The sequence below is a fragment of the Rudaea sp. genome (assembly GCF_036560865.1).
Classification (GTDB): domain Bacteria; phylum Pseudomonadota; class Gammaproteobacteria; order Xanthomonadales; family Rhodanobacteraceae; genus Rudaea.
On the sequence record NZ_DATBQK010000094.1, the window covers coordinates 1 to 57,260 of the forward strand.

The 57,260-nt window shown below is 61.8% G+C and carries 52 protein-coding genes, 1 tRNA gene and 1 pseudogene; 15 read left to right on the plus strand and 39 right to left on the minus strand.

The window, feature by feature from the left end; genetic code table 11:
- The coding region (locus tag VIE67_RS09680) for a TonB-dependent receptor (RefSeq protein ID WP_332025646.1) at positions 1-1,215 on the plus strand (1,215 nt) is incomplete at its 5' end.
- A gap of 28 nt (positions 1,216-1,243) precedes the next feature.
- Here VIE67_RS09680 and mctP read toward each other — a convergent pair.
- From mctP to VIE67_RS09720, 8 genes are all read right to left on the minus strand, one after another.
- Complete coding sequence (mctP, locus tag VIE67_RS09685) at positions 1,244-2,764, minus strand: monocarboxylate uptake permease MctP (protein WP_332025647.1); 1,521 nt, start codon at positions 2,762-2,764, stop codon at positions 1,244-1,246.
- On the minus strand, positions 2,761-2,931 hold the full coding sequence (locus VIE67_RS09690) for a DUF3311 domain-containing protein (RefSeq protein ID WP_332025649.1): 171 nt from the start codon (positions 2,929-2,931) through the stop codon (positions 2,761-2,763). Before VIE67_RS09690 ends, mctP begins: the two co-directional genes overlap by 4 nt.
- A gap of 153 nt (positions 2,932-3,084) precedes the next feature.
- On the minus strand, positions 3,085-4,053 hold the full coding sequence (gene corA, locus VIE67_RS09695; protein ID WP_332025651.1) for a magnesium/cobalt transporter CorA: 969 nt from the start codon (positions 4,051-4,053) through the stop codon (positions 3,085-3,087).
- 160 nt (positions 4,054-4,213) lie between these two features.
- A complete protein-coding gene (locus tag VIE67_RS09700) occupies positions 4,214-7,075 on the minus strand; it encodes a S53 family peptidase (RefSeq protein WP_332025653.1) in 2,862 nt (953 codons plus the stop codon).
- A 46-nt stretch (positions 7,076-7,121) separates the two neighbouring features.
- Positions 7,122-8,312, minus strand: coding sequence for an Lnb N-terminal periplasmic domain-containing protein (locus VIE67_RS09705; RefSeq protein WP_332025655.1), 1,191 nt, complete (start codon positions 8,310-8,312; stop codon positions 7,122-7,124).
- A gap of 208 nt (positions 8,313-8,520) precedes the next feature.
- Complete coding sequence (locus tag VIE67_RS09710) at positions 8,521-9,366, minus strand: CorC family transporter (RefSeq protein ID WP_332025657.1); 846 nt, start codon at positions 9,364-9,366, stop codon at positions 8,521-8,523.
- 118 nt (positions 9,367-9,484) lie between these two features.
- Positions 9,485-9,940, minus strand: coding sequence for an rRNA maturation RNase YbeY (ybeY, locus tag VIE67_RS09715; protein WP_332025742.1), 456 nt, complete (start codon positions 9,938-9,940; stop codon positions 9,485-9,487).
- A 41-nt stretch (positions 9,941-9,981) separates the two neighbouring features.
- The gene (locus VIE67_RS09720) at positions 9,982-10,992 is read right to left on the minus strand and encodes a PhoH family protein (RefSeq protein ID WP_332025659.1); all 1,011 of its coding nucleotides are present in this window, start codon (positions 10,990-10,992) and stop codon (positions 9,982-9,984) included.
- Between the two features lie 174 nt (positions 10,993-11,166).
- Between VIE67_RS09720 and VIE67_RS09725 the strand changes: the two genes are divergently transcribed.
- Positions 11,167-12,108 (plus strand): aldo/keto reductase, encoded by a 942-nt coding sequence (locus tag VIE67_RS09725; protein ID WP_332025661.1) that lies wholly within the window; start codon positions 11,167-11,169, stop codon positions 12,106-12,108.
- A gap of 21 nt (positions 12,109-12,129) precedes the next feature.
- On the opposite strand, the gene hydA is transcribed toward VIE67_RS09725, so the two are convergent.
- The 11 genes and pseudogenes from hydA to VIE67_RS09780 all read right to left on the minus strand — a co-directional run.
- The gene (gene hydA / locus VIE67_RS09730) at positions 12,130-13,548 is read right to left on the minus strand and encodes a dihydropyrimidinase (RefSeq protein ID WP_332025663.1); all 1,419 of its coding nucleotides are present in this window, start codon (positions 13,546-13,548) and stop codon (positions 12,130-12,132) included.
- A 155-nt stretch (positions 13,549-13,703) separates the two neighbouring features.
- On the minus strand, positions 13,704-15,185 hold the full coding sequence (locus VIE67_RS09735; RefSeq protein ID WP_332025665.1) for an NCS1 family nucleobase:cation symporter-1: 1,482 nt from the start codon (positions 15,183-15,185) through the stop codon (positions 13,704-13,706).
- Between the two features lie 185 nt (positions 15,186-15,370).
- On the minus strand, positions 15,371-16,642 hold the full coding sequence (gene preA, locus VIE67_RS09740) for an NAD-dependent dihydropyrimidine dehydrogenase subunit PreA (RefSeq protein ID WP_332025667.1): 1,272 nt from the start codon (positions 16,640-16,642) through the stop codon (positions 15,371-15,373).
- 134 nt (positions 16,643-16,776) lie between these two features.
- Positions 16,777-18,132 carry an NAD(P)-dependent oxidoreductase gene (locus tag VIE67_RS09745; RefSeq protein WP_332025669.1) on the minus strand — a complete coding sequence of 452 codons (1,356 nt, stop codon included), beginning with the start codon at positions 18,130-18,132 and terminating at the stop codon, positions 16,777-16,779.
- Positions 18,133-18,297: 165 nt separating this feature from the next.
- The gene (gene aptA / locus VIE67_RS09750) at positions 18,298-19,650 is read right to left on the minus strand and encodes an omega-aminotransferase AptA (RefSeq protein WP_332025671.1); all 1,353 of its coding nucleotides are present in this window, start codon (positions 19,648-19,650) and stop codon (positions 18,298-18,300) included.
- Positions 19,651-20,097: 447 nt separating this feature from the next.
- Positions 20,098-21,849: a hypothetical protein gene (locus VIE67_RS09755; protein ID WP_332025672.1), complete on the minus strand. Its 1,752-nt coding sequence runs from the start codon at positions 21,847-21,849 to the stop codon at positions 20,098-20,100.
- 13 nt (positions 21,850-21,862) lie between these two features.
- Complete coding sequence (locus VIE67_RS09760) at positions 21,863-22,195, minus strand: hypothetical protein (protein ID WP_332025674.1); 333 nt, start codon at positions 22,193-22,195, stop codon at positions 21,863-21,865.
- 135 nt (positions 22,196-22,330) lie between these two features.
- Complete coding sequence (locus VIE67_RS09765; RefSeq protein ID WP_332025676.1) at positions 22,331-22,477, minus strand: hypothetical protein; 147 nt, start codon at positions 22,475-22,477, stop codon at positions 22,331-22,333.
- Positions 22,478-22,611: 134 nt separating this feature from the next.
- A complete protein-coding gene (locus VIE67_RS09770; RefSeq protein ID WP_332025678.1) occupies positions 22,612-22,965 on the minus strand; it encodes a hypothetical protein in 354 nt (117 codons plus the stop codon).
- 66 nt (positions 22,966-23,031) lie between these two features.
- Positions 23,032-24,675 carry a tetratricopeptide repeat protein gene (locus VIE67_RS09775; protein WP_332025744.1) on the minus strand — a complete coding sequence of 548 codons (1,644 nt, stop codon included), beginning with the start codon at positions 24,673-24,675 and terminating at the stop codon, positions 23,032-23,034.
- A 213-nt stretch (positions 24,676-24,888) separates the two neighbouring features.
- Positions 24,889-25,221, minus strand: a pseudogene (locus VIE67_RS09780) (TIR domain-containing protein); the annotation flags it as partial.
- A gap of 317 nt (positions 25,222-25,538) precedes the next feature.
- Here VIE67_RS09780 and VIE67_RS09785 point away from each other — a divergent pair.
- The 8 genes from VIE67_RS09785 (at position 25,539) to VIE67_RS09820 (ending at position 37,617) form a co-directional block, all read left to right on the plus strand.
- Positions 25,539-25,811 carry a MarR family winged helix-turn-helix transcriptional regulator gene (locus tag VIE67_RS09785; RefSeq protein WP_332025680.1) on the plus strand — a complete coding sequence of 91 codons (273 nt, stop codon included), beginning with the start codon at positions 25,539-25,541 and terminating at the stop codon, positions 25,809-25,811.
- A 45-nt stretch (positions 25,812-25,856) separates the two neighbouring features.
- A complete protein-coding gene (locus tag VIE67_RS09790; protein ID WP_332025682.1) occupies positions 25,857-27,596 on the plus strand; it encodes a chloride channel protein in 1,740 nt (579 codons plus the stop codon).
- A gap of 529 nt (positions 27,597-28,125) precedes the next feature.
- The gene (locus VIE67_RS09795; RefSeq protein ID WP_332025683.1) at positions 28,126-29,757 is read left to right on the plus strand and encodes an MFS transporter; all 1,632 of its coding nucleotides are present in this window, start codon (positions 28,126-28,128) and stop codon (positions 29,755-29,757) included.
- Positions 29,758-30,016: 259 nt separating this feature from the next.
- Positions 30,017-32,065, plus strand: coding sequence for a tetratricopeptide repeat protein (locus VIE67_RS09800; protein WP_332025685.1), 2,049 nt, complete (start codon positions 30,017-30,019; stop codon positions 32,063-32,065).
- The gene (locus VIE67_RS09805) at positions 32,058-33,821 is read left to right on the plus strand and encodes a tetratricopeptide repeat protein (protein WP_332025687.1); all 1,764 of its coding nucleotides are present in this window, start codon (positions 32,058-32,060) and stop codon (positions 33,819-33,821) included. The genes VIE67_RS09800 and VIE67_RS09805 overlap by 8 nt, the downstream gene beginning before the upstream one ends.
- Positions 33,822-33,831: 10 nt before the next feature.
- Positions 33,832-34,017, plus strand: a complete 186-nt coding sequence (locus tag VIE67_RS09810) for a hypothetical protein (protein WP_332025689.1) — start codon at positions 33,832-33,834, stop codon at positions 34,015-34,017.
- The gene (locus VIE67_RS09815) at positions 34,014-35,795 is read left to right on the plus strand and encodes a TPR end-of-group domain-containing protein (protein ID WP_332025691.1); all 1,782 of its coding nucleotides are present in this window, start codon (positions 34,014-34,016) and stop codon (positions 35,793-35,795) included. The genes VIE67_RS09810 and VIE67_RS09815 overlap by 4 nt, the downstream gene beginning before the upstream one ends.
- 61 nt (positions 35,796-35,856) lie before the next feature.
- Positions 35,857-37,617, plus strand: coding sequence for a tetratricopeptide repeat protein (locus tag VIE67_RS09820; RefSeq protein WP_332025693.1), 1,761 nt, complete (start codon positions 35,857-35,859; stop codon positions 37,615-37,617).
- A gap of 15 nt (positions 37,618-37,632) precedes the next feature.
- Here the strand turns inward: VIE67_RS09820 and VIE67_RS09825 are convergent, their stop codons facing one another.
- From VIE67_RS09825 to VIE67_RS09835, 3 genes are all read right to left on the minus strand, one after another.
- The gene (locus tag VIE67_RS09825; protein ID WP_332025695.1) at positions 37,633-39,417 is read right to left on the minus strand and encodes a tetratricopeptide repeat-containing protein; all 1,785 of its coding nucleotides are present in this window, start codon (positions 39,415-39,417) and stop codon (positions 37,633-37,635) included.
- A 219-nt stretch (positions 39,418-39,636) separates the two neighbouring features.
- Positions 39,637-40,542, minus strand: coding sequence for an alpha/beta fold hydrolase (locus tag VIE67_RS09830; RefSeq protein WP_332025697.1), 906 nt, complete (start codon positions 40,540-40,542; stop codon positions 39,637-39,639).
- Between the two features lie 15 nt (positions 40,543-40,557).
- Entirely contained in the window at positions 40,558-40,908 is a 351-nt protein-coding gene (locus VIE67_RS09835) for a wax ester/triacylglycerol synthase domain-containing protein (RefSeq protein ID WP_332025699.1), read from the minus strand.
- 253 nt (positions 40,909-41,161) lie between these two features.
- Here VIE67_RS09835 and VIE67_RS09840 point away from each other — a divergent pair, with 253 nt between their 5' ends.
- A complete protein-coding gene (locus tag VIE67_RS09840) occupies positions 41,162-41,542 on the plus strand; it encodes a cupin domain-containing protein (RefSeq protein WP_332025701.1) in 381 nt (126 codons plus the stop codon).
- Positions 41,543-41,556: 14 nt separating this feature from the next.
- Here VIE67_RS09840 and VIE67_RS09845 read toward each other — a convergent pair whose 3' ends face one another.
- A complete protein-coding gene (locus VIE67_RS09845; protein WP_332025703.1) occupies positions 41,557-41,808 on the minus strand; it encodes a GIY-YIG nuclease family protein in 252 nt (83 codons plus the stop codon).
- A gap of 96 nt (positions 41,809-41,904) precedes the next feature.
- Positions 41,905-42,345 (minus strand): GFA family protein, encoded by a 441-nt coding sequence (locus VIE67_RS09850; RefSeq protein ID WP_332025705.1) that lies wholly within the window; start codon positions 42,343-42,345, stop codon positions 41,905-41,907.
- 351 nt (positions 42,346-42,696) lie between these two features.
- On the opposite strand from VIE67_RS09850, the gene VIE67_RS09855 reads away from it, so the two are divergent.
- Positions 42,697-43,668, plus strand: a complete 972-nt coding sequence (locus VIE67_RS09855) for an AraC family transcriptional regulator (protein WP_332025707.1) — start codon at positions 42,697-42,699, stop codon at positions 43,666-43,668.
- A gap of 113 nt (positions 43,669-43,781) precedes the next feature.
- Here VIE67_RS09855 and VIE67_RS09860 read toward each other — a convergent pair whose 3' ends face one another.
- The 15 genes from VIE67_RS09860 to VIE67_RS09930 form a co-directional block, all read right to left on the minus strand.
- On the minus strand, positions 43,782-43,991 hold the full coding sequence (locus VIE67_RS09860; protein WP_332025709.1) for a hypothetical protein: 210 nt from the start codon (positions 43,989-43,991) through the stop codon (positions 43,782-43,784).
- Positions 43,988-44,218, minus strand: coding sequence for a hypothetical protein (locus tag VIE67_RS09865; RefSeq protein WP_332025711.1), 231 nt, complete (start codon positions 44,216-44,218; stop codon positions 43,988-43,990). The genes VIE67_RS09860 and VIE67_RS09865 overlap by 4 nt, the downstream gene beginning before the upstream one ends.
- A gap of 250 nt (positions 44,219-44,468) precedes the next feature.
- Positions 44,469-44,543, minus strand: a tRNA-Val gene (locus tag VIE67_RS09870).
- A 102-nt stretch (positions 44,544-44,645) separates the two neighbouring features.
- Complete coding sequence (locus tag VIE67_RS09875) at positions 44,646-45,869, minus strand: beta-ketoacyl-[acyl-carrier-protein] synthase family protein (protein ID WP_332025713.1); 1,224 nt, start codon at positions 45,867-45,869, stop codon at positions 44,646-44,648.
- 21 nt (positions 45,870-45,890) lie between these two features.
- Positions 45,891-46,163 carry an acyl carrier protein gene (locus VIE67_RS09880; protein ID WP_332025715.1) on the minus strand — a complete coding sequence of 91 codons (273 nt, stop codon included), beginning with the start codon at positions 46,161-46,163 and terminating at the stop codon, positions 45,891-45,893.
- Positions 46,164-46,216: 53 nt separating this feature from the next.
- Positions 46,217-46,378 (minus strand): hypothetical protein, encoded by a 162-nt coding sequence (locus VIE67_RS09885; protein WP_332025716.1) that lies wholly within the window; start codon positions 46,376-46,378, stop codon positions 46,217-46,219.
- A gap of 155 nt (positions 46,379-46,533) precedes the next feature.
- Positions 46,534-47,394 carry an alpha/beta hydrolase gene (locus VIE67_RS09890; RefSeq protein WP_332025718.1) on the minus strand — a complete coding sequence of 287 codons (861 nt, stop codon included), beginning with the start codon at positions 47,392-47,394 and terminating at the stop codon, positions 46,534-46,536.
- Positions 47,395-47,478: 84 nt separating this feature from the next.
- The gene (locus VIE67_RS09895; RefSeq protein ID WP_332025720.1) at positions 47,479-47,697 is read right to left on the minus strand and encodes a hypothetical protein; all 219 of its coding nucleotides are present in this window, start codon (positions 47,695-47,697) and stop codon (positions 47,479-47,481) included.
- Between the two features lie 26 nt (positions 47,698-47,723).
- Positions 47,724-47,855: a hypothetical protein gene (locus VIE67_RS09900; RefSeq protein ID WP_332025722.1), complete on the minus strand. Its 132-nt coding sequence runs from the start codon at positions 47,853-47,855 to the stop codon at positions 47,724-47,726.
- 69 nt (positions 47,856-47,924) lie between these two features.
- Positions 47,925-48,941, minus strand: a complete 1,017-nt coding sequence (locus tag VIE67_RS09905) for a PrsW family glutamic-type intramembrane protease (RefSeq protein WP_332025724.1) — start codon at positions 48,939-48,941, stop codon at positions 47,925-47,927.
- A 34-nt stretch (positions 48,942-48,975) separates the two neighbouring features.
- Positions 48,976-51,927, minus strand: a complete 2,952-nt coding sequence (locus VIE67_RS09910; protein WP_332025726.1) for a hypothetical protein — start codon at positions 51,925-51,927, stop codon at positions 48,976-48,978.
- Positions 51,928-52,040: 113 nt separating this feature from the next.
- The gene (locus tag VIE67_RS09915; protein ID WP_332025728.1) at positions 52,041-53,081 is read right to left on the minus strand and encodes a hypothetical protein; all 1,041 of its coding nucleotides are present in this window, start codon (positions 53,079-53,081) and stop codon (positions 52,041-52,043) included.
- Positions 53,078-53,632, minus strand: a complete 555-nt coding sequence (locus tag VIE67_RS09920) for an RNA polymerase sigma factor (RefSeq protein ID WP_332025730.1) — start codon at positions 53,630-53,632, stop codon at positions 53,078-53,080. Before VIE67_RS09920 ends, VIE67_RS09915 begins: the two co-directional genes overlap by 4 nt.
- Positions 53,633-53,664: 32 nt before the next feature.
- Complete coding sequence (locus VIE67_RS09925; protein ID WP_332025732.1) at positions 53,665-53,961, minus strand: STAS domain-containing protein; 297 nt, start codon at positions 53,959-53,961, stop codon at positions 53,665-53,667.
- Positions 53,961-55,697, minus strand: coding sequence for a SpoIIE family protein phosphatase (locus VIE67_RS09930; protein ID WP_332025734.1), 1,737 nt, complete (start codon positions 55,695-55,697; stop codon positions 53,961-53,963). The genes VIE67_RS09925 and VIE67_RS09930 overlap by 1 nt, the downstream gene beginning before the upstream one ends.
- A gap of 142 nt (positions 55,698-55,839) precedes the next feature.
- On the opposite strand from VIE67_RS09930, the gene VIE67_RS09935 reads away from it, so the two are divergent.
- Genes VIE67_RS09935 through VIE67_RS09945 form a run of 3 tightly spaced genes read left to right on the plus strand, consistent with a single transcriptional unit; the run spans position 55,840 to position 57,138 of the window.
- A complete protein-coding gene (locus VIE67_RS09935; protein WP_332025736.1) occupies positions 55,840-56,112 on the plus strand; it encodes a hypothetical protein in 273 nt (90 codons plus the stop codon).
- Between the two features lie 16 nt (positions 56,113-56,128).
- Positions 56,129-56,974, plus strand: a complete 846-nt coding sequence (locus VIE67_RS09940) for a lysylphosphatidylglycerol synthase domain-containing protein (protein ID WP_332025738.1) — start codon at positions 56,129-56,131, stop codon at positions 56,972-56,974.
- Entirely contained in the window at positions 56,929-57,138 is a 210-nt protein-coding gene (locus VIE67_RS09945) for a hypothetical protein (RefSeq protein ID WP_332025740.1), read from the plus strand. The genes VIE67_RS09940 and VIE67_RS09945 overlap by 46 nt, the downstream gene beginning before the upstream one ends.
- The last annotated feature ends 122 nt before the right edge of the window (positions 57,139-57,260 follow it).

Genomic DNA, 57,260 nt, shown 5'->3' on the forward strand with positions numbered 1-57,260 from the left:
TTCAAGGCGCCGCTCTTCGGCATGCGCAATCAGTTCGCCGCCGGGCTGGATTACGACCATGGCCGCGTCGAGTACAGCGCGGTACTCGAATTGGCCAACCTCATCGTGCGGCGGAATCTGCCGCTGAGTTCGATCACTTCAGCAAACTCGGGTATCTACGTGCCCGGCGATGCGCTCGATGTCTACAGTTACAGCGTCAACGCAGGTGCCTACGCGACCGACACCTTGAGCCTGACCGACCGCCTCGCATTGACCGTATCGACGCGCTACAACCACACGCATACGCTGATCGAGGATCTCAGCGGCACGAATCCCGATCTCGATGGCGAGCACCGCTTCCAGCGCCTCAATCCCGCCGTGGGTTTGACCTATCAGTGGACGCCGGCGCTGAATTTCTACACCGGCTACAGCGAATCCACGCGCGCGCCGACCGCGGTGGAGCTGACCTGTTCGAGTCCGGACGCACCGTGCAAGCTGCCGAACGAGTTCGTCGCCGATCCGCCGCTCAAGCAGGTTGTCGTAAAGAACTGGGAAGCCGGTCTGCGCGGCACGCTCGACGCGGGTTTGCTGGGCAATGCGCGCTGGAAACTCGGCGTGTTCCGCGCGACGAACGTCGACGATATCCAGTTTCAATCCACCGGCGGCGCGCAATCCAACGAAGGTTTCTTTGCCAATATCGGCGATACACGCCGACAGGGCGTGGAAGCGTCGCTGGCCGGAAAACTGTTCGACAACCGGCTCGACTGGTATGCGAATTACTCGTACCTCGACGCCACGTTCCTGACCGCGTTCACCGAGTCGAGCGTGCATAATCCCTATGCCGATCCGGATACGGGGCTGATCGAGGTCAATCGTGGCGGCCGCATTCCGGGCCTGCCGCAGAATACCTTCAAATTCGGCGCCGACTACGCGCTGACCCAGGCACTCACGCTCGGAGGCGACATTTTATACAATTCCGCACAATTCCTGCGCGGCGACGAGGCGAACAAGCTCGCACCGATCGGCGGTTTCGCCCTGTTCAATTTGCGCGGCACCTACCGCATCAATCCGCATTGCACGGTTTATGCGCGCGTACAGAATGTGTTCGACCGGCGCTACTCGGATTTCGGCGTGATCGGCAGCGGAGCCAATGTGCTGCCGCAGTTCACCGATCCGCGCCTGCTCAGCCCGGGCGCACCGCGCGCGGGCTGGATCGGCGTCAGTGTGGACTTGTGACGCCGATCCGCCGTCGTTGCTGCGCAGTTCAACCCGCCGTGCCGGGCGCGTCTTCGTAATCGCTCGGCTGCGTATCGTCTGCCGTGGCGCCTTTGCCCGCGACTACGGTGACTATCGCCGCGACGACGATGTTGACGGCCAGTGCGATCAGGCCGATATAGACGGTTCCGATACCAGGCAGCAGGAACACCGGCTTCACGCCCTGGCTCCAGCTCATCCAGGTGCCGAGCAGCATGCCGACGGCCCAGCCGATCAGCAGTCCGCGCGCACTGAACCAGCGCGTGTACAGGCCGAGGATGACGGCGGGGAAGATCTGCAGGATCCAGATGCCTCCGAGCAGTTGCAGGTTGATCGCGAACTCGAGCGGCAGGAAGACGACGAACACCAGCGCACCGAACTTGACCGCCAGGGACGTGATCTTGGCGACGTTGGATTCCTGTGCCGGCGTCATGTTGCTGTTCACGTAGGGCCGCCAGATATTGCGCGTGACCAGATTGGCCGCGCCGATCGACATGATCGCGGCGGGCACCAGGGCGCCAAGCGCGATCGCCGCACAGCAGAATCCGGCGAACCATTCGGGGAAGCTTTGCATGATCAGTGCAGGTACGACGGCCGTACCCTTGGCGGTCACATGCGCAGCGAGCGCCATGTAGCCGAGCATCGCAATCAGGCCGAGTGCGATCGTATACGCCGGCAGGAAGATCGCATTGCGCCGGATCACGTTGGGGCCCGACGCGGCCAGCGTTCCGGTCGCTGTATGCGGATACAGGAACAACGCAAACGCCGATCCGAGCGCCAGACTCGCGAAAGCCACGACCTGCGACGGCTGCAGGACAATGCCGGTCGCTCCGCCTTTCGCTGCGAACACCTTGTCGGCCGCGTCGAACATCGCGCGGTAACCGCCGAGCTGCGCCGGAATGATGATGATCGCGGCGAGCACGAAGATATAGATCATCGTATCCTTGACGAAGGCGATCATCGCCGGTGCGCGCAAACCGCTGGTGTAGGTGTACAGCGCGAGGATGACGAAGGCGACGACCAGGGCAATTTCACCGCCCTCCTTGACGCCGCCGAAACCCATGCCTTCGAACACGACCTGCATGCCGACCAGTTGCAGCGCGATATACGGCATCGTCGCCAGCACGCCGGTCAGGGCGACGGCGAGCGCGAGCCAATGATTGCCGTAACGGCCTTCGACGAAATCGGCCGTGGTGACGTAGTTGTGCTTGCGACAGACATTCCACAAGCGCGGCATCATTGCGAAGACCAGCGGATAGACGATGATCGTGTAGGGCAGGGCGAAGAAGCCATAGGCGCCGATCGCAAATACCAGCGCCGGCACCGCAACTACCGTGTAAGCGGTGTAGACATCGCCGCCGAGCAGGAACCAGGTGATCCAGGTGCCGAAGCGCCGCCCGCCGAGTCCCCACTCATGCAGTTCCGACATGTCTCCGGCCTTCCAGCGTGAAGCGAAAAAGCCGATGACGGTGACGAGGGCGAAAAAGAATGCGAAGACGATCCACGCGGTCCAATGGACTTCGCCGCTCATGACTTTTCTCCCCGGTAGACGATATACGTGCACAGCGACGCCACCGGCACCCAGGCGAACATGTACCAGTAGAAAAACGGGAACCCCCACAGCCAAGGTTCGCGAAAGTTATAGAACGGCAGCCACAGAAGGCCGATGAATGGTAGGAGCAGCAGGAGACGGCGCATGAGCTTCCCCGAGAGTTGTGGTCAACAACCGCGCAAGACTCAGGGAACGGGGCGTCTCAGGTCAAGACGCAACCGCACATTGCCGTCTGGCCGTTTCCACACCCGTCGACTGCATTGCGCTGAAGCAGGGAAATGACGGGCCTGGGTTCGGCTCTACAGCCACTTCGCGCGGCGCAAGCCGACGAACAGGCCGACGCAGATCGCAACGGTCAGGCCGACCACGACAAAATAGCCGTATTCGGTGCCGAGCTCGGGCATGTTGTGGAAGTTCATGCCGTACCAGCTCGCGACCAGCGTCGGTGCGGCCAGCAGGGCGGCCCAGCCGGCTAGGCGCTTGACCACTTCGTTTTGCGCGACTGAAACCATCGCCAGGTTCACGTTCATTGCCGAGGAGAGCAATTCGCCCATCGTGTTGGTCGTGTCGCTGATGCGCGCGGCATGGTCGAACACGTCGCGCAGATAGAGTTTGACCTCGTCGCAGATCAGGCGTCCGTGAAAGCGCGTGAGCTGGTTCAGGATGTCCTGCATCGGCGACACGGCGAGGCGCAGCGTGACCAGTTCGCGCTTGAGCAGATACAGGCGTTCGATCACCTCGCGCTTGAACGTGTCCTCGAAGATATCCTTTTCGAGTTTGTGCAATTCTTCCTTGAAATTACTCACGATCGGCAGGAAGTTGTCGACGATGAAATCGAGAACCGCGTAGAGCGCGTAGCTGGGTCCCAGCGCCATCAGCTCCGGCGTCTGCTCGCAACTCTTGCGCGCCGGCGCGTACGAAAGCGAGGCGCCATGCCGCACCGTAAGCAGGAAGCGAGCGCCGAAGAAGATATGCGTTTCACCGAATTCAATCTTGCCTTCGAGCACCTGCGCGGTGTGCAGCACGATGAACAAGGTGTCGTCGTAGATTTCGATCTTCGGCCGTTGGTGCGCGCTGTGCGCATCCTCAATCGCGAGATCGTGCAGGCCGAACTCTTCCTGCAGTTTCGCCAGCAGCGCCTCGTCCGGTTCGAGCAGGCCGACCCAGACGAACTGATCGGGGTCCTTGAGCACATCGCTGATCGCATCGACCGAGATATCGCGCAGCTTGCGCCCGTCCTTGCCGTAGGCGACGCAGTTAATCAGCATCGGTACGCACTGTGCGGGTGAAGATTCAATCGGGTGGACTGGCGTATCCATATGGGCTGCCGCAGGATCAGTCGATGCCCGCATCATGCCGGAGTCGGGATGACTGTCGCAATCGCCGGACGAGCGCGCTCTGGCGCACTCGCGGATGCCGGGCGTTCGCCTAGAGATGGCAACCGGCTGGCACGAGGTACGCGGGGCGGGACAAGTTGATCGTACCGCTGAGCCCCATATTCTCTCCGCTCGCGAACGCATAAGTCAGGGTCATCGCCGAGCAGCTTTGGAAAACGATATTTGCCGCGCCGACCGGAGTGGTCTGCACCACGGCGGGATTGTCGAAGACGCCGTCGCGCGTGGCATAGATCGGGATGTTGCTGGCCGTGGTCGTACCCGCAGTGAAGCCACCCAGCTGCAGGGTGAACCAGCGCTCGCTCGCGGCCCCCCCGATCTGCTGGCCAATGGGTGCAAAAGTATACCAAGCCGCAAACAAGGCCTTGTCGATTGGATTGATGGCGAACAGCAATCCCTGACCGCTCGTATTCGGGTCGTACCATGGACCGGAAAGCAGATAGTCCGATGCACTGCTGCCATTGTTGCCACTTTGTCCGCAGGTCACGTTTGCGCCCAGGCGGGTCAACGGGATGGTGCCGTTGCGCACACTGCCGTCGCTCAAGTGATAGGTAAGCGCGCCGCGCGTGCAATCGCTGAATTGGATCGTGGCCTGCCCCACCGATGTTGCGCCGACGGCCGGCGCGGCATTGAAGTTGCCGCCGTAGCTCGCGTAAACCTGCAGCGTTGCGCTGCCATTCGCGCTGCTGACAGGCCCCTGAATCGTATACCAGCGTTGTCCGCCCGAGGCGAACAGGTCGAAGGTAAACCAGCCGCCGAAAAAGAACCCCTGTCCCGCACCGCTGAGGTCCGGAATCAGCTGAACCACCAAACCCTGACCGCTTTCGGAAGGATTGTACCAGGCACCGGTGAGGCCGCTCTGGTCCAGATTCACCGATGGCGTCACGTTGTTCCACTGCGTGAGCAAATTGGCAACATCGATCGATCCAAGTCCCGTGGCGAGATCGTAGCCGGTGCCGACCTGAAACCCCGCAAGGCCGCCAGACAGACCGTTCGGTCCCGGCGTACTGTTGTTGCACAGGCTCGGTATGGACACCGAGCATCCGGCAACGCCGCTCGATGCCTGCGTGGTGTCGTGAAACACGCCGTTTTGCGGCGTGGCTGCAAGCGCATACAGGCGCGGATTCAGATTGCCCTGCGCGGATCCCATACGTTGGTTCAGCAATGCGGCGATGCCGGCCATGTCCGGAGTCGATGCCGATGTGCCGAAGAAAAACGCGAACGGGAACTGGCCCTGCGAATCCAGCACGCACGAGCTTCCGATCGCTGCCAGGCAACCGAAATAGCCGTCGTGCGCGGACGCGCTGAAAGAGATGTCCGGGGTGTAGCGGCCCTGCTTGCCGGGAACGCCGGGGCCGATTTGCCAGTTGGGAGTCGGGATGAACGCACTGATCCCGCCGCCCGTAGCCGATGCCTGCGTCGCGCCGTTGCCGTCGAGCGGCTCGTTCCACGCTCCTTCGGGGATATAGCCCAGCGCCGAACCGAAGCCCGCACTATTGCCCCCACCCCAATATTGAGCAAGATTGGCCGCGTCGGCGAATTGCGTGCCGCCGACACAGGTGGCGTAGCTCGATACGCAAATGAAGTTCGAGCTGGCGATTTGCGTAGCCGGCGGCGTGGCATTGTAGGGATCGCATCCCGCCGCGCCAGAGTCGCCGGAGATCACGAACACCGAAATGCCCTCAGCCGCGGCCTGGCTGAACAGGTTGTCGTAGAAATCGACCCCGGATTGCCCCGCATCGGCTTCGCAGCCACCAAAGCTGATGCTCATGATCTGTGCGGGGACGGGATTCGTGTCGACCACATATTCACTGGCAATGCGCAATCCGCTTTGCGAAGTCGTATCGCCGCTGACCACCAGAGCGATCGTCGCGCCGGGAGCCACGCTGGTGGCGCGGCTGATATCGATGGTCGCTTCAAGCTGATCTTCAGTTACGCCGCCCGACGAGGCCGCCGGTCCGGGATCGACGCCGGCGGGCGGCACGATGATCGTCGGATCCTTGACTCCCAGCTGAGACCTTTGCTGAAAATTCTCGATATCAGGCAGGTATACGCGCGCGCGGCCGATAACTGCGATCGTCTGGCCGCTGCCATCGATGCCTTGCTGATAATCCGGATTGAGGTCGTAGATCCTGGCGAAGTCCACCGGGAAAATATATTGCGTGCAATTGCTGCCCGAACAGAATGTCCCGCCGGGATGTGCGCTGGCTGCGGCCCGTGTCGCGGACGCCGCGCCACCGACGCCATGGTTTGCATGCTCGTTGATCGTGTACAGCCCGTTGATCGAACGAATCATTGCGGAGAATGCGGCCGGAATGCGCGGCGCGGACGTGTTGGCGATGCGGGTTTGGCCGGCGACGCGATACGCATGCATTCGGGTCTGAAAAACTGCACCAACCTGGCCTGCCGAAGCACTGAAGTCGATACGCGTGCGACTGTTCGCGACCTTGTCGACGTGCAAGCCTTGCGCGCTCATCCAGCGCGTCAACGCATCGATATCCTGCTGCGAGTTGCCGAATCTCTCACCGAGCTCGGACGGCGTCAGCCAATGATGAAAATCCGCGGATTGCGGATCCTGCTGCTGTTGCAGGAATTGCTCGAACGCCTGCTGGCGTGCGGGCGACCGCTGCAGGAGCAGGGTCAGATGGGCCAGCTGCACATCGTCGACGATGACGCCAAGGTCGTTTTGCGCCGTGGCCCAGCGGGCCTGCTGATTGGCGAGTGCGATGTTCGCGACCGGCACGGACGTGCGAGCGGTATCCTTGGCAAATGCGCCGGCCAGCGGCGCGACTGCCAAGCTCCCTGCAATCGTCCAGCGCAACAGTGTGGCCAGCGGGTCGAGCCTTGACCGACGAGTTTCAGGGTTGCGATTGCGCACCTGCAAGTTCTGTTTCATTCCATTCTCCCTGTAGCTGCGTCCGCCATCTAATGGAAAGTTTACTTTATCTTGCCTGAATCCCGGCCGGGCGCACATGGTTGAGAGCGGTAGTGGTCGCCAAAGCAAAGGCAAAGTGCAGCGGCATCAACAGTGCGATCCAGAACCAGTTGTCCTGCTCGAAACCCGGCAGGATTTTGGCGACCCAGGCGAATGCGGCACACAGGGCGATCGCGAGCGCGAGATTTTTCGCGAACCGCGAAGGCCGCCAACTGCGGCGGAATGCGCCGAGCCAGGTTGGCAGCAGGAGCAGGCACAGTGGATTGAACAGCAGCAGATTTTCGTTGCGCCAGGCGGAGACGTGATCGGTCAGCAACCACAGTCCCGCGAGTACAAGGCCGGCAATCCCGAACATGAAAGAAGACACACTCGCGATACTGGCCAAGGTCACGCGCGCCCAGGTGCGCGTGCGCAGGCGCGCGAGGCCGACCAGGATCAGCGCCGACGCGATGCCGATTGCGAGCGCGGCCCAGCGCCAGTTGGACGCATATTCGGGAGGCTCAGGGATGCGCGCAGCGGCCACAAGCGTTTCGTTCGCGACCAGCGGCACTTCGTTGCCGGCTTCGTCGCGCACCGTGATCTCGCGCAGGTGGCGCATGAGTTCCGTCGGCACGAAACTTTCGTCCCAGTAGGACAGGCGCCGGTCCGCATACGGGCCGAGACCCGCGTCGATCGCAAGCATGATCGCCGGGTCGGGCCGCATCAGGCGGTCGGCATCCATGCGATAGGTGAAGCCGCGCGAGGGGGCGATCGTCTGCGCCCTGATCGCGCCGCCGAGCGCGGCATCGAGCGCATCGCGCACGCGTGTGGAACAGTTCGCACGGAAATAGTCGTAGCGGTATTGGGCATTTTCCTCGCGCACGTTCCAGGCCAGAAAGCCGGCGAGTTTTTCGCGTTGCGCGGGCGTCAGGTTCAGTTCCTGGCGCACGATCCAGCGGCCCTCGGCGACATAGACCGGCAATTCGTCGGCCGGATCGCCCGCCGCCGCGCGATAGGTCATCAGGCCGCGCGCGAAGTTGAGGAAGAAATTCTTCTGGGAAAAGTCAAAAATTCCATAATTATACAAACGCGCATCGCCCGAGCGGTCGCGGATCTCGATCGCGTTGTGGCCGAAGCGCTCCCAGACTTCTTCGCCGGGGCCGAAAGTGATCAGGGAAACGGAGAGATTCGCGCCGGGCTCGTCCGTCGCTGGCGCCACGGATTGTGCGTGCGATGGATGTGACCAAAGCAGGAGAACCAAGCCAAATGCTGCTGGAAATTGAAATAAGCTGGGTCGCATAAAAGCTTGTCATTCCCGCGAATGCGGGAATCCAGTGTCTTGTCTGGTTGCGCGGCGCGGGTGGAAGCAAGGGTGCTGGATTCCCGCCTTCGCGGGAATGACGACATGGGTTGTTCGTGCAACCCGACTAGGCGTCATTCACGCGCACCGCAAACTGCAGCACGCGGCGGTCGTCAGCTCGGGTGACGTGGAAGTGGAAGCCGCCGAGGGCGACCTCTTCGCCAGGTTCGGGCAGATGGCCGAACTCGGAAGTGACCATGCCGCCGACGGTATCGAATTCGTCGTCGGAAAACTGACTGCCCAGGCGTGCATTGAAATCGGCGATCGGAGTCAGCGCGTTGACGACGATGCGGCCGTCGGGTTGCACCTGGATCAGTTTCTTGCGCGCCGGATCTTCCTCGTCGTGCTCATCGTCGATTTCGCCGACGATTTCCTCGAGCACATCCTCGATCGTGATCAGTCCGGCGACGCCGCCGTACTCGTCCATCACGATCGCCATGTGATTGCGCGACAGGCGGAATTCCTTGAGCAGGATGTCGAGCCGCTTCGATTCGGGAATCAGCGCGGTCGGCCGCAACAGCTTGCGAACATCGCGGGGCGCGCCGTCGACAAAGCACTTGAGCAGATCCTTGGCCAGGAGTATGCCAATGATCTTCTCGCTGTCGCCGTTGGTCACCGGGAAGCGCGAGTGGCCGGATTCGATCACCCGGCGCAGGATTTCGTCGAACGGTGCATCGACCGGCAGCGATACCATCTGCGCGCGCGGAATCATCACGTCGCTGACGTGCAGGTCGGCTACCTCGATGGCGCCTTCGACCATCGACAAGGTGTCGTTGGAAAGCAGGCCGTTGGCCTGTGCGCCGCGCAGTTCCTCGAGCAGCTCGTCGATGTTGCGCGGTTCGCCGGAAACCAGTTGACTGATGCGGTCCAGCCACGATCGCGTGGGTGCCGGACTCGGGGGATCCTCGTTCATTGCTCTGGGTGAAAAGCCCGGAAGGGCGGCAGCGCAGTATACCCGTTTTTTTGTGACCTGTTAATAAAACCATCAAATTCAGTAACTTGGCGCAGAATCACACCAGAAACACCCGGGTTCAGAACGGGTCGGCGATGCCAAGGCGCGCAAGGATGCGCCGCTCCAGGGCCTCCATGCCTCGTGCATCGGCGTCCGTTTGGTGATCGTAGCCGAGCAGGTGGAGGACGCCGTGGACGGTCAGATGCGCGTAATGATCGCGCAGGGTTTTGGTCTGCTCGCTGGCTTCGTGCGCCACGACCGGCGCGCAGATCACGAGGTCGCCGATCAGCGGGTGGCGGATGCGGCGTGGCAGTTCGGCAGCGAACGACAGCACGTTCGTTGCGTAGTCCTTGTCGCGATAGCGCCGATTGAGTTCGCGGCCCTCGTCGGCATCGACCAGGCGAATCGAGAGAGCGACCGGGGTGCGCCGTTTCGCGCCCGTCGTTGCGGACTCCACCCACGCACGGAACGCGTTCGCGCTGGGCAGCCCGCGTCGCGACACTGCGTAGCTGACGGCGACATCGGGGTTGGCCATCTTGTGCGAGCGCGGGTTGCCAGTTTTGGCGGACATCGTCTTCAGCCCTGCGTGCGCTCGTTTGGCACATGCTTCGGCATCGCCGCGCTCGATTCGGCAGCGGCCTCGTAGGCGCGCACGATGCGCTGCACCAGCGGATGGCGCACGACGTCCTTCGCCGTGAAAAACGTGAAGCTGATGCCGTCGACTTCGTGCAGCACGTCGATCGCATCACGCAGGCCGGATTTGATATGCCGCGGCAGATCGGTCTGGGTCACATCGCCCGTCACCACGGCGACCGAGCCAAAGCCGATGCGCGTCAGAAACATCTTCATCTGCTCGACCGTCGTGTTCTGCGCTTCGTCGAGGATCACGAAGGAGTCGTTGAGCGTGCGTCCCCGCATATAGGCGAGCGGCGCGATTTCGATCACATTGCGCTCGACCAGCTTGGTCACACGATCGATGCCGAGCATTTCGTACAGCGCGTCGTAAAGCGGGCGCAAGTAGGGATCGACTTTCTGCGACAGGTCGCCCGGCAGAAAGCCAAGCTTCTCGCCGGCCTCGACCGCTGGCCGCACCAGCACGAGCCGCTGCACGCGGCTGTCGTTGAGCGCATCCACGGCCATGGCGACGGCGAGATAGGTCTTGCCGGTGCCCGCCGGGCCGACGCCGAAGTTGATATCGTGACGCGCGATCGCGTGCAGGTAGCGCGCCTGATTCGCGCCGCGGCCGCGCACGCTGCCGCGCTTGACCTTGATCGTGACTTCCTGCGCGCTGTCCGCACTATTCGCATCGAGCGCGTCGATGCCGGACTCCGACAAGTGCAAATTGATCTGCGCGCCGTTGAGCGTTTCGGTTTCGGTGGCCGCGTAAAGATTCCGCAGTACGCGTTCGGCGCGCTTGATCGAAGAGCCCGCGCCGCTGATGCGGAACAGATTGCCGCGATTGGCGATTTCCACGCCCATGCGCAATTCGATCTGGCGCAGATGCTCGTCGAACGGGCCGCTGAGATTGGCCAGACGCTCGCCGTCGTTGGGTTCGAGCGCAAGATCGTGATGGGTTGGTTGCGTCATAGCGCGCGAGGTTAGCGCGCGTGCGTGTTTGTTTCCAGTGCGATCGGCGCGGGTCTTTTTCGAACTACTTGCATGCGAGCCGGTAGTGCTCCACGATCCATTCATTGCCATCGGCGGTTGAAGTTCTGTCCGGCGCCCAGATTGTCTGCGGATCCGACGCACAAGGTCTTGTTCATGCAGCTTCGCAAACTTGGCAATTCGCCACTGAACATCGCGCCAATCGCCTTTGGCGGCAACGTGTTCGGCTGGACGGCGGACGAGAAAACCTCGTTCGCGCTGCTCGACGCCTTCGTCGATGCGGGTTTTAACCTGATCGACACGGCCGATGTGTATTCGCGCTGGGTGGCGGGCAATCAGGGCGGCGAATCCGAAGCGATCATTGGTCGCTGGCTGCGGCAGTCGGGCAAGCGCGACCGCGTGCTGATTTCGACCAAGGTCGCCAAACTGGAGACACGTCGAGGCTTGAGCGCGGCCAATATCGCGCTGGCTGCGGAGGATTCGCTGCGCCGCCTGCAAACCGATACGATCGATCTGTATTTCTCGCACGAAGACGATCCGGCGACGCCTATCGAGGAGACGCTTGGCGCGTACGCGAAGCTGATCGAGCAGGGCAAGGTGCGCGCGTTAGGTGCATCCAACTTTACTGCGGCGCGCCTGTCAGAATCGCTGGCGATCAGCAAGAAACATGACCTGCCGCGTTACGAGTCGCTGCAGCCGGAATACAACCTCGTTTCGCGCAACGGTTACGAGGCCGAACTCGAACCGCTGGTCCGGCGCGAGCAGATCGGCGTGATCAGCTACTACGGGCTTGCCAGCGGGTTCCTGACCGGCAAGTATCGCAGCGAGGCGGATTTGCAGCAGAGCCCGCGCGGGCGCGGGGTGAAGAAATATCTCGATGCGCGCGGCCTGCGCATCCTCGCGGCGCTCGACGAGGTCGGCGCACGCCAGCAGGCGACGCCCACGCAGGTCACCTTGGCCTGGCTGATCGCGCGGCCCGGCATCACGGCACCGATCGTGAGCGCGACCAGCGTGCAGCAGTTGCACGAAATCCTCGCGGCCACGCGCCTGCAACTCGACGCCGAGGATATTGTCGTGCTGGAGTGGGCCAGCGCCTGATCCGCGATATTCCGCGGCGCGCTATGCGAGCGCGTGGCGTTTGGAATTCGCCTCGAAATACGGCCCGTTGAGCGGGCGCGACAGATAACGCCCGGCACCGCGCTCGGCGCGCAGATCGCCATCGTTCCAGGTCAGTTTGCCGGCGCTGATCGTGCGCCGCGCGAGGCCTTTCACGACGCGACCTTCAAACACATTGAAGTCGACATTCTGATGATGCGTCTTGGCCGAGATCGTGCGCGTCGCGTTCGCGTCCCAGAGTACGAGATCGGCGTCGGCGCCGACTTCAAGCGCGCCCTTGCGCGGATACAGGTTGAAGATGCGCGCGGCATTGGTCGAGGTGACCGCGACGAATTCGCTGGGCGTGAGCCGACCGGAGTTGACTCCGTAGTGCCAGAGGACGCTCATGCGATCTTCGATGCCGCCGCATCCGTTCGGGATCTTGGTGAAGTCGTTCCTGCCCGCAGCCTTTTGCGGCGCGCAGAAACAACAGTGATCGGTCGCGGTCGTGTGCAGATGGCCGGCCTGCAAGCCCTTCCACAGCGCGTCCTGATGCTCCTTCGGCCGGAACGGGGGACTCATCACATGCGCGGCGGCACGGGTGAAATCCGGATCCTGATAGACCGAGTCGTCGATCAGCAGATGTCCGGCCAGCACTTCGCCGAACACGCGCTGGCCTTCACCGCGCGCGCGCGCGATGGCCTCGACCGACTGCCGCGCCGAGTTGTGCACGATGTACAGCGGCACGCCGATCACTTCGGCCAGACGGATCGCGCGATTGACCGCCTCGGCCTCGACCGCGGGCGGGCGCGACAGTGGATGACCTTCGGGTCCGGTGATGCCCTTGGCGATCAGTTCCTTTTGCAACTGGAACACCAACTCGCCGTTTTCCGCGTGCACCGTCGGCAGCGCGCCGAGCTCGAGCGCGCGCCGAAACGAATTCACCAGGATTTCGTCATCGGCCATGATCGCGTTCTTGTAGGCCATGAAATGCTTGAAGCTGGCGACGCCGTGCTCGTGCGCGAGCGTGCCCATGTCGCGATGCACGCTCTCGTCCCACCAGGTCACGGCGACATGGAAGGCGTAGTCGGACGCTGCTTTTTCCGCCCAGCCGCGCCATTCGTTGAACGCCGCCAGCAAGGGCTGCTGCGGATTCGGAATCACGAAGTCGATGATGCTCGTCGTGCCGCCGGCCAGACCCGCCGCGGTACCGCTGTAGAAATCGTCGCTGGCCACCGTGCCCATGAAGGGCAACTGCATGTGCGTGTGCGGATCTATGCCGCCGGGCATGACCAGCAGATCGCCCGCATCGACGGATTCGGTTCCGGCCGGAACATCGAGGTCCGCGCCGAGCGCCGCGATTTTTCCATCGACGCAGAGCACGTCGGCGCGAAGGCTGCGCGCCGCATCGATAAGGGTGCCGCCGCGGATCAACAATGACATGACATATCTCCGAATCGTTTTGCTCGTCATTCCGGCGAAAGCCGGAAGTGTTTTACAACAGCGAAGCTGGTCATCCAGTGTCTTTGCTTTTCATGGATGCGAGAGCGAAGTGCAAGGAACTGGATTCCGGCCTTCGCCGGAATGACGAACTCTTTTCATCTAGCCGCCAGCGCAGCCTGCGGCGCCGCACGGCGCATCAGCAACGCGTAGATGATCGCGGAAATCGCAAGGCCCGCAAACCATGCGTACGTGTAAATTCCCTGAAAGAACGCGGGCACGTTGGCGAATGCGGCGGGAAATGCGGCATGCAGGAAGCCCGGCAGGTTCGGCAGCACGCCGACGACGAGGGCGATCACCGCGGCACTGTTCCAGCCGTTGCGGTAGCTGTAGATACCGTGCTCCTCGAACAATTGTTGCGTGTCGAGTTTGGTGTCGCGCAGGAAATAGTAGTCGACCAGCATGATGCCAGCGACTGGGCCGAGCAGGGCGGAATAGCCGATCAGCCAGGTGAAGATGTAGCCGTTGGTGCTGGCGAGTATCTTCCACGGGCAGGCGAACAGCGCGATGAACGCAGTGATCAGGCCGCCGGTCTTGTAGCTGATGCGCCGCGGTGCAAGGCTGGCGAAATCGTAGGCCGGGCCGACCAGATTCGCCGCCAGATTGCAGGACATCGTGTCGAGCGTGAGGATCAGCAGCGCGATGCCAACGCCGATGCCGGTGAAGCGTCCGGACAGATCGACCGGATCCCAGATCGCCTTGCCGTAGATAACCACAGTCGCCGAGGTCACGATGACGCTCATCAGCGCCAGCAACGCCATCGGCAAGGGCAGGCCGATCGCCTGACCGACGACTTGATCTTTCTGGCTGCGCGCAAAACGCGTGAAGTCCGGAATATTGAGCGCGAGCGTCGCCCAGAAGCCGACCATCGCGGTCAGCGACGGCCAGAACACGCTCCAGAACTGACCGGCCTTTTCGCTGCCATCGACGAATTTCGAGGGTTGTCCCATCATCGCGCCAAAGCCGCCGGCATGGCCGAGTGCCCAGGCCACGAGTGCAAAGCACATGACGATCTTCACCGGCGCGCTGAACGATTCCAGCCAGCGGATCGAGTCGGTGCCATTCAGCACGAAATACAGCTGCAATGCCCAGAATGCGAGGAAGCAAACCAGTTGTGCGAGATTGATTCCGAGCCAGCTGATCGGCTCGGCGACCAGCGCATTGCCGCTGAGGATATTGAGCAAGGTATAGATTGCCAGACCGCCGAACCAGGTCTGGATGCCGTACCAGCCGCAGGCGACGATCGCGCGCAGCAGCGCCGGCAATTTCGCCCCCTGGGTGCCGAACGAGGAGCGCACGAGAACCGCGTACGGAATACCGTATTTCGCGCCGGCATGGCCGATCAGCAGCATTGGCGCAAGCACAATGAGATTGCCGAGCAGCACCGTCGTCACCGCCTGCCACGGCGACATGCCCTGATCGATCAACCCCGCGGCGAGCGTGTACGAGGGTATGCACATCACCATGCCGACCCACAGCGCGGCGTAGTGATACCAGACCCAAGTGCGCTGCGCGGGTGTGGTCGGCGCAAGATCGGCGTTGTACAGCGCGCCGCGGTCGATGTTGCTCGTCTCGTTCATCGGGGTCTCACTCAATTGCAATAACGCTTGCTTTCACCTCTCCCCGCGTGGGAGAGGTCGGCGCGTAGCGCCGGGAGAGGGGGAGGACGGTCTTCGGAAAGACCTGCGAGCGTCGATCGGCGTGGCTTCGACGCCCCTCTCCCCAACCCCTCTCCCGCGAGGGGAGAGGGGCTTCAAAGCAAGGCTCATTCTCTTGTGACCGCAGCCATCGGGTTGTTCTTGTGCGTGGTCCAGTTCGCATACCCGGCCTTGTCGACGCGCTCCATCGTGATGCAGCCGTCGACCGGGCAGACGTGCATGCACAGGTTGCAGCCGACGCATTCGGCATCGACCACCTCGAACATGCGCTTGCCGTCTTTCTGACTGGTGATCGCCTGGTGCGCGGTGTCCTCGCAGGCGATGTGGCAAAGTCCGCATTTTATACATTTATCCTGATCGATGCGCGCCTTGATATCGTAGTTGAGGTTGAGGAATTTCCAGTCGGTGACATTGCCGACGGCCTTGCCGCGGAAATCCTCGATACGCGCGTAGCCCTTGCTGTCCATCCAGTTCGACAGGCCCGAGATCATGTCGTCGACGATGCGGAAGCCGTAGTGCATCGCCGCCGTGCACACCTGCACGTTGCCGGCACCGAGGCTGATGAATTCGGCCGCGTCGCGCCAGGTGCCGATGCCGCCGATCGCTGACAGCGGTAGGTTGGCCGTTTCCGCATCGCGCGCAATTTCCGCGACCATGTTCAAGGCAATGGGCTTGACCGCCGGGCCGCAGTAGCCGCCATGCGTGCCTTTGCCGTCGACGGTCGGCGTCGGCGCCATCAGATCGAGATCGATCGAGGTAATCGAATTGATCGTATTGATCAGCGACACCGCATCGGTACCGCCACGGAACGCCGCGCGCGCCGTCGTGCGGATGTCGGTGATGTTCGGCGTGAGCTTGACGATACACGGCAGGCGGGAGTGCTGTTTGACCCAGCGCGCAACCATCTCGACATACTCGGGCACCTGGCCGACCGCCGCGCCCATGCCGCGTTCGCTCATGCCGTGCGGACAGCCGAAGTTGAGTTCGACCGCATCGGCGCCGGTGTCCTCGACCTGCGGCAGGATGATTTTCCATGAGGCCTCGTCGCAGGGAACCATCAGCGAGACGATCATCGCGCGATCGGGCCAGAGCCGCTTGATCTCGCGGATCTCATCGAGGTTGGTCTTCAGCGGCCGGTCGGTAATCAGCTCGATATTGTTGAGTCCGGCGATGCGCTGGCCGTTCCACTGCACCGCGCCGTAGCGCGAGCTGACGTTGACCACATGCGGGTCGAGACCCAGCGTTTTCCACACCACGCCACCCCAGCCGGCCTCGAACGCGCGGTTGACGTTGTAGGCCTTGTCGGTCGGCGGCGCCGAGGCGAGCCAGAACGGATTGGGCGATTTGATGCCGACGAAATTCGTGAAAAGATCAGCCATGGGCTTTTACCTTGTTTTTGCTCTCGCTCGTCATTCCCGCGGAAGCGGGAATCCAGCTTTTTCTACTCGTTTTTTGAAAATCAAGAACTGGATTCCCGCTTTCGCGGGAATGACGGAATTGTTTTCCCGGGGGGTTACGCACGGCGCAGCTTCTGATCGATGCTGCGTGCGGCGCGCTTGCCGTCCTCGACCGCTTGCACGGTGAGATCCATCTTGCCACCGACGCAATCGCCGCCCGCGTATACTTTTTCCAGCGAGGTCGCATGGTCGGCATTGACCACGATGCGCCCCTTGGCGATCCGCAGCACGTCGGCGCCGGCACCGTCGTTCGCAGGCACCAATACCTGACCGATCGCCTTGAGCACGACGTCGGCATTCAGGCGCAGCATGTCGCCCGTGCCGAGCAGGCGGCCTGTGTCGTCGAGTTGGGTGTATTCGAACTCGATGCCGCTGACTGCGCCGTCGTGCGCGAGGATGCGTCTGGGCGCAGCCCAGCAGATCACGTTGACGCCTTCGCTCTTGGCGAACTCCTGCTCCACCGCGGTCGCACTCATCGTCGGCGCGCCGCGGCGATAGACCAGCGACACCGACTCGGCGCCGAGTTTGCGGCTCTGCACAGCCGCGTCGATCGCGGTATTGCCGCCGCCGATCACGACCACGCGCCGGCCCACCGTCAGCTTCGCCAGGTCCGCAGCCTGGCGCAACTCGGCGATGAAATCTACCGCATTGCGCACACCGGCGAGCTGCTCGCCATCGATGCCGAGCGCATTCACACCGGTGAGACCGATACCGAGGAACACTGCGTCGAAATCGCGGCGCAGTTCGGCGAGATTGAGGTTGCCGCCAAGTGTCTTGCCGTTCTGCACATCGATGCCGCCGATTGACAGCAGCCATTCGATTTCACGCGCGGCGAAGTCGAGCACTTTGTAACGCGCGATGCCGTACTCGTTGAGCCCGCCGGCCCTGGGCCGCGCATCGAAGATCGTCACCCGATGTCCCGCCAAGCTAAGCGCATGCGCGCACGCGAGACCTGCCGGCCCGGCACCGACCACAGCAACTTTCTTGCCGGTATCGGCGGCGCGCTCGAACAGCGGCGTGTTGGTGTCGAATACCCAGTCGGTCGCGTAGCGCTGCAGCGCACTGATCGCGACGGGCGCCTTCTCGTGCGGATGATTGCGCACGCAATCGCCTTCGCAGAGGATCTCGGTCGGGCACACGCGCGAACACATGCCACCGAGGATATTCGCGCCGAGAATTTCCTCGGCGGCGCCGCGCAGGTTGTCGGTGGCGATGCTGCGGATGAACTGCGGGATGTCGATGCCGGTCGGACAGGCGGCAATGCAGGGCGCGTCGAAGCAGAAGTGACAGCGCTGCGCGGCGATCAGCGCCGTCTGCCGGTCGAGCGGCGGTGCGATGTCGGCGTAGTTGTCGGCCAGAGCCGATGCGGGCAATCGCCCTGCGGCAATATCGGCGAATTCTTTACGCGGCATCTGATCCCCTGTTGATATCTATTAATGAAAAGCAAAAGACGCCGACACGGAGAACACGGAGGACACGGAGAGAAGCGAAGAACACGAAGAAATCAGATTCGGTTTGCTCAGCTTTTCCTCCGTGTTCTTCGTGTACTCCGTGGTTCGATCTTTGCTCTCGATCTGTCACCCGGCGGCGCGAATCGACTCGCCCACGACTGCGATCATGCGTTCGATCTCGGCCGGCGTGGAAATCACCGGCGGCGCCATCGCGATGATATCGCCGGTGAAGCGCAGCAGCATGCCGCGCTGCAAGGCATGCTCGAACACGCGCAACGCGCGCACGCCGGGCTGACCTGCGAGCGGCGCGAATTCGACCGCGGCGGAAACGCCAGCGTTGCGAATGTCGATCACGTTCGGCTCGCCCTTGAGCGAATGCACGGCGGTTTCGAGCAGTTTGGCCAGCGCAAGCATGCGTGCGGGTACGTCTTCCTCGTGCAGGATATCGAGCGTTGCGTTCGCCGCGGCGACCGCGAGCGGGTGTCCGGAATAGGTATAGCCGTGGAAGAATTCCACGACGTGATCGGGTCCCTGCATGAAGGTGTCGTAGATGCCTTGGCGCGCGATCACGCCGCCCATCGGCACGGTGCCGTTGTTCACGCATTTGGCAAAGGTAATCAAGTCGGGCGTCACGCCGAACGCCTGCGCGCCGAACCAGTGCCCGAGACGGCCGAAGCCGCAGATCACCTCGTCGAAGATCAAAAGTATACCGTGCCGGTCGCAGATCTCGCGCAGGCGGTTGAGATAGCCGACCGGCGGCACGACCACGCCAGCCGAGCCCTGCATCGGCTCGACGATCACGGCGGCGATGGTCGAGGCGTCATGCAGCGCGACGATGCGCTCGAGCTCTTCCGCGAGATGCGTACCCCACGTAGGTTGGCCGCGCGAGAAGGCCATGTCCTTCAGGCTGTGGGTGTGCGGCAGATGATCGACACCGAGCATCATCGCCGGTGCGAACATCTTGCGATTGGCGACCATGCCGCCGACCGAAATGCCGCCGAGGCCGACGCCGTGATAACCCTTCTCGCGTCCGATGATGCGCGTGCGCGCTGCGTCGCCGCGCAGGCGATGATAGGCGATCGCCATCTTGATCGCGGTATCGACCGCCTCGGAACCTGAGTTGGCGAAAAACACGCGGTTCAGATCGGCCGGCGCGACTTCCGCGATGCGCTCGGCCAGGCGGAATGTTTCCGGCGAGGCCATCTGGAATGCGGGGATATAGTCCGCCGTATCGAGCTGACGCTTGACCGCCTCGACGATTTTCGCCGGCCGGTGTCCGAGCACGGAACACCACAGACCCGACAGGCAATCGAACACTTGCTTGCCTTCGGCGGTGGTGTAGTACGCGCCCTGCGCGCCGACGATCAGGCGATCGAGCGGTCGCGTGCGCTTGAAATAACGGTTGTGCGTGTACGGCATCCAGTACGGGTCGAGATTCATGTCGCCGTAGTGGGACGCGCTCAGGGTCGTGTCAGTCATGGCATTGCCCCTGCGTGGCAGACGCCACTTCCACCAGTTTTCGATTGCGCACCTTGAATCCTCTTTGTTCGCCACTGTGCCTGACAGCTTGCGAAGATGCGTCGAGGTGGTTCGCGTGCGCCGCGTGGGCGGGGAAGCTCCAAAGATCGCGTATCGTCGCCGTCAAGGTCGATAGCTAAAGACTACACCACAGATATGGCGATGCAAGTCCCTGCGATTGAACTCGGAGCAAGTCGTACTCTGCGATCGGGTGTCTTAACGTGTGACGTGAGAGCTCGAACGCGGCGTGTGATTTACTCCTCCCCCTTCAAGGGGGAGGTCGGGAGGGGATGGTGTGTGCGATTGCCTTTCCTTCGCTCGATCATCCGCGCCTTCAACACCATCCCCACCCAACCCTCCCCTTGAAGGGGAGGGCTACGTTCGTCCCCGCGATATAATTCCGCGCCGCTAGAAACGCGTGTGCTCCAGCGGCCGTTGCCGGTGCATCAGCGCCCATTCCACGTGCTCGGCCAGCGAAGCTTCGCCGAGCATGCGCAGGATTTCACACTGCTCCGCCGGCTCCGTCGTGCGATCGAGCGCCGCGCGCGCGTCGGCGAACAGGCGCTGCATGAAGCGGTATTGCTTGATCAGTTCCTTGTCCGCTTTCTTGTAGGCATAGGCCTCGCGCACCGCGGCGACGATGGAAAACACCGCCATGGTGACGACCAGAATGTTCTTCGCGTCGGCCGACAATTTACTCGCCAGCAGCGCGAGCACGACGCTGATGCCGATACCCACGCACAATGCCGCAGCGCCGATCGTCTGGGTCACGCGGTGGGTGCGCGCGCGTTGCGCCGCCTTGCGCGAGTAGTACTCGAGCTGGCCGCCTTGCTGCGCATCGCCGACCCATTCGCGGATTACATCGCGCAATTCGTCCGGCGCGTTTTGCCCGGCGGCGCTTTCCAGTGCCGCGCTGCGCATGGCGTTGCGAATCCAGCCAAGCTCCACATCCTGCTTCTGCAGAAAATTGTCGCGCGCGAACTCCGGGTCGCCGGTCAGCGAAATCCCGGCGCGGCGCCAATACGATTGCACGCGCAGGCCTTCGGCGAGCGCACGGTAGTCCAGATATTTGCGATGCCAGCTGCGACGATTCGCGATCACGACGAGCAGACCGCCGAGCGCGAACAGCAGCAGGAACACATTGAGCATCTCGTCCTGCGCGGGCAGATTGTCGTAAACCGTGAACGCGATGCCCATCAGCGCCGCGAGGGTATACAGCGAGCGCATCGCGAACAACACGCGCCGCTGGAAATGCAGCGCCAGCCAGTCCGCTGCGCGGAACAGGCGATCGAGCGCCGATGGCTGTGCGGTCGCGGCGTTGCCGGCGTCGGCTTGACGCAGCGCGTCGCGCGCGTCGATGCGCGCGCGATACTTGGCATAGTCGGCGTTGAACTCGCTGGTTTGCGCGAACATCGCATGAAATTCCGCCGGCATCGGCCCGGTGCCGGGCAGTGTCGTGCCGCCGACGCGCCAGAAGGTCTGCAACGGTTGCAAGGGCGCCGCGGGCGTGCCGCCCGGCGTATCGCGCGAGCAGACGATGTGGAACAGCAGGCGGCCGTGGTCGTTGCCCAGCAGATTGGTTCTCGGCGGACTTTGCCGGCGTTCGATCGATGCGGGCTTGAGTCCGCTCAGGTGAAAGCGAACGATCTGCGAGGTGCCGCCGAAGAGTTCCGTATCCTTGCCGTCCCAGATCGCGAGCAGGATATGGCAATGCGCGGAGACATAGATGCCGGCGTTGGCATAGCTTCGGTCGCGGTCGCTGACCGGTGAGAGATTGCTCTCCCCGTCGGGCGCGTCTTCGTCGGCGCCGGTCAACTCGATGATTTCCGCCTGGTCGCACAGCGCGTCGAAGCGCGCGCGCGATGCAGAGCTGGGAAAATCCTCCGCGTACTGCGCACGCGCCATCGGCAACGGCGCAATGAGCTGGGCTCCGGCGGCAAGCGCCTCCTCGGCCACCCATTGATCGCCGCCCTCGGCCAGCGCCGACAGCACGAGCAGCTGCAGATCGGGAAATTCCTGCCACAGCATGGCGAAGAATTCGCAGATGCGCGCGCGCACGGCCGCCTCTTCGCGGGCCGGGATATTGCGATGACTCGTGACGCCGATCGTCAGCGGCACGGCAGTGCGCCGACGCAGGTTCGCCGGCGCCGGACTCAGCATGGGCGCGGACGATTCACGTTGGCGTGAAATACTTCGTGCCGCCGACGTCGATCGTCAGTTTGTATCGCCAGGTTCCCTTTGTGCCTGCGCTGTCGTTGAGATCGCTCATCTTCAGGTGTTTCTTTTTCGGCGTCGGCAGCGCGGGACCGAACGGACTGGGTGGTTTGGGATTGGGCAGCCAGACAAAGGAAACGAAACTGCCCTTGTAAGCGTTCCCGGATAATTTCCAGGTGATCGTTTGAGTATTTGCACCATGCTTGACATGGTTTGCGTCGCCGCTCTCATTCACGTCGACGTACCAACCGCTTGATGTTTGTACCAACGTCACCTTGAGAACATTCGCCATCGGAATCTCCTTATTAAGGGGGTCAGCGATCTGCTACTACCGAAGCATGCGCTTTCACCGCTACTCCGGGAGTACGGGGTACGAACGATGTTCAAATGACAGAACCCCATGTGCGGATTCCGTCTCCCGATGTTGCTAGTTATTTTTGATCGTGGGGCCTGAAACACCGAGTGCTTTAGTCGGCATCGATTTGGGCTCGGGGGTCGGCTTGGCCTTATTGGCAATCTTCTTCTTGCCCGTGGGGGCGGCTTTGGCGCTTTTCGTTTTTGGGGTCTTGGACATAACTGTCTCCGGAGGTTGGGCAGCGTTGCTGGCGTACGTGCGTTTCTACTTCACGCTCATTGTTGCTGGTTGGCTAAGCCAGACGCTGGCACTTGGCCAGCGTCTGGCATCTGTTCGAAAAGCGCTAGTGTTCGCTAGTTGTTTTTGATTGTCGGGCCGCTAGGCCCGCCGACCATCGGATGCCCCGCTTTACCATAGAGAGCAGTGCTGCTCGTGGTGTAGTTGTTACCTTGGTAACTCACAGTAATCGTATACGCGTGCTCGCCAACCGCAGTGTTGTCGTCTTGCACCGTTATCTGCGAGCTGGTAACACTCAACTGAGAAAATGGCGGGTTGGGCAGTCCGGTCAACGAAACAAAAGTAAAGGTCTCGTTCGCGAACGGCGTCCACTCGATCCGGTGATTGCCATTGTTAATGGATTGGTGATTAGGGATCGTGGTTACCGGTGGATTGGCGCTTGTATCGAGCTTCACTTGTATCTGAGCCATGACTCTACTCCTTCGCATTACGCTTGTTGGCGGCACTTGATGGGGCGGGCCGTAACGCCTTGCTCGTCAGGAATCCTTTTTGGCAGTGGCTGCCTGCAATTTTTGCTGGAAGGCCTCATTGATCGGGTAGTCAATATGCTCGCGTTGCAAGACCGCGACCAGCGCCAGGTCGCGATAGCCGGACTCCCACAGGCGCTGAATCAAGGGCTGTGCTTCGGGTTTTTTATCGAGCCCCAACAACGCTTCGATTTGCAATGCAAGCAAACGCGGATCCGATGTGCCGCTTTTCACCGCCTTGATTGCGCTCAATGCGTCCTGGCGCACTTGCTGCACAGCCTGCGCGTCGTCAGTGACGGATGCGAGCAACAGCTTCGCATTGACGGTGGCCAGGAGTATCGCGCGGTCGTCCGGCTGCTTGGCAAGTAGTGGAGCGAGCATGTCCAACGCAGCTTGCGCCTGCTTGCGCGTCTCGTTCTTGTCGTCGCCGGCAAACGTTTGTGCGGCGTGTTCGGTCTGCACTTCTGCGAATTCGCGCTGCCAATCGGCGTTAGCGGGATCCTGTTTGGTCAGCCTTGCGAACGCCTGCAGTGCTTGCGCCGTCAGCGCGTTAGCCTTGGGTAGCTGGCCGGCAAGACGCAGCAACCGGCTCAACTGCATCTGGTAAAGCGCAAGATTTTCCTGGACACCCGTCTGCGTCGGGTCCACCGCGATGAGCTGCGTCGCTATGTCAATTGCCTGCTGCAGGTCGCGCACACCCGTTTCGATGTCACCGGTCAGGGCCAGTGTGCGACCCAGGATTGCGCGTACCGTAAACGTATTGTAGAGCTGATCATTATTCTTTGGATCTTTTGCCGACAGGTCCGACTCGATCGCATCGTCGGCGCTGTATTCGGCGATCGCCGTGGCCAGGTCGCCACTCGTCAAGGCGACTTTGCCCAGATTGTTGTGTGCCGAACCCAACTGAGCCGTCCACACGGCTTTTGCAGCCCTGCCCGCAACCAACTGCTTGCAGTGAACCAGCATTTGCCGGTAGAGCGCTTCGGCTTCATCCAGTTTTCCGCGCGCTTCGAGTACGTGTCCGATGTTGTTTTCGATAGCGGTCAATTGGTAAATCAATTCGGGGTCGTCAGCGGAGTGCGACACGGCACGTTGCACAACCGTTTGTGCCGACTCGAAGCTTTGCTGCGCGGCGTCGAGGTTGCCCTCATACCAGTCGGTATAGCCCACCCACGCCCAATCCCGCGAATAGGCGATCTGCCGATCTGCGTCGTTGGGAGCCGCATCCGCAAGGCGGCCAGAGAGTTTCAACGCCGCCCGATACGATTCCATCGCGGCCGGAAGATGCCCTTGGGCAAAGCGGATCGAGCCAATCTTTTCCAATGCCTTGGCACGCTGCTTCAGCGCTTCGTCGGTGACATCGGTGGTCGGCAGCGAGGCGAAATACCCCATCGCCTTGTCATCGACCGCCTCCATGATGTCGAGTCGCGAGACTTCCTGCAGCTTGTCGTTGAGATCGCCGAGCATGAAGCCGACCAGCTCTTCGGCTTGCTTCTGTCGACGCTCGGCATCGTGCCGCGCAATGACGGCGGTGATCGCGAGAGCCGTCGTCACCAGCATCACTACCAACGCCAGCGCGGTAACCACGGCCATGCGCCGGTTGCGTCGGTGCAGTTCGCGCTGCTTGAGCGTATCGAAGCCGACATCGAGCATGCCCGCGATCAGTTTGAGTCTGGCGTTGTTCTTGCCGTCCTTGCCCGCGCGTGCATCGGCGGCAATCGGTTCGGTGCGTTCCTGCGTCGGCTGTCCGTCCACGCCGAGTTGGAAACGCAACGCTGGCGCAAAACATTCCTCGGCGGCGCGGTCGGCAAGATCGCTCGCGTTCGGTTCGCCATCGACGATGAGGCAGAAAATGCGCTCGGCATGGCCGAGGCGCTTGAAGGTGAGGACTTCTTCGTTCACCCAGTGCGAAGTCGCCGAGCGCGGCGAGCAGATCACGATCAGATTGGCAGACTCGGCGAGTGCCTCGTTGACCTTGCGGTTGAGATCGTGCGCGCTGGGCAATTCGTCGCGATCGCGAAACACCGGCGCAATGCGCGCGGGAATCACGCCGGACTCGGTCGTTTGTCCAACCAGTTTGCGCGGGACACGGTAAGACTCCAGCGCGTTATGCAGCCACTGCGCCCAGACCTGATCCTGGTGGCTGTAACTGATGAAAGCCCTGTATTTGAAACTGGAAGCCGTCGGAGAGATCGTCATCGCTCGCCCGAAATTTGCCGCCGCCGTGTTTCCCCCACCCCAACGACCAGATTATCACCAAACGACCGGCGCATCCGGGTATCGCGAGCGGAAGGCGAATCGCCGGATGCCGATGGCGCGCCCGAGCGTTTTGCTATAATATATCACCTCGTTGTATATTTTCGCCCGTTGGAATTTCGTCCAGCCGTGATTGCCAAGTCTCAATACGTCGCGCTGTCCGAATTCCGTTCCCGGCTGGCGCAGTTCCTGCGCTTCAGCGAACGCGCGCCGCGCACGCTGCCGGCCTGCAGCCGGTTCAATATCTGCTGCTGCTGCATTTGCGCGGTTATCCAAAGCGCGATTGGGCGACCATCGGCGAACTGGCGGCACGGTTGTGCGCAAGTCATCAGGGCACGGTGGCGCTGGTCAAACGCTGTGAACGCAATGGGCTCATTACCAAGCAGCGCAGTCTTGCCGATGCGCGCCGCGTCGAAATTCATTTGACCGCGAAGGCGATGGGCTTGCTCGAACGTGTCGCCGGCGTACACAAAAACGAGCTTCGACGACTCGGCGGCGTGGTGAGCGTGAGCAACCTCGCGGCGTCGGGATAGGAAGCGCTTTCACGGCGCCTTGCATTGCAGAACCACGGAACCATCATGCACAAACGAGACTTTGCAGGCGGCGAACGCCTGTTCATGCTGTCGCTGCTGGCGCTCCTGATCGGGGCGATCAGCACGCTAGGCGCGGTCGTCCTGCTCGCGGCGATCCGGTTTTTCACCAACCTTTTTTTCTATCAGACGCTGTCGTTTGAATTTCACTCGCCCGCTGCCAATCACCTCGGCGCCTGGGTGATTGTGGTGCCGGCCATCGGCGGACTCATAGTCGGTCTGATGGCGCGCTACGGCAGCGAAAAAATCCGTGGCCATGGAATTCCCGAGGCACTGGAAGCGATCTTGTTTGGCAAGAGCAAAATGTCGCCGAAGGTCGCCGTGCTCAAACCCATTTCGTCCGGCATCGTGATCGGCAGCGGCGGCCCGTTCGGCGCGGAAGGTCCGATCATCATGACTGGCGGCGCCATGGCCTCGCTGCTCGCACAGGCGTTCCATCTGACTTCGGTGGAACGCAAGGCATTGCTGGTCGCCGGCGCCTGCGCGGGCATGACGGCGGTGTTTGGTACTCCGGTCGCGGCCGTGCTGCTTGCAGTGGAATTGTTGTTGTTCGAGCTGCGCCCGCGCAGCCTGCTGCCGGTGATGCTGGCCTGCGCGGTCGCCGCGTTCCTGCGACCGCTTTGGGCCGACGCGGGGCCGTTGTTCCCGCTGCAAACAGACGCACCGTCCTTGCTCGGGCTGTTGTCATGCATAGTCGCGGGCCTTGCATCAGGTTTGCTCTCCAGCGCGATGACGCATCTGCTCTATCGCATCGAGGACGGGTTCAGCCGCTTGCCGCTGCACTGGATGTGGTGGCCGGCGCTGGGCGGTCTGTTGGTCGGCCTGGGTGGATATTTCCAGCCGCGTGCACTGGGTGTCGGCTACGACGTCATCGGCGATCTGCTGGCCAATCATCTGCTGTTGTCCACGGTCGCGGCGCTGCTCGTCGTGAAGATAATCATCTGGGCAATCGCGCTGGGCTCGGGAACCTCGGGCGGTGTGCTCGCGCCATTGCTCATGATCGGTGCGGGACTGGGCTGCGTGATCGGTACCTGGCTGCCCGGCGGCGATGTGAAGCTGTGGGCGGTGGTGTGCATGGCCGCCACGCTTGGTGGCACGATGCGCGCGCCATTGACTGCGGTGCTGTTCGCGTTTGGATTGACGCACGACGCCAACGCGTTGCTGCCGATCCTGCTGAGTTGTGCCGTCGCATACGGCTTCACCGTGGTCGCCATGCCGCGCTCGATCTTGACCGAGAAAATCGCGCGCCGGGGCAAGCATGTCTATCGCGAATACGGTCTTGATCCGCTGGAAAAACATTTCATCGACGAAGTCATGACACGAAATGTCGTTGCGATTCCGGGCGAACTGAAGTTGTCCGAGGTGTTGGCAAATTACTTCGGCTCGACGCAGCAGCAGCGTGCATATCCCGTGGTCGTCGACGGCAAGTTCGTCGGCAACGTGGATCGATCCAGCCTGCAGTCGCTGGCGCATGGCGGCGATCCGGCCATCGCCACGGTTATTCCGCAACAGGAACCCGCCTATGCATTGGCCAACGAAACCTGTCGGTCGGTCGCCTCGCGCATGGCCGCGTTCGGACTGGAGCGGCTTGCGGTCATCGAATCGGCGGAATCCAGACGTCTTGTCGGATTCGTCAGTCGCAGCGACCTGCTGAAGCCTGCGAAGCAGCTCTACGAGGAGGAATTCGAGCGCGAACGCGTTTTTCGGAAAGGCTCCAAGCCGGTATAGTTCGCGCGCGCACGGGACCGCGCAGCCCGCACGATCGCCTTTGCGTCTACGATGCGGCCAGCTGAAGTTTGAAATACCGCAACAGCTTGGTCGGCGCGGCGATCGCTTTCCCTTCCCCTGCGCCGCGGGGAAACATCGGCAGGATTGCCGATGTTTGCAGCGAAGGCTGCCCGCAGGGCGAGCCACATGGATGTGGCGAGTACAAGGTGCCGACTGCGAAGGCAGGATGCCGAAGCGAACGGCGAAGCCGGCCCGAAGGGCGTGCCGCAGGAGCGGCACGTAACGCGGGAGGGGGCGCTCTTGCTCTTGATCGGACATGGGAAAGCGCCCCCATCAGCCCTGCGGGCAGCTTCCCCGCTGCGCAAGGGAAGCGACCACTTGGGTTCTGCACTCTGAATTGTTCAAAGATAAGTGGTGGGCTTGGTTTCAAACATCCCCGGGCCACATCAAATAAACTATCGAACCGGCGACGATGAGCACCGGTGCACGGGGTTGTGCCATCTTATCGCCGGGGAATGCGATCCGCTCCATGACATCGAAAGGTATCTCGTTCCATCACCCGATCGCGTTCTGGCTGGGCTGTGCGCTGCTCGTCGCCGGCGTGCTGTCGCATGGGCCGATGCTCGCGATGGGCGCGCATACGCACTATCACCTGGCCGGCATGCCAATGGATCCGATCATGCTTGCCGGCATGGCGATCATTCCGCTCGGCCTGCTGCTTTCGGGCTACGGTCTGATGCCGCGTCTGGAACAAATGCGCCAGACACTGCAAGGCGCGCGCGATCACGCCTACTTCCATATTGCCGATGGCGTGCCGTTGAATCGCGAGCACTGGACGCTGGTGATCGTGCTGATCGTGGCGCTGGCCATCGATGTGATGAAACCGGCGACGCTGGGTTTCGTCATGCCGGGTATGACTGCCGAGTACGCGATCAGCAAACAGACCGGCGGCCTGCTTGCGTTCGTCGCGCTGATCGGAACCACCGTGGGTTCGGTGCTGTGGGGCCGCATCGGCGATGTGTTCGGCCGGCGCGCGGCGATCCTCTTGTCGGCGCTGATGTTCATGGGCACCGCGATCTGCGGAGCGATGCCCAGCTACAACTGGAATCTCGCAATGTGTTTCATGATGGGCGCAGCCGCCGGCGGCATGCTGCCGATCGCGTTCACGCTGATGGCCGAAACGGTACCGGCAGCGCAGCGCGGCTGGCTGCTGGTCATGCTCGGCGGCATCGGCACATCGGCCGGATATCTGGCGGCGGCGGGGGCAGCAACCTTGCTCGAACCCACCTTCAGTTGGCGAGTGCTGTGGCTGCTGAATCTGCCGACCGGTGCGATCATCCTGCTGCTCAACCGCTGGATCCCCGAGTCGCCGCGCTTCCTGTCCAACGTCGGTCTGGAAAACGAAGCGCGCGCGGTGCTGTTGAAATTCTCCGGTGCGAAATCGGTCGCCGATGCACGCAACCGGATTGCACCCGATGACGACAATTCCGTCGCCACAGCGATTCCCGACGAGCTGCATCCGGTCATCGGCATGCGCCAGCTGCTGCGCGGCCGGCATGCTCCGATCACCTGGGGTCTGCTCGTCTGCGGTACCGCGTGGGGTCTGGTGAATTTCGGCTTCGTTCTCTGGCTGCCGATCAACCTGACCAATCTCGGTGTGCAGGCCAGCGGCACCAGCGCATTGCTGACATGGTCGGCGGTCCTCGCGCTGCCGGGCATCGGCCTCGTGGTCTGGCTCTATCACCGTTGGAGTTCGATCCATTCGTTGGTGCTGTTCATCGCGCTCACTACGTTCGCGTTGCTGGCGTTCTTCTTCATGGCGCTGGCGCATGTGCAATCCGCAAGCGCGACCATCATTGCCACTGCGGCCCTGCTGGTCAGCGTCAGCGGTGTGATCGCGATGTTGATTCCATATGCCGCCGAAATCTATCCCGTACATCTGCGCGGCACCGGTTCGGGTCTGGTCGCGGCCAGCTCGAAGTTTGGCGGCATCCTTGGTGCGGGCCTTGGCGTGAGCGGTTTCTTCACGCACTTCATGCTGTCCGCGGTGTTGATCGCGGTGCCGATGGCAATCTCCGGTCTCATGCTTTTGCGGAGCGGCATCGAGACACGCGGCTTTGGTCTTGAGGACATTCAAGAGGCTTTGTCGGGTTCCCGCTGACATCGCTTCGAAGCGCTTGCTGGCGAAGCGTGCATGTCACGCGCGTGCTTGAGCAATTCGCTGGATCAAGTTCCGCTCCGCGCCGTCGCGACTGTTATGCTGTAATTTGGCGACCGTTGCAAGGGGCGATCGGTATGGCGAAGGCTTGGCTTTGGCATGAAATGCGACGCCGCCACGAATACCGCGTGGCTACTGCGTACTCCCCAGCCGGGGCAGAATCCGATCTGCCGCGAGCCGTGCTTGCCGGCGGATGCTGCGCATGAATGACTTCCTGCAGCGCCTGCGCGAACGCAAGCTGGTGCAATGGGCGCTGGCATACGTCGCAGCGGCGTTTGCGCTGATCCAGGTTCTCGATATCGTCGCGCAGCGCTTCGGCTGGCCCGAGTCGATCGAGCGTTTTGCCATCGTCGCGCTGGCGATCGGTTTTTTCGTCACGCTGGTGCTGGCGTGGTATCACGGCGAGCGCGGCGCACAGCGCGTGAGCGGAACCGAGCTGTTGATTCTCGCGCTGCTGTTGGCAATTGGCGGCGCAGTGGTGTGGCGAGTCGCGCCGAGTACCAATTCACCGGAGGCGAAAGCTTACGCTGCCGCGCCAGGATCGACATCGGTAGCTGTCGTCCCGGCCGACCGCAAATCCATCGCCGTGTTGCCGTTCGAAAGCCTCAGCAAGGATGAAGACAACGCCTATTTTGCCAGCGGCATGCAGGACATGATCCTGACCAAGATCGCCGGTATCGGCGATCTGAAAGTGGTTTCGCGTACGTCGACCGAAAAGTACAAGAGCCATCCTGACGATCTGAAAACAATCGCGCAGCAACTCGGTGTCGCCACGGTCCTGGAAGGCAGCGTGCAGAAGTCCGGCAACCAGGTGCTTATCAACCTGCAGTTGATCGACGCCGCAAGCGACAACCATCTGTGGGCCGAGGCCTACCCGCGCACCCTGGACAACATCTTCGGCGTCGAGGGCGAAGTGGCGCAGAAAGTCGCCGAAGCGCTGAAAGCCAAGCTGACGCCGGCGGAGATCGCGAGCGTCGCCAAGGCGCCGACGCAGAATGCCGATGCCTATGACCTGTATCTGCGCGGCCTTGCCCACTACAACCGCGCGAACGACGAATATATTTTGACTTCGGTAGAGGTGCCGCAAGCAATTCCATTGTTTGAAGAAGCGCTGGCGAAGGATCCTGGCTTTGCCCTGGCCGCCTCCGCCCTTGCCAAGGCGCATATGTATGCGTATTGGTTCCAGCCGGATCGAACCGACGCGAGGCTGGCGACGGCCAAGGCAATGGCGGACCGCGCATTGGAATTGCAACCGGACTTGGGCGATGCCCACTATGCGCTTGGGTTATACCTCTACTGGGGCTTTCGCAATTATCCAGCCGCTCATGAACAGTTCGATATTGCGCGCAAAACCTTGCCCAACAATGCCGATGTGGAACTGACCGATGCAGCCATCGCACGACGGCAGGGACGCCTGGACCAGGCGATCGCCGGCTTCCAGCGCGCAGCGATGTTGGCTCCGCATAGCAGCGGACCCTACTTCAACCTGGCGCAATGCTACATGCAGCAGCGCAATTACGCGGAAGCGGATCGACTATTCGGGCGCGCCGCGGAAGTCACTGCGGATCCGGAAGTACAGCTCTTGCGGCGCGCCGAGAATTTGGTGTTCTGGAAAGGCGATCTCATGCCGATGCGGACTGCGCTCGACGCAATGAAGCGTGGGACGGACGTTTATACGGCTAATGGATTGCGTCTGGAGCAATTCGCATGGTGGTCGCGCGATTTCGCAGCGGCCACCGCGGTAGTGACGGCCGACTCCGCAGGCAACTGGTATGACGCGACGAATATCGCGTTGCCGAAGCGTCTGTACCTGGCGTGGGCGTATGCAGCGGATGGCGACGATGCGCGGGCCAAATCGCTCTACGCTGAATTGCGCGAAAAAATGCAGTTGGCGGTGCGCGAACGCCCTGCCGATTCCGGGCTTCACCTGGCCTTGGGCTTCGCCGATGCCGGCCTTGGACTCAAGCAGGAGGCAATTGCCGAAGGTCGCAAAGCGGCCGAGTTGACGCCGGTCGACAGGGATGCTTTCAGCGGGCCCGGATACCTCTGCTGGCTGGCCAAACTCTACGTGCGCGTCGGCGCAAAAGATCAGTCCATCGATCTGATCGAAAAACTGTCGGCCATGCCCGCCGGGATGGTCATATCCGCCGCCATGCTCAAAGTCGATCCGGTTTGGGATCCGCTGCGCCATGACCCGCACTTCCAGAAAGCGATCGCCGACATCGAGGGCCGGAGCGCAACGCATGAATGATTTCCTGCAGCGGTTGCGCGAACGCAAGCTGGTGCAATGGGCGCTGGCTTACGCGGCCGCTGCGTTCGCGCTGCTGCAGGGCTTCGATATCGTCGCACAGCGCTTCGCGTGGCCCGAAGCGATCGAGCGCATGCTGATTCTCGCGCTGGCGATCGGCTTCTTCGTGGCGATCGTCCTGGCCTGGTATCACGGCGAAAAAGGTGCGCAACGCGTCGGCGGCGTCGAGCTGTCGATCCTCGCGCTGTTGCTGGCGATCGGCGGCGGGCTGTTGTGGCGCTTTGCCGCTGCGCCGGTGGAACAGCACGTCGCGACTACGTCAGAAACGGCTGAAAGCAAACCGGCTTCGACCCAGGACCCGCGCCAGCGCAATTCCATCGCGGTGCTCCCGTTCAGTGACATGAGTCCCGGCCACGACCAGGAATATTTTTCCGACGGCATGACCGAGGAGATCCTCAACGCCCTGGCGCAGGTGCAGGGGTTGAAGGTCGCCGGGCGTACATCGTCCTTCTTCTACAAGGGAAAGAACGAGAACCTGCAGGTGATCGGCAGGACGCTCGGCGTCGCGCACATCCTCGAAGGGTCGGTGCGCAAGCAGGGCGACAGGGTGCGCATCACCGCCCAGCTGATCCAGGCAGCCGACGATTCGCATTTATGGTCGAAGGAATACGACGGCACGTTGAACGACATATTCGAACTGCAGGAACGCATTGCGCGGGCGATCACCGATCAGCTCAAGCTCGTGTTGCAGGACGAACAGAAACCGCACGGCGCACTGCACGCGCCGAAGCCCGAAGCGTACCAGCAGTATCTTCGCGGCCAGTATTTCTGGCACCAGCGCGGCTATGAGAACCTGCAGACTGCGATCGCGGCCTATCAGGCGGCGCTGGTCGTCGACCCGGACTACGCCGACGCCTGGGCAGGCATGGCGCAGGTCTACGCGATCCTGCCCGAGTATTACGAGACCGTCGCGGCGAACACCGGTGCCGCTCCCGATACCATGCAGCAGGCGCTTGATGCGGCCGATCACGCGTTGCGCCTGGAACCAGCGTCGAGCGCGGCATTGCTCGCGCGCGCGTACATCCGCGGTGCGCGCCAGTTCGACTGGAGCGGCGCCGAAGCCGACTTCCGCGCCGTGGTTGCGGCGAACCCGCAGGATGCGACGGCGCACCAGTGGTACGGCGAGATCCTGATGTACCAGCGCCGATGGACCGACTGCGATGCCCAGTTCGACGCCCTGCTCGCAATCGATCCGCTGTCGGTCATCGCCCAGCACCTGAAGGGTTTCGCGCTGGCGTTGCAGGGGCGATTCGAAGAAGCCCTGCCGGTCTTCGACGAGGCGTTGCGCATCGCACCGGCCTTCGTGTTTTCGCAGAACTGGAAGGTGTTTACTCAGGTCAAGCTGCATCGCTACGACGAGGCCCAGGCAGCGATCTCCAATTTTCCGGAGCCGCGGCGCGAACTGATGACGAAGTTCGTTACCGCTGCGCGCGATCCGGCGCAGCGCGACCGATTGGCCGAACAGATCGCGGCCGGGCCGGCGCAGGACACGGCTATCCAGATGGTGCTCGCGATCGTCGGCCGCGACGATCTCGCCCTCGCGGCGATCGAACGGCAGTTTCACGACAAGGCGCCGTTCCGCGGACTCGTATACGCGAACGTCCTGTTCGACCCGCTGCAAAAAGACCCGCGCTTCCAGGCGCTGCTGCGGCAGGTGAATCTGCCGCCAGCGTCCGGTCAATCGCCATCGAGGCACTGAAGGCAAACCAATGACGGGTCAGCGCTTCCTCACGATAGACCACCTGATGTCGATGCCGGGCGGCGCCGGACTATGCTGTCTGCTCGGCGCGCCATACGGCGCACCCTGCAATCCGATCACGCGCGCCACCCTCCGGCTCGATCCGGACTTCGACAAATTGCATGCCGATCCGGAGTTCCAGAAGGCCGGCCCATGAGCGATTTCCTGCAGCGCCTGCGCGAACGCAAGCTGGTGCAGTGGGCGCTGGCCTATGCTGCTGCGGCATTTGCACTGATCCAGGTTTTGGACATCGTCGCGCAGCGTTTCGGTTGGCCCGAGTCGATCGAACGCTTCGCCATCGTCTCGATGGCGATCGGGTTTTTCGTAACGCTCGTTTTAGCTTGGTACCACGGCGAACGAGGCGCACAGCGGGTCACCGGTACCGAACTGCTCATTCTGGCGTTGTTGCTGACGATCGGCGGCGCCGTGACCTGGCGTCTGGCGCCGACCGCAACGGAGCCATCGACGACGAGCACGACGGGATCCAAACAGTCGTCCGTTCCTGAAGTTCCCGTTTCGGACAAGTCGATCGCGGTGTTGCCATTCGAGAACCTGTCGGACGACAAAGCGAACGCCTATTTCGCCGAAGGCATCCAGGATGAAGTCCTCACGCGTCTTTCCAAGATCAGCGCGCTGAAAGTCATTTCGCGAACGTCGACCCAGCAATTCGGAGCGCGGCCCGGCAACCTCTCGGAGATCGCCCGGCAACTCGGCGTTGCCAACATCCTGGAGGGCAGTGTGCAGAAAGCCAACGACCAGGTGCGCGTGAATGTGCAGCTGATCAACGCGCGTACCGACACGCACCTGTGGGCCGACATCTACGACCGCAAGCTCACCGACATCTTCACGGTCGAGAGCGACATCGCAAAAACCATTTCCGAGGCGCTGCAGGCCAAGCTGACCGGGTCGGAGCAGCTTGCGCTGGCCGTGCGGCCGACCGAAAACTCCGAGGCTTACCAGTTCTACCTGCAAGGGCGTTTTTTCTGGAACAAGCGCATCGCCGTCAATCTCCGCAAATCGATCGATTTTTTCGCCAAGGCAATCGAAAAAGATCCGAATTACGCGCTCGCCTATGCGATGACGGCGCAGGCGTGGTTGTTGTTGCCCAGTTACGGCGGCTGTGCTCCGAAGGATTGCCTGCCGCAGGCCCAAACCGCCGCGAAAAAGGCCTTGGAACTCGATCCCAACTCGGCCGACGCGCACGCTGCGCTCGGCATGGTCAAATACATTTACGAAGTCGATATGCCCGGATCTGCCGCGGAACTCGAGCGCGCCATCGCGCTCGACCCGAACAATGCAACGGCGCATCACTGGCTCGGCAATCATCCACTAGCGGCGTTGGGCCAGATCGAACGCGAAACCGTGGAGTTGAAGCGCGCGCTGGAACTCGACCCACTGTCCATGATCATCAATACCAATCTCGCGCAGGCCTATATTTATGCGAGGCGTTATGACACGGCAATCGCCCAGCTTCGACGAACCATCGAGATGGATGCGAGTTTTTATTTTGCGCACTATATGCTGGGTATAGCGCTGGAATTGGCCGGTTCCCCGGCGGAGGCCGAGGCCGAGTACCGGGCGTCGATTGCGTCCGGCGGCGGCGATCCGTTTCCGGTCGGGCTGTTGGGGCATCTCTACGCTAAGACCGGTCGTCCGGATGAAGCTCGAAAGATACTCGATCGGCTTCTTTCGATGCGCAAGGACCGTTACGTCGAAGCCTATACCATTGCAATGGTGTACCTCGGTCTGGGCGATCGCACCGAAGCGCTCAATTGGCTGGAACAAGGCTACCGCGAGCGCGACGGCGCCGATATCGCGCCGATCCGCGTAGATCCGATGCTTGATCCGTTGCATGGTGATCCTCGATTCGAGGCTCTGGCAGAGAAAATCGTTCCCGCGCGCGATTTCACCGCGGCGCCGGCGGCGGCGAAATGATGCGACTGGAAATTTTCGAATTTCCCGACAATTGCCGGCCATCACGACGGGCGGCTCGATTGTGAGTGACTTTCTGCAGCGCCTGCGCGAACGCAAGCTGGTGCAATGGGCACTGGCTTATGCGGCCGCGGCGTTCGCATTGCTGCAGGGGCTCGACATCGTCGCCCAGCAGTTCGACTGGCCCGATGGTGTGCGCCGCGGCATCACGATTGCACTGATCATCGGATTCTTCGTCACCTTGGTGCTCGCCTGGTATCACGGCGAGCGCGGCGTCCAACGCGTTTCCGGAAGCGAATTGCTGATACTCACGCTGTTGTTGGTGATCGGCGGCGTGGTTCTCTGGCGAGTTGCGCCGAATGCCAACGCGCCGTCGGCAACCGTCGCAGCGACACCGGCGTCAGGCGCGTCTGCGCCAATGCGTACAATTCCAGTCGATCACAAGTCGATCGCGGTGCTGCCGTTCGTCAATATGAGCGGCGATGCGAAGAACGAATATTTCAGCGACGGCATCACCGAGGAGATCCTCGATGCGCTTACGCACATTCCGGATCTGAAGGTTGCCGCGCGAACGTCGGCGTTTGCGTTCAAGGGCAAGGGCGAGGATCTGCGCAAGGTCGGTGAAATGCTCGGCGTCGCGAATGTGCTCGAAGGCAGCGTGCAGAGGGCCGGCGACGACGTGCGCATCACCGCGCAGTTGATCGACGCCCACAATGGGTTTCATCGCTGGTCGGAAAAATACGATCGCAAACTGACCAGTGTCTTCGCCGTAGAGGACGAGATTTCCAAGGCAATCGCCGATCAGCTCAAATTGCGCCTGGCCGAAGGCAACCAGAGTGCGCAGACGGCGGTTGACCCGCGAGCGCATGATGCCTACCTGCGCGGTCTGGCCTTGCTGGCCGCGCGCGAGCGCGGCCTGCTCGACGCCGTGAAAGCGTTCGAACAAGCCGTGGCGATCGAATCAGGCTATGCCCAGGCGTGGGGTGCGCTGGCCGAGACCGAAGTCTTGTTGCCGAACTACAACCTGGATTCGATGGAAGCTGCAATCCCGCGCGGCGAATCCGCTGCACGACGCGCTCTGTCGATCGATCCGGATACGGCGTCGGCTCATGTCGCCCTCGGCGAGATATACATTAGCCGCGCCCAATGGCCGCAAGCCGAGGAGGCTTTGCGCCGAGCGCTGGCCGCGGCCCCCGGCGACGTGGAAGCGATTGATCAGCATGCGCAGGTCCTGTATGCGGCAGGTCAGTTGGAGCCGGCGTTGGCGGAGATCGAGCGCGCTCAGCGCCTTGATCCGCTGGCTCGGGTGATCGGCGTGATCCGCGCCCAAATCCTGCTTGCCCTGCATCGCTACGAAGCAGCTGCGGCGCAAATCGAAAGCACGCTTGCTGTGAATCCGGACTTTGCCTTGGCACACAACATCGCGGCGGTGATCGATCTTAATCGCCACCGCTATACCGAGGCCGAAACCGAGTTTCGCCTTCATGACACACTCAACGGAAAAGATCCTGACGCAACGGCATTTCTGGTACGCGGAATAGCTGACCCGAAGTTGCGCGTCGCCGCCTTGCACAATCTTGAAACGGCGCCTGCCGATGCCCAGCTGCGCGGCGATCCGATCGTCCATGCGGTGCTACTCACGCATCTGGGCCAGTATGAAGATGCTTTGGTCGAGCTGGAAAGCTACGCCGTCCATCGCAACAGCACGAACCCTCAAATACTCTGGGACCCGGGTTTCGATGCCATCCGCGGCGAACCGCGCTTCAAGGATGTGCTGAAGAAGCTGGGCTTGCCATACAAGCCAAGCGAGGAATCTACGCCGTGATTCCCCTCTGACCTGTCAAGAGACGGACGCCGAACGCGTTGCGGTGAAAACACGATGGTGGCCATAGCCTTTCGCCAGGGCAAGGTTGCCGGCATAGCGGAATTCATATTGCTGCGGGCAGCGCAAGGCCGCTTCGCACACCACCGCCTCCGATGCCAGAACGCTGCCCGGTGGAGTAATGGGTTCGATGCGCGACGCAAACGTAAGGCCAGCGCCGTAGATGGTCGGCTGCTTTTCGATCGGGTCGTATCCGTGTTCCATCGGCCCGAAATGAAGAGCGATACGCAACGGCAGGTGAAGGTGGCGCTGACTGTCTGTCGTGTCGACTCTACACCCCTCCTGCAAGCCGAGCGCAAGTTCAATACCGGAGGAGACGTCGGGGCAGATGGCATGAATCGCATCGCCCCATGTCTTGCGCAACAAGGCCGGCGTGCGTTGCTCATCCAGCACTTTGCCCAGCGGCAGCAGAACGGCGCTCTGAAACTGGCGAACTTCGTCGAAGGTGAGCTTGGAGAAGGCCTGGAAATCGGCAAACAACACGGACGCACAAAATCGCTGCGCGTCCGACAGCGGTTGCTGGGGCGTTGAAGTTTGTGGATCGATGGTGGTCTCGACGTCGTCCAGATCGATGACCTGCGTTCCAAGTGTAGATGCGACATGGGCCGCCGCACCGAGACAAAGGTTTTCAGCGTAGCGAATCGCCGTTGGGGAATCGCGTTCGACGAATGCGGAAACTTCGCTTTCCGCGCTCGCTTTGGCCAGACATTCCTGGATCAGGGTCAGGCCCGCTGCGCCATGCGCGGCTTCGACCTGTTTCAGGAAATCGCTTTTCGGTCCAAGGAAGAAGCAATGCACATGGATTCCGGAGCCGATCAACTTGAGCGCTGCAGCTGCGGTCTCGGGACAGTCCAGCAGCACGAATGCTTGCGACACGCGCGAGTTGATGTCCGTGTTTGCCGAAGAAACGCTGTGTTTCCTGCTGCCACGCATCAGCGTTCCGACCGGCTCCGGAACGATGCGCTCGGTGAGCGCAAATGCCAGGCCGCCGTCGCGTTCCAGCAAACGAAACTGCGAGCGCAGGCGCGCTAGCCAGTGCGGCTGTGAGGACATGACGGACTGAAAATTCAGCAGCGCCTTTTCGACAGCATCTTTGTCCCCTAGCAGGGCATTGGCCTCGATCCGCGTTGCAAAATGGAAGAAGCGCTGCACCTGGGTGGATGGGCTATCGCGATTCAATCTCGCGATCGCTTCGGTTGCCCAGCGCGACGATGCCGCCTGTAGACCGGCAAGTCTGAACATCGTGGCGGCATTGGCCGCAGAGTAATAACCGGACGTGATGACAGCGGCGCGCTCGTACGCTTCGCCCGAGCGGCGCGCGATGTCCGCGCGTTCGGTTGGCGACGCCCCTGCATATCGATCTTTCAGCAGGCGTCCTGCCAGGGCCAGGGAATCTTCATCGGTTCGATTCGACAGCCCGTAGACGGAATAGTGGGCGAGGGCATCCTGAGTGCAGCCGAGATTGCACAGCGCGAGCACGTGAAGATATTGCAGCCCCGGATCTTCGGCGGCGGTCTCCAATGCGCCCAAGACTTCGTCATAGGCGCCCAGATGGTCGCCAAGCCGAATCCGTGTGCGGATGCTGGAAACAACGCTAGGTCCGCTGGCAAGCGGCTCTTCGCTTCTTCCGCTGTCGCTGGTGTCTCGCATCGTGGCGATGATTATCGCCGAATTCGGGCTCGGCGCGCCTTCCAGTACAGCAATACTTGATATCTGCGCGCGGGGCTTGTTCCAAGCGAGCATCGTTTCGCAACGGCGCAGGATCGCCCGGGAAGGGGTAGTGGTCCAGTTTGAAAAATCCGTTCGACCTGAGCCCTTCGGCAAGCTCAGGACAAGCTGCGGCGCTCGCGCCGAAGTCGAAGGGCACCGGCCAAGTCGCTTCGACTTCGCTTGCTGCGCAAGCTACGCTCAGCGCGAACGGTTCTTTGCATTTCAAACTAGGGGAAAGCCCGCGCACGCAATTCAGTGCCTGGTCGTTTGCGCGGAACGCAGCTGCTCGATGATCATGCGCGTCAGTTCCGGCAAGGCCGCAGCGGGCAGATAGTGGCCGAGGCGCGGAATCACTTCGAGGCGTGCCTGCGGCAGCAGTCGCGCCAGATGATAGGCGGCCGGCAACGGTATCAGCGGGTCGTCCGCACCATGGATGATCAGGGTCGGACAGCGAATGCGCGCCACCTCGTCGCTGCGATCCGGATCGGCGATCACCGCCATCAGGTGCCGTGCAGCGCCGGCCGGGTTGTAGGAGCGGCGCAGCGAGCGCGCCAATCTCTCGCGCAGCGCGGCCAGTTCATCCGCATCGCTGACATGGCCGAGCGCCTGCATCAGCGCGACGAAGTGATCGAGCCTGCCATCGAAGTCGGCATTCTTCGGCGGTCGTTGCAGAAAGTGCCACAGCATCGCCGGACTTGGCCACGGGGCTGTGCGCGGGCCGGCGTTCGACATCATCGAGGTCAGGCTGCTCACGCGTTCGGGCGCGCGTGCCGCGAGCGATTGTCCGATCATGCCGCCGAGACTGATGCCGACAACATGGAAGCGATCCAGATGCAACGCATCGGCCAGAGCCAAGGTGTCCGCGGCCATATCGGCGATCCGGTATGGTGGCGTGAAATGCCGGTGCAGCAGGTGGGCGAGCAGCGCCAGTGACGGCGGCGTGTATTTCGGCAACGGGCCTGAGCTCGACAGGCCGATATCGCGATTGTCGAACACGACCACGCGATAACCGGCAGCGACCAGCGCATCGATCAACGCCTGCGGCCAGGAAACCAGCTGCAATCCCAGACCCATGATCAGGATCACGGTCGGGTGTCTGGTGTCACCGTGGCTTTCGCATTCCAGATGCAGGTCGCGCTGCGGCAGGTCGATGCGCATCGAAATCCCGCCGCCCTACTGCGTGAGCAGGCCGGCGTCGTCCACGCCCTGCGGATCACCATGGATCAGTCGGCGCCAACCGCTGTGATCGAACGGTTTCCATGCGCCTTCAGGCTGGGCCAGCCGGGGCAGCTCGTTCCACATCGGGTGCCCCAGATCGAGCGGCGCTTCCCGCAGGACACGACGCAACGGCGCCGCGCGCGGCCGGCGCTCTCGCATATGCGCAACGAGTGCCTTGTAAAAGTCGTAGCGGCGGCGTGGCGATTGCAGCAGCATCACACTGCCGACATGCATCGGCGTGCCGGCGGCCTCCAGATAAAGGAAGCCGGCATCGAGACCGCTCAGGGGTCGCAGGCGTTTGCGCAAGATCGTCTTGAGTACGTTCGGGCAACGCGACTATATGCTGCCACCGGCGCGACGTTGTTGTGCGCTGCGGGGCGAGGCGCCCTGCGTCGCAAAGGCGCATTCGCCGGCGAGCAGCAGTTTGGATCGCTTTGCGGCGGTTGTAAGTCCGGTCGTGGCGTTGCGTCGACGATCTTGGTTTCGATCCATGCGATGATAAAGTGGCATCGCAGAAAACTTCGCGGCCAGCGTGCCGCTGTTGCAGACAGGAGACGGCATGAAGAGGCTCGGTGTGCTGTTGACGACTGTTGTAGCGGGCGGCCTGTTGTTCGTGGCTGGAACGCGGCTGGCGTCGGCGCAGGATCCGGCCGTGGTGAACTCGAAGTTCGTCCACGTCAAGCTCGATAACGCTCATGTGCGGGTGCTCGATTCGCTGCTTCAACCAGGCGACAAGGAACAGTTGCACTCGCATTCGGCTTACGTCACCTACGTGATCAGCGGCGGCAAGTTGCGCAACCATTTGGCCGACGGCAAGACGACCGAGACCGAGATCAAGACCGGCGACGTGCTCTACCGCGACGCGGTCAGCCATTGGTCCGAGAACATCGGCACCACGCCCATCGAAGTTCTGCTCGTGGAGTTGAAGAATCCGGGTTGAGCGGTAATTCGTCCCTAGCGCGAGTGCGCGTCGCATAACGCGCGCTTTTCCTGCGCGGACAACTGCTTGATCCGATACTCGGCTTTCAACGCGGACGATCTATCGGGATATGCGATCTGCGCGAGCAGACGCGCCGGTGGATGCGAGCGCGTATATCGAGCGCCTTTGCCGCTGGCGTGTACGGCGTAGCGCGCGGCGACGTCGACCGCCACGCCCGTGTAGATGCTGCCGTCCGTGCATTCGATCAGGTAGACAAACCAAGCCACGTTCGAAGAATAGACGAAGAATGGAATCCGAGGAATGCAAGAGCAGGTTTTCTCCCGTATCCCCGCGGCCTTCCCTGGCCGCTCGGAAAAAGCGGGCTACTCCGCCAGCACTTCGCCCGAGCCGCCCATTTCCTTGGGAATGTCCTTCATCTTCGGCAAGCCATCCTTGATGCGCAGCTTGGTTTCCTGATAGTGCACATGCACGCCGGGTTTGAAGACGAAGCCGGGAATTACCGCGGCGTAGACATCGATCAGGTTCCAGCCCGGATGATTGGTGAACAGGTGGCCGCCGCATTTCGAGCACCACTGGCGGTTGCTGGTCGGCGTCTTGCTGAAACCGGCGACGTTGTCGGCGCCGCGCGTAATCTTCACGGCTTCGGGGTTCCAAAGCGAGAACGCATTGACCGGCCCGGCCGACCAGGTTCGGCAGGACTCGCAATGACAATAGCCCATTGCCGCCGGTTCCCCGGTCACGGTGAATTGCACCGCGCCGCAGAAGCAGCTGCCGGCATAAGTTTTGGTGTCTGGATTGCTCATGTTGCCATTCCTGATTGACGATTGCTTGGAGGTGCGCGGCGAAAATTGCCCGCGCCAGCCACTTTGGCTGGCGCGGAGATCGCTTGTCCTTCCCCTGCGTAGCGGGGGAAGGTGCCGAAGGCGGAAGGGGGCGCTCTTGCTCTTGATCGGGTATGGCAAAAGCGCCCCCATCAGCCCTACGGGCAGCTTCCCCCGCTGCGCAGGGGAATCGACCGCGAGGGTTCTGCGCTCTGAATTATTCGACGATAAGTAGTGGGTTTGAATTCAAACATCACGTGCCGCATCTATAGTATCGGTTTAGCCTTGATCCTTGTCTTTCGCCGCGACGCCGCGGTTCTTGATCGAGACCCCATGGACGCACTCTCCGACGTACTCAAATCCGTGCACCTCGATGGCGCCGTGTTCCTCAATGCGGAGTTCACGGCGCCGTGGTGCGTGCGCGGCGAGTCCGGCATGGCGCTGTACAAGGATCGCCTCGCCGAGATCGAGCACATGGTGTTCTTCCATTTTCTCGTCGAGGGCAGCTGCAAGGTCCGCTTGAACCAGACCGGGCAGGTGATCGAAGTGAGCGACGGCGACGTCGTGCTTTTCCCTCACGACGACCGGCACCTGATGGGCAGTGACTTGCGCATAACCCCGTTGGGCGAAGCCGGTGCGCCCGCTCCGGACGTTGTCGCCGATCCCAAGTTCATCCAGATCCGCCATGGCGGCGGCGGCGCGACGACGCGCTTCGTCTGCGGCTATCTGCTCTGCAGTCGCAGCATGGGCCGCTTGTTCGACGCGCTGCCGCGCATGTTGCGCATTCCGATCGGCAACGGCCAGGCCTCGATGCTGTTGCGCGAACTGCTGCAAGCCGGCGTGCGCGAGTCGCTGGATTCACGCCCCGGCACGGAATCCGCGCTGGCCAAACTGGCCGAGCTCATGTTCGTCGAGGCGATGCGCCGCTACGCCGAGAGTCTGCCGCCCGATGGCAAGGGCTGGCTCGCCGGTGTGCGCGATGCGCATATCGGACGTGCACTCGCGTTACTGCATGGCGATCCGGCGCGGGCGTGGAGCGTGGATGATCTCGCCCACAAAGTCGCGCTCTCGCGATCGGCTCTCGCCGAGCGATTCACCGTGCTGGTCGGCGAGCCGCCGATGCAATACCTGACGCGCTGGCGCCTGGCGCTGGCCGCGCAGATGCTGCGCGCGGGCAAGGAGGCCATCGCCCGCATCGCCGAGCGCAGCGGCTACGAATCCGAAGCCGCGTTCAACCGCGCTTTCAAGCGCGAATTCGGCATGCCGCCGGCGGGGTGGCGCAGGACTACCACGCCAGTCGGTTGATTGATGCGACGCTTTATTTTTTCCAGTGAGCGCCAAATTATCCGAGTGCGATCAACACGGCCTTGGGGTTCTTCTTGAGCGCGCGCAGCAACGCGCGTGCCGGGCCTTGAGGCTCACGTCGCCCTTGCTCCCAACCTTGCAGCGTCGATACAGGAACAGCCAGTATGGAAACAAACTTGGCTTGTGACAGACCAGTGATTGCGCACTTCCTTGACCTTCACCGCATCGAAGTGCTGCTCCCTCGAAGGCGCGCGCTCGCCACGCGAAATCTCTCCCATCTGCTCCATGCTTTCCACGAGATGCGCAAAGAGTTTCTTGTTCATGGATGCCACCTGTCTTTGATAGCCTTTAGTTGGCGTTTCTCTGCTTTGGTAAGATCGTCTTTGATGCCTTTCTTGTAGATCAGCACCATGCGGAACTGCTCCGCTGCATCTACATAGAAGTATATGACGCGAACGCCGCCGCGTTTACCTTTGCCGCCAGCGGACCAACGCACCTTGCGCAATCCGCCCGTTTCCTGGATCACATCGCCCGCATGCGGCTTTTCCATCAGGAAGTTCTGGAACTCGCGATATTCCTCATCGCCAAGCAGTTCCAGAACAGATGCAGTAAAGATCGAGGTCTCGACGAATTACTTACATACGTCAATGACGTATAGTATCCTGCCGCTGACAGTGGAGGTTCACCACCACGCGAGGAGGCACACAAAATCCACTGATCGACTCGCGCTGTTTCGGCAACGGGTTTGCCGTACTTTTGCCGTAATGGCATGAGCCCAGCGCGCTAGTTTGTTGATTAGTTGGTGGGCGGTACAGGGATCGAACCTGTGACCCCTACCATGTCAAGGTAGTGCTCTACCGCTGAGCTAACCGCCCAAAATCGCAGAAGGCAGCGGTGGTGCCTTCAAGGGGCGGCAAGGATAGCCGAGGCGGCGCGATCAGGCAACCGAAACGGCGTTCGTCGGAACAAAAAGCCCGTCAGGGCGCTTGTCTTAGCGCGACAACCGAATTCAGTCCGCCGAAGGCGAACGAGTTGCTCAGCGCCGCGCGGACTTTTCGCTCGCGCGCCGTGTTGGGCACGTAATCGAGATCGCATTCGGGATCGGGATCGATAAAGTTGGCGGTCGGAGGAATGATGCCGTCGCGCAGCGCGCCGATCACGGCGATGAGTTCGAGTGCGCCGGCCGCGCCGAGTGCATGGCCGTGCATGGATTTGGTCGACGACACCGCGAGTTTGTCCGCGTGCGCGCCGAACACGCGGCGGATCGACTTGGTTTCGGTCGGGTCGTTGGCCGGCGTGCCGGTGCCGTGCGCATTGATGTAGTCGATTTCCTCGACGCCGAGTCCGGCATCGGCCAGGGCGTGCTGCATCGCGCGCGCGATCGTGACTTCGGATGGGAACACCATGTCGCCCGCATCGGCGGTCATGCCCGCGCCGGCGAATTCGGCGAGGATCGTCGCGCCGCGCCGGCGCGCGTGCGCGTATTCTTCTAGCACGAAAATGCCGGCGCCTTCGCCGAGCACCATGCCGTGGCGCTGCTTGCAAAATGGCCGGCAAGTGTCGTCGGCGGTGACGCGCATCGCTTCCCAGGCTTTCATCACGGTGACGGTGACGCAGGCTTCGCTGCCACCGGTGACCGCGAAATCCACCTTGCCACTACGCACCATGTCGAACGCCTGACTCATCGCGTGATTGGCGGAGGCGCAGGCGCTGACCACGGCGAAGGCCGGCCCGGTCAGGCCGAATTCGATACCGATGTGGCAGGCCGGCGCGTTGGCCATCACGCGCAGGATGGTCAGCGGATGCACGCGCGGATTCTTGTCGCCGAAGAAGCGCTGCGATTGTTCGTTGTGCGTGTTTTCGCCGCCGATGCCGCTGCCGACGATGCAGGCGGTACGTTCGCCGCGGCCGTCGCTGCGGAAATCCAGGCCCGACTGTGCGACGGCCTCGCGCGCCGCCACGAGCGCAAACTGCGAGACGCGATCGAGCAGCGGCAGGCGCTTATGTTCGAAATGCGTGGCCGGATCGAAGCCGCGCACTTCCGCGGCGATCTTGATGTTGAGCAGGTCGGTGGGGATGTTGGCAATCGGTCCGATGCCCGCGCGCCCCGCGCGCAGTGCATCCCAGTTGGCCGATGCCGAATGGCCGAGCGCGGAAATGACGCCCATGCCGGTGATGACGACGCGACGCTGGCTGCTCATGGCACGTATCCCGTGTACCGGTCAGCTCTGTGCAGTCGGCGCATCGGCGGCGGGTTTTTCCGCAACGAGCTTCTCGACCGCCTCGACCAGTCCCTTGACCGAATCGGTATCGAAATTCGGATCGCGGTCGGGCAGGGTGATCTTGAAGTGGTCCTCGATCTCGAAAATGATCTGCACGGCGTCCAGCGACTGGATGTCGAGATCCTTCAGGGTGGAATCGAGGCTGATCTTGCCGATATCGATATTCGCTTCCTTGGCGATGATGCCGAAAACGGCGTCCTGTACTTGACTCATGGAAAATCTCCGCTGCAGCGTTGATGGTATTGGCAAGGGTTCGTGGGCGATCTTCAGCTACCGCGATCGACTCGCGCCACGGGGTTGGTCACGGCGGTGGATTGTACTTCGTCCGCGTCGCTGCCGAGCAAAACGATGCCGAACACGATCACGGCGGCGCCCAGCGCCTGACTCCAGCTGATCGATTCGGCGAACACCAGCCACGACGCGAACATGACCGCGATGAAGACGATCGCGCTGGTCGGAAACGCCGCGGACAGCTTGGATTTGCGCAGGATCAGGATCCACGGAGGGGGGATTCAACGCGGCAAGCTCGGCATCGAAGCGGTCGCGGCTCAGGCCCCGATCGAAGTGGCGACGACGATGTCCATTATTCGGTGGCGGCGACAACCTGCGCACGCTCGGGCATGTGCACGAAGCGAGTGTTGGCGATGTGGTTGAAGAAACGCGAGGAGCGCTCGATGACCTGATTGCGTTCCTGATCCACGGTGATCATGTGGTAGCTGTTTTCCAGCAGCACCGTCTCGACCGGGCCGCCCACGCCGCGCACGACCATGCGCACATTTTTCAGGCTGGCGACGTCGTCGTCCTTCGCATGCACGACGAGACAGGGCGTCTGGATCGTGTGCAGCTGCCGGCGCACGAGAAACGACAAGCGATAGAACTCGGCGAGCGACGGCCACGGATTGCCGGCGAGTCCACCGGCCGCGCTGTCGCCGTTGAGCATGCTGCCGGCGATGCGCTGGCGGATGCGCTCGTCCTTGATGCCGTAGGGGAAGCATTCGTGGAATTTACGATGCCGGCCGAAACCCAGGCTGGTCACCAGCGGCAGCATGAAAGACAGCTTGCCGATCCACGGAATCGTCCAGCCGTCGTAGAAGAACGTGGTACCGAACAGGCCAAGGCCGTCGACCTCGTCAGGCCGGTCGGCGGCAAGCTTGAGCGCGAGCAGGGCGCCCATCGACAGGCCAGCGACGAACATGTGATCGACGTCCTGGCGCAGGCGGTCGGCCGCGGCGCAGACGCTGCGATACCAATCGTGCCAGCCGGTCTTGAGCAAGTCTTCCTCGCTGCCGCAGTGTCCGGCGAGCTGCATGCCGTACACGGTAAATCCATTGCGGTTGAGGCCTTTGGCGACGAAACGCATCTCGGTCGGCGTGCCGGTCAGTCCATGAATCAAGAGGACGCCGGAACGGCCCCCGGGCATATAGAAATCTACGGGTTTGATCATGACGCTATTGTCGCAGTCTGAATGTTAGACGTTGCTAAAACGTTGATTTTATCATAAAAATTCGTTTAGACCCGTTTAGGAAACCTAGGGCCAAAGAACCAGAAACACGCCCGTGGTGATGGCCAGCGTACCCAGCCAACGTCGCATCGACACCGTTTCGTGCAGCACATAGCGGCTGGCCGGCACCACGCCGCAATAGGCCGGTGCATTGAACGGAAAGCCACGCTCAATGGCGCGCGGCTGATTGCGGCGAACCAGACGACGAATTCGACCGTGTAGACCGCCACACCCGCGATGATCCATGGCGATCCGGCTAGGCCGTGCAGAAATCAGCCGACGTCGCGGCGCTGGTCGTCCGCCGCGCCGCTGCCGTCGTCGTGACCGACGCCGAGCTTGAAAAACACTTGGCCGCTGACGTCGAGCATCACCGTGGCACTGAGCAGGGCGAAGGTTAGAATCACGAGTGCACCCGGGTCGTGGCTGGTTCAGCGAGCGCGGTCAGCAACGCAACGAATCTCGAGGCGATACGTTCACTTGCCGAGCATGTACAACTGCCACAGATCGCGCCGGCTCATGTGCAACAGCGGCTGCAGCGTACGCAACGCGGTCGGACCGACATTGCCCTCCAGATAGCGCATCTCCTCGAATTTCTCGCGCGTCTGCTCATCGGCCGTCACTTCTATTCCGTTCTCGCGCATCATCAGCACGCCCTTGGCGCGCAATGCCAGTTCCACGTGCAGCCGAAGGTAACAGACCAGGTCGGCGACGACTTCGCCGGAGAATCGCGTGCGCAAGTCGGTCAGGTATTTGCCGGCTGGCGACTCGGAAAATGCGCCCGAGTCGAGCAGCTCGAGCAACTCACGATCGGTGTCGAAACCGGTGCCGATCCAGCTTTCGACCGCGCGTTCGCTGCGTGCGAACACCCACAGCAACATCGGCGGCAGGCAGACCAGGACGAGCAGTGTCTGGTAAATCGGCGGCAGGGCAAAATGGTTGAAGGCCGAATGCGCCAGCACCGCCACGAGCAGCGGCGGCAGGACGGCGCGGAAATCCATCGCGCCGCGACGATCGGTATTGGCCAGCACCATTGCGGCGAAGATCGACTGCACGCCGCCGTGCAGGATTGCCGTGCCGAAACCGCGCACGATCCACACGGAAGCCTGGGTATCGACCAGTTCGTTGAGGTAGTACAGGTTCTCGATCATCGCAAAGCCCGTGCCGACCGCGAATCCAAACACCGCCGCGTCGACGAGGAAGCCGATGCGGTGCGTGCGCATCAACAGCAGGATCACGGCGCCCTTGACCGACTCTTCGATCAGCGGCGCAACGTAGCGCGAGTAAAGGCTGAAATTGATGCCCAGCGCGCCGATGGCCACCAGGTTCAGCACATAGCAGACGCCGGCGGCGACGCAACCCATGCCGATCACGGTCACCACCATGCGCAGCCGCACGAGTTTGTAGCTGTCCAGCAGGAGCAATGCGGTAAGGAAGCATTGTACCGGCAGCAGGCCGAGCGCGGCATGGATGATCAATGCCCCGCCCATCATGCGCCGCCTCGCGCGAGAAGCTTCCGTCGCGCCGTCAATTCAGCACTTTCAGCGAAATCATCCATTCGTTGTGCCCGGACTTCGTACCCTCGAAACCCAGGGCCGAACCGACCGAGAGAGTCATCTCCTGATGGTGCATCACGTAGAACCGAAAGTCGACCTGGAACCCAAGGTCGTTGAATGTACGCGATTGCCCCGATTCGTAAGGATTGGTTACCAAAGTGCCGACGAACAACGCTGGTCGCGCCCAGCTCAGGTAATTCGCCGTGGTGCCTATGCTGCTGAATCGGATCGGCGGCAGGTTCCATTCGAGCATCGAACGCGCGTAGGTGCGACCGTTAAGCTCATCGATATCGAATCCCGGGAAGCTGGAGTAGTCCCGGTAGCGCTTGATATCGCCATTGTCGACGTAGTTGTTGCCGAACCCGCCAAAGTAGTAGTTCGCATAAGGGTCACCGGCGTCACCGTGTGCCCATCCGGCGTAGCTGCGCAGCCATAGTGAAGAGTGGTCGAACAGAAACGGCACGCCGAAATCGACGCCGCCATACAGCGCTGGAATGATGTTGCCGTTTTCCCGGCTGACCTGAAGGTTCAGGTTCCAGCGCACGCCTTTTTCGTCATCGACCGCACCGAGCGAATGCTCCACGTAGCCGTATTTGAGCCTGGTCGCGGCGGTAACGAATTTGTTGCTCGGCGAGGGGACGTTCTGGAAGCCAGGCAAGGTGTCCAGACCGTTGAACACTTGCAGCGAGGTGTCCAGATCGAGCGTGCGAGGATCATCGTAAATCAGCGCCTTCTTGTAGCCCAGAAGCCATTCGTTGCCGCGCAGGCTGGTCTTGGTCGGACCGAACAGGTCGTAGAAGTCGGCGCCGTTGTGCTTATAGCCAATCCGCCAGCCCTTCTGTTCCAGCAGCACATCCAAGTGGACGCGTTCGTATTTGGGCAGCGAATTGTCAGGGCTGTAAGTCAGGTTGACACCGATGCTATCCAGGCTGAGCGGGTCTGCCCAGGTGCCATGCATGCCTACTGCCCAGCTATCCTTGTAGCCCTCGATGATCGGATACAGAGCCTGCTGCTCGATCTGGCGGATCGGCAGGTAATCGCCCTTGCTTAGCGTGATCTTCTGCAGGTCGATCTTCGATGGCGAGCCGACATTCCATGATTTTACGATCGGATGCTGATCCGCGATTTGCGCCCCGAGGAAAGTGATCGCCGCGAGATCTTCGCGTGGTCGCGCGTCGATGAATCCAGGCACCAGCCCCTGTCCGGTGAAATCGAAAGCCAGCATGCGCCCGTCCGGCAACGGCAGTGGCCGGAAGAATCCGGTCTCTGCGTTGGACAGCGCCTCGATCTTCTTCGAGGCGATATCGTAGCGGTAGATATTGGAAACGCCGGTGTAGTACGAGCTGCCGTAGAGTGAACGGCCATCGGGCGAGAACACGAATCCCTCCGGCACCGCCGTGCCGAAATCGAAACTCGCGGTCGGCTTCGGGTCGCCGGCGAGTAAAGACTCCACCGGCATCAGATAAAGCGACTGGTCGCCGTTGACCGCCGTGTGCGAGGCGCTGAGCAGTTTGCCATCCGGAGAGATGTCCAAGTCATAGACGATCTGGCCATAGGGCCACGTATAAACCTGGTGGAAGTCGGTGTACGGATATGGCATGTGCACCAAAGTGACGAGGCCGTTGAGGTGGCGGATCCCCCATAGCGATCGATCGCTGTGGTCGAATACCAGATCGCCGATACGCGCGTCTTCTTGCAGCATGTGTGTCTGCCCGCTGACCGTGTCCAGGGAGACGATGTCGCGGTAGCCGCCGGCGTTGTCCGTCGTGTAGAACGCCATCTTCGTGTCGGGGTCGTAGGCCAGCGAAGTTACCGTGTAGAGCAGCGGACCTTTGACGTCGACCAGGGGCTTGATGCTGCCATTCTCGATCGACATCATGCCGACAAAAGCGGTAACGCCGGGATAGCGAAACGCGGCGAGCATGCTTTTGCGCTGAGGATCGTAAAAGGCACGGGAAATCGAACCCAGACCCTTGCCGGACAGGGCTTGGAACGTCGACAGCGGATACTTTGCGACCGCCGCCAGGTTCGCCTTTTGGAAACCTTGCTCCCACTGAATCCAGTCGTTCCAGGCCGCAACCATCGGTTTGCCGAAGACCTTTTCGAACTGGTCGGAGTAGTAGCGCTTGCTGCCTTCGGGTCGCGCCGCCCACTCCCTGACCTTCTCCGGCGAATATTTGAGCGCGAGATAGGAAATGAAGCGGGTCCCGTAAAGATAATTGTTCACGCCGACCTGAAAGTCGACCCTGGTGCCTTCGGCCGCCAGCCCGGCCGGATCGTAGATGTGCGCGTGATCGCGAACCATTGCCCTGAACACCATTTCGTCATAGGCGCCCTGGGCGCGGCCGCGACCGCCGGCCATCCAGGTCTCGAAGAACACCGCGAGGCCTTCGAGATACCAGCGTGGAGCCACCGTGCGCGGCACGGTCAGATAGTGGTAAAGCAGGGTCTCTGGGTGCTTGGTATCGGTCTGTATCTTGCCGCCGAGCCAGTGACGCCAAAACAGGTCGGTTTCGGTTGCTTCGTCCAGATTGGCGACATGCGTTGTCTCGTGATTGAGCAGCGAGAACATGCGCTCGCTGCCGACGTAGGTTTCGAATGTGTACGCGAGCGGTGCGATATCGATGATCACCGCATTTTTCGGCGTCGACAGCGCGCCCGCATTGCCGATATCGGCCTGATCCTTGATCAGCACATTGACCTTGCCGTCGGGTTTCCAGTCCCAGTTGCGCTTCTGGAACTGAATCGCATTCTCCGCGCTGCGTGCGACGAGCGGTGCGAGATAGTCTTCGGCGGGATGGAACCAGATGACGCGAATGTCGTCGGTTTCCAGTTGTTGCAGGCCGGCGCCGGTGTCGGCCCCTGCGGCGATTGCACAGGCACCTGCCAACACAGTGCCGAGTAGTGATGCAGCTCGACGCATCGATTTCCCCCTGGAGGAAGTACGCAACGGACGCGCCAAGCATAACGGAAAAAACAAAGGCCGACTGCTATGCGGCAGTCGGCCCGGTTCCCCCAAGGAATTTCAATTCGCAGTTATTGTCTGAGCTGGTTGTTGTCGGCGTTCTTGACCAGGTTATTGAAGTCGGCGTTCTTGAGCAGAGTGTTCAAATCGGCGTTCTTCACCAGGTTGTTGAAGTCGGCGTTCTTGACCAGGCTGTTGAAGTCGGCATTCTTGACCAGGTTGTTGAAGTCGGCGTTCTTGACCAGGTTATTGAACTCCGCGTTCTTCATGACGCTGTTGAAGTCGGCGTTCTTGACCAGGTTGTTGAAGTCGGCATTCTTGACCAGGTTATTGAAATCGGCGTTCTTGACCAGGTTATTGAAGTCGGCATTCTTGACCAGGTTATTGAAGTCGGCGTTCTTGACCAGATTGTTGAAGTCGGCGTTCTTGACCAGGTTGTTGAAGTCGGCGTTCTTCACGAGGCCGTTGAACTGGGCATTCGTGACCAACGCGCGGAACTGCGGATCCTTGACCAGGCGCGTGAACGTGTCGGTCTGCATCAACTGCGGAATGCTCTGATCGCCAAGCTCCACACTGTCGACGGCCGCTGCGCGATAGCGCTCTGCGGGTGCGATCGTGCCGGCAACTTGATCGATCTTCGGCGGGTAGCCAAGGCCGAAATAAACGACAGCGGCGATGCTAACGGCCAAGCCACTCAGTGCCAACATCTTGGAGGTTTTCATGGTCTTCTTCCCTTGTAGGTGAAAGTGAGGAGTTGCCGGTTGTTTGCTGTGCGAGTGACTGGAATACGGATCAGCGGTAAAAAAGTTGGAGCGACGGCGAATACCGCCCCCTTCAACAGCCCTCGAACGCCCTCGAAACCAGCGCTTCGGCCACGACGTCTGGCTGTGCTCAGGCGAAGGGACAGCTGCCGTCAGGCGCTCATGCAAGTGGGCCGGCAGCGTTACCGGAGCCATCCGCGCCAGCGCTGCCGCAACCCGTACCAGGTCGACGCGCAGGGAGCGAGCCTCCGGGTCGCCTTGCAGGCGCAGCTCAAGTTCGGCACGCGTGGTGCCATCGAGTTCGGCGTCGATCTCGGCATGAATCAATTCCAGTGTGCGCTCGTCGATCATTTCAGATGTCCTCGGGCGACCAATACATCGCGCAATGCCTGACGCGCCGTAAACAAACGCGATTTCACCGTCTTTACCGGACATTCGAGGATCTGTGCCATTTCCTCGTACGTACAATCCTGCAAGTGTTTGAGCACGATCACGGTCCGGTAGTCGATCTTCAGGTCCATCAGCGCATTGCGCATGGTGGATTCGTTCTCATCCTGTACTGCCATCTCGACCGGGCCGGCGCTCTCGGTAAGCGTGTCGTCGAGCAACGGTTCCGAAGGTCGGCGGCTGCGCACCAGATCGAGCGCCTCGTTCACCGCTATTCGATACAGCCAGCTGCAAAAACGCTGGCCCGGATCGTAGCGGTCAAGATGCTCGTAGGCCCTGAGAAACGCAGTCTGGGTCACGTCTGTTGCATCCTCACGATGATGAAGAATCCGGAATACTGTTCCGAAGACCTGCCGCTCGTAGCGCGCCAGCAGGGCCTCAAAAGCATGACGATCGCCGCTCTTGCTTTGCAGAACCAACACAGCGTCGGAATCGTCGGTGATATGTACGGCCATGTGCGCCAAAGGTTGGAAAGTTGGAATGCGGTTCAGCCGGCCGAGCGCTCGACCTGGAAAACCTGGTCGAGCCCCGAGTAGCGAAAGATATCGTAGATATGGCTGTTGACGTTGATCAAACGCAGCCGTCCGCCGCTGGCCAGCAGGCGTTTGTGCGCCTTGAGCAGAACGCCAAGACCGGCACTGGATATGTATTCGAGCTTGCTAAAATCGAATGCGTCAGGCGCGTTCGCCGCATCCAGGAAAGCCTGCGCCCTGCCACATTGCGCGGCGTCGAGTCGCCCCGCAAACGCAATTATCCCGCCATCGGCGTACTCGATTTCGAACATTACGCGCTCCCAAGCGTTTTGCGGAAGGTGATCAGACTGCACCGCCCAGAATAATCGTACTCGACAGAATCCACCAGCCGGCGTATCAGATGCAGGCCCAGCCCGCCAGGGCGGCGCAACTCGATCGGCATGTTGATATCGGCGTCCGGCGCCAGCGTCACGTCGAAACGATCGCTGTCGGGGTCGCTGAGCCGACAGATCAGCGCGCTGCCATCGCACTCGATAGCCAGTTCGATTGCACTGGTGCCGGCCGCGTTGTACTTGACCATATTGGTGAACAGTTCCTCGACCGTGAATTCGATGGCATAGCGTTCCGCTTCGCCGGCGCCATAGGCAGCGAGCGTTTCCTGGATGAAGGTAAAAATTTCCGCGAGCGAATCGAAACTGCGCGCGAACGTCCGCTGCGCGACCCTGCGCACGGCTGTGCCGGAGTCCGCGGCCGGATTCGGCGCCGGGTCGACGGCGGTGGTCAGGCGCCGGATCAGAACCGCGGTGATGTCGTCGAGTTGCGGCGCGCCGCGCCCGAACCGCGTCAGCGCTTCAATCAGCTTGTCGAGCAGGTCCGTCATCGGCCAATTGTGGTAACGACGCAGCAAGTCGACCACCGCCTGCTCGCCGAACTGCCTTTCCTTGGCATCTTGATATTCGAAAACGCCGTCGGAAAAAAGCGCAAAAATATCTCCGGGGGCGAGCGCGATTTCCCTGGGCGCCGGCAGCGTGGACTGTTCCATTGCGCCGAGCGGAAACGTCGTCGGTGGATGGATGTCGCAGGCAAGATCGGCAGCCTTGAAATGCAGCAACGGTCCCTGTCCGCCGGAGTGGTAGCGCAAGACATGGCTGGACGGATCGAGGCAGCCGAGGAACGCAGTCACGAATCGATCCTCCGGCAGATCGACCACGAGCTGATCGTTGATGTGGCGGAACGTGTCGTCCAGGCTCGCGCCGAGGCGTTGTGCAAGACGCAGCATGGCGCGCACCTCGGTTGCGGACAGCGCCGGCCCGATGCCGTGCCCGGTGGCGTCGCCCATCAGCAGCATCACGCCGCCATCGGTGGTCGCCACGAAATCGTAGGTGTCGCCACCGGTCTCGTCGGCCGGACGGAATCTGCCGGCAAGGTCGTAACCGGCGATGACCGGTGCGAATTTCGGCAAGGTGCTCTGCTGGATTTCGCGCGCCACCTCGATTTCCTGGCGCAGTTTCTCCGATTGCACCAGGCGTTCGGTCATTTGCACGCGCTGCAACGCGACCGCGCATTGCGCGGCGAGGGCGCTCGCCATCGCCTCGTCATCGGCGTCGAACACGCCTTGCCGGCGGTTGACCACCTGCAGGGCGCCGACCAGCACATCGTCGTGTCCGAGCAGGGGGCAGGTCAGCATGCAGCGCGTCCGGTATCCGGTAGTCCGATCCACGCTGCGATCGAAGCGCGGGTCGGCGTAGCAATCGGGCACGTTGATCAGGACGCGCGTGCGCACGCACTCGCCGACGATGCCGCGGTCGGCGGGAACGCGTATGGCCACCGCGCCCAGCCCGCGTGCCGCGCGCATTTCCAGCTGGTGATCCGTGGCCAGATATTGCCAGACCGTGCCACCTTCGGCATTGAGCAGTTCCTTGGCCGCATCCACAACCTGATACAACAAGCTTTCAAGTTCGATCGGCCGGGCAAGATCGCGCGTGATTTCGAGAATGCGGCGCAGATTTTCCGGCCGTAAATCGTTGGGCGTGGAAGGTCCCGTCATCGCTTTGTAGTCCCCGAACCGGATGATTCCTGCGGCATCGTCGGCCAGCAGGCCCCGATAAGTCAAACCTCGGTCCACGCAGGCGACCGGCGCGCGACGCGGACAAGGCGCATACTTGGCGACTTCAGCAGCAGGGCATGACATGGCACACCACATCGCATTATTTCGCTTTCGCCTGAGCGGAGGCCATAGCATCGGCCCGGCGGCGTTGCGCAGATTATGGTCTGTCGCCTGCGAAAGCGATGAGGTCAACGTCAGCCGCGTGACCTCCAACTCCGGCTTTGGCGACATCGGGCATACGTATTCGCTTTGCGGGCCGTCGAGAATCCTGAATCTTCCGGCCATCGAAACGCGCCTGCGGCGAATGTTGACGGAAAAGCTGCCGAGCGCAACTATCAACCTCACCTGTCTCTGAGCGCCGCGAGGCTGCGTTGAATGCGGCGTCCGCCAAGGGGATCAGCGGAGCAAAGCTGCTGATCGCCTTTGCACTGCTTGCGACCATCTGCGTGCCGATATTTCTTGGTGGCACCGAAACGTTCGGTGCGCTGCTGCGCTTTCCGCCGGCGGGTTACATTTCGATCGTCGCTCTGGTCGTGCTGAACTGGCTCGCACGCACCTTGAAGCTGCAAATAATGCTGCGTCAATTGCTCGTGCATGCACCGTTCGCAAGGGTGCTTGGCGTATCCCTCGCCGCCGACTTCGGATTCATGGTCACGCCGGCTGGCATCGGCGGCTACGCGGCCAGCGTATACTTTTTACGCCGCATCGGCGCATCGACGAGCAGCGCGGCGGCGATCACGGCGGCGGATCAGTTGCTGGATGTGATTTTCTTCATGCTCGCAGTTCCCGTTGCCGGGATCTCGCTGAGCTGGTCGGTCATGCCGCGCATGACCTCCATCGGATTGCCCATGGCACTGATCGCCTGTTTGGCGTTGTCGATCCTGTGGGTGGTGTGGCGAACCTATCGATTGGCTCTGGATGACAGCCGTCGCTGTCCGCGGAGACTGCGTCGAGCCGCATTCGCGCTGCGCGAGTTTGCACGGCGGTCGCGCACCGATGCGCAACTGCTGTTGGCCGGGGGCTCTTTTTTCGCGGCCTGCATTTGCGCGCTGACTGCCCTGCAACAGATCGGTCGTTACGGCGTGTTGTGGACGATTTTCGCGGTACTCGGATATCACCTGTCTTTTGCACTCGTATTCGTTTTGCAGACGCTCGTTGTACAAGCAGCGTCATGGACTGGCATACCGTCGGGGGCGGCGCGGCCGAGATCGGATTGAGTGCAAGCTTTTCAGAATGGATTCCAGGCCCATCGATGGCCGCGGCGCTGCTCATCTGGCGCATGGCGACGCTCTATCTCGGCCTGATCGTCGGCGCCGCCGCGATTGCCTGGCTGTCCAGCGTACCGCGACAAGCTGCTGCGAAGGATTCCTTGGCGGACTGATCCGCCTTGATTGCGCGACCCGGAACTTTTCTGCGTGTTGCTGCGATTCGAGGTCGGGCAGGTGAGGTGGCTAGTCGCGAAAGTAGAACAGCGCCAGGCACAGGGCGCAGCCAATGGAATAC

Coding starts and splice junctions, on each gene's coding strand:
- VIE67_RS09910 (WP_332025726.1), bottom strand. CDS start 51,927: ATGCGTCGAGCTGCATCACTACTCGGCACTGTGTTGGCAGGTGCCTGT.
- VIE67_RS09830 (WP_332025697.1), bottom strand. CDS start 40,542: ATGCGCATCGACCTGCCGCAGCGCGACCTGCATCTGGAATGCGAAAGC.
- mctP (WP_332025647.1), bottom strand. CDS start 2,764: ATGAGCGGCGAAGTCCATTGGACCGCGTGGATCGTCTTCGCATTCTTT.
- aptA (WP_332025671.1), bottom strand. CDS start 19,650: ATGACTGACACGACCCTGAGCGCGTCCCACTACGGCGACATGAATCTC.
- corA (WP_332025651.1), bottom strand. CDS start 4,053: ATGCTGATTAACTGCGTCGCCTACGGCAAGGACGGGCGCAAGCTGCGC.
- VIE67_RS09935 (WP_332025736.1), top strand. CDS start 55,840: ATGGCACACCACATCGCATTATTTCGCTTTCGCCTGAGCGGAGGCCAT.
- VIE67_RS09925 (WP_332025732.1), bottom strand. CDS start 53,961: ATGTTCGAAATCGAGTACGCCGATGGCGGGATAATTGCGTTTGCGGGG.
- VIE67_RS09815 (WP_332025691.1), top strand. CDS start 34,014: ATGAGCGATTTCCTGCAGCGCCTGCGCGAACGCAAGCTGGTGCAGTGG.
- VIE67_RS09855 (WP_332025707.1), top strand. CDS start 42,697: ATGGACGCACTCTCCGACGTACTCAAATCCGTGCACCTCGATGGCGCC.
- VIE67_RS09825 (WP_332025695.1), bottom strand. CDS start 39,417: ATGCTCGCTTGGAACAAGCCCCGCGCGCAGATATCAAGTATTGCTGTA.
- VIE67_RS09805 (WP_332025687.1), top strand. CDS start 32,058: ATGAATGATTTCCTGCAGCGGTTGCGCGAACGCAAGCTGGTGCAATGG.
- VIE67_RS09690 (WP_332025649.1), bottom strand. CDS start 2,931: ATGCGCCGTCTCCTGCTGCTCCTACCATTCATCGGCCTTCTGTGGCTG.
- VIE67_RS09895 (WP_332025720.1), bottom strand. CDS start 47,697: ATGGATCATCGCGGGTGTGGCGGTCTACACGGTCGAATTCGTCGTCTG.
- VIE67_RS09775 (WP_332025744.1), bottom strand. CDS start 24,675: ATGCTCGATGTCGGCTTCGATACGCTCAAGCAGCGCGAACTGCACCGA.
- VIE67_RS09875 (WP_332025713.1), bottom strand. CDS start 45,869: ATGAGCAGCCAGCGTCGCGTCGTCATCACCGGCATGGGCGTCATTTCC.
- ybeY (WP_332025742.1), bottom strand. CDS start 9,940: ATGGCCAACCCCGATGTCGCCGTCAGCTACGCAGTGTCGCGACGCGGG.
- VIE67_RS09920 (WP_332025730.1), bottom strand. CDS start 53,632: ATGGCCGTACATATCACCGACGATTCCGACGCTGTGTTGGTTCTGCAA.
- VIE67_RS09790 (WP_332025682.1), top strand. CDS start 25,857: ATGCACAAACGAGACTTTGCAGGCGGCGAACGCCTGTTCATGCTGTCG.
- VIE67_RS09945 (WP_332025740.1), top strand. CDS start 56,929: ATGGACTGGCATACCGTCGGGGGCGGCGCGGCCGAGATCGGATTGAGT.
- hydA (WP_332025663.1), bottom strand. CDS start 13,548: ATGTCATTGTTGATCCGCGGCGGCACCCTTATCGATGCGGCGCGCAGC.
- VIE67_RS09710 (WP_332025657.1), bottom strand. CDS start 9,366: ATGAACGAGGATCCCCCGAGTCCGGCACCCACGCGATCGTGGCTGGAC.
- VIE67_RS09860 (WP_332025709.1), bottom strand. CDS start 43,991: ATGAACAAGAAACTCTTTGCGCATCTCGTGGAAAGCATGGAGCAGATG.
- VIE67_RS09880 (WP_332025715.1), bottom strand. CDS start 46,163: ATGAGTCAAGTACAGGACGCCGTTTTCGGCATCATCGCCAAGGAAGCG.
- VIE67_RS09725 (WP_332025661.1), top strand. CDS start 11,167: ATGCAGCTTCGCAAACTTGGCAATTCGCCACTGAACATCGCGCCAATC.
- VIE67_RS09755 (WP_332025672.1), bottom strand. CDS start 21,849: ATGCTGAGTCCGGCGCCGGCGAACCTGCGTCGGCGCACTGCCGTGCCG.
- VIE67_RS09905 (WP_332025724.1), bottom strand. CDS start 48,941: ATGATGGGCGGGGCATTGATCATCCATGCCGCGCTCGGCCTGCTGCCG.
- VIE67_RS09735 (WP_332025665.1), bottom strand. CDS start 15,185: ATGAACGAGACGAGCAACATCGACCGCGGCGCGCTGTACAACGCCGAT.
- VIE67_RS09745 (WP_332025669.1), bottom strand. CDS start 18,132: ATGCCGCGTAAAGAATTCGCCGATATTGCCGCAGGGCGATTGCCCGCA.
- VIE67_RS09770 (WP_332025678.1), bottom strand. CDS start 22,965: ATGGCTCAGATACAAGTGAAGCTCGATACAAGCGCCAATCCACCGGTA.
- VIE67_RS09795 (WP_332025683.1), top strand. CDS start 28,126: ATGACATCGAAAGGTATCTCGTTCCATCACCCGATCGCGTTCTGGCTG.
- VIE67_RS09700 (WP_332025653.1), bottom strand. CDS start 7,075: ATGAAACAGAACTTGCAGGTGCGCAATCGCAACCCTGAAACTCGTCGG.
- VIE67_RS09720 (WP_332025659.1), bottom strand. CDS start 10,992: ATGACGCAACCAACCCATCACGATCTTGCGCTCGAACCCAACGACGGC.
- VIE67_RS09890 (WP_332025718.1), bottom strand. CDS start 47,394: ATGATCAAACCCGTAGATTTCTATATGCCCGGGGGCCGTTCCGGCGTC.
- VIE67_RS09850 (WP_332025705.1), bottom strand. CDS start 42,345: ATGAGCAATCCAGACACCAAAACTTATGCCGGCAGCTGCTTCTGCGGC.
- VIE67_RS09760 (WP_332025674.1), bottom strand. CDS start 22,195: ATGGCGAATGTTCTCAAGGTGACGTTGGTACAAACATCAAGCGGTTGG.
- VIE67_RS09800 (WP_332025685.1), top strand. CDS start 30,017: ATGAATGACTTCCTGCAGCGCCTGCGCGAACGCAAGCTGGTGCAATGG.
- VIE67_RS09915 (WP_332025728.1), bottom strand. CDS start 53,081: ATGATCGACGAGCGCACACTGGAATTGATTCATGCCGAGATCGACGCC.
- VIE67_RS09840 (WP_332025701.1), top strand. CDS start 41,162: ATGAAGAGGCTCGGTGTGCTGTTGACGACTGTTGTAGCGGGCGGCCTG.
- VIE67_RS09765 (WP_332025676.1), bottom strand. CDS start 22,477: ATGTCCAAGACCCCAAAAACGAAAAGCGCCAAAGCCGCCCCCACGGGC.
- VIE67_RS09885 (WP_332025716.1), bottom strand. CDS start 46,378: ATGTTCGCGTCGTGGCTGGTGTTCGCCGAATCGATCAGCTGGAGTCAG.
- VIE67_RS09930 (WP_332025734.1), bottom strand. CDS start 55,697: ATGACGGGACCTTCCACGCCCAACGATTTACGGCCGGAAAATCTGCGC.
- preA (WP_332025667.1), bottom strand. CDS start 16,642: ATGGCTGATCTTTTCACGAATTTCGTCGGCATCAAATCGCCCAATCCG.
- VIE67_RS09865 (WP_332025711.1), bottom strand. CDS start 44,218: ATGGAAAAGCCGCATGCGGGCGATGTGATCCAGGAAACGGGCGGATTG.
- VIE67_RS09810 (WP_332025689.1), top strand. CDS start 33,832: ATGACGGGTCAGCGCTTCCTCACGATAGACCACCTGATGTCGATGCCG.